We start from the raw sequence: 57,671 nt of genomic DNA, 5'->3' as shown, positions 1-57,671 counted from the left end.
GTGGCTCGATACTTTTAAAAGCCGGATAGCAGACAGCCTGATTGAATCTTTATTAAAGTATGCCACTTTATTAGATGAGCATGAAGCTTATGATACCAAATTATTAATATCCGATATTATCTTCCGGTTCGATTCCGTGAATGAAGCGGCTCTTAGACTCAAATGTGCCACTTATGTATCTATGCGTAAGCAATATATGGCTAAGACTACTTATGAACATTTCTGCAGGGAATATAAATCACTGTATGACGAACCTTTTGAGCATTCTTTTAATAGCATTATTAGTCAGTAAATTATTTCCTTATTTGTTCGTTTCTTAATGGGTTGTTCGCTTTTGAGCGTACAACTGTTCGTTTTCGTACACCGTTCTGTTTTATGATTTCCTTGATTATTAGCTAGTTATCGTTTTGGCACGCTCGTTGCATCTCTATAGTCGCAAGCGGGCAACGAAGAAAAATGAAAAAAACTTCAGAAGGTTGCAACCGTTTGAGACGCTTGATCCGTCTAATAAACAGAAGGACAAAAACAGAATGTTGAACAAATAAAAAATATACAATTATGAAGACTACAGTATTATTCAGAATGATCGTTTTAGTTGCTATGGTATTTGCAGGAATCGCTAATACAACAGTGAAGGCACAGGGTAATAACTTCATTACTAATGAAGAAAGAGTAGATGATCTTGTAGTATCGAAAGTGATTTACAGACTCGATGGTTCTCTCTATCGCCACATGAAATATGATTTTACCTATGACGATCAGAAGAGAATGTCTTCCAAAGAAGCTTTCAAATGGGATGCTTCTACTGAAAAATGGATACCGTACTTCAAAATTGATTATACTTATTCATCTAATGAAATCACTTTGGTATATGCACGCTGGAATGACTCTCACAGAGCTTACGACGCATCTGTTGAAAAGAGCGTTTATGAACTGAACGACGCTAATATGCCGGTTGCTTATATGAACTATAAGTGGAATGATAAATGGATTGAAGAATCCGCTGCTAGCTGGGCTATGAATGTATCTACTCCGGCAACTAATGAAGCAACTCTGCTGACTGCCAGCAGATAAAAATAAATCGGAGTTGTGAAACTCCTTCTCTCTCTTTTAATTTAACTACATTAAAAACGGTGGATTTCCTTATGGGATAATCCACCGTTCTGTTTTTCTAATGAACAGTTACGATTAGCTTTTGTAACTCTTCAATATCTATTTAACGAGTGGTAGATATTCTCCATAACCTTCCTCTTTCATTTTATCTTTCGGGATAAAACGAAGTGAAGCGCTATTGATGCAATAGCGTAATCCACCTTTCTCTTTCGGCCCATCTGTGAATACGTGTCCCAAATGAGCATCTCCGGTTTTACTGCGTACTTCCGTACGTATCATGCCGTGCGAAGTATCTTTCTTTTCTGCGATTAGACCTTTTTGAATCGGTTGGGAAAAGCTTGGCCACCCGCAACCTGAATCAAACTTGTCGGTAGAGACAAACAGAGGTTCTCCGGTAGTAATATCCACATAAATGCCGGGACGATGCTCATTCCAGTATTCATTATGGAAAGCTGGTTCAGTGGCATTCTTTTGGGTTACGGCATATTGTTCCGCCGACAATTCCTTACGGAGGGTTGCATCATCCGCTTTTTGATACGTTTTAGCTTTCGGCGCATTCGCTTTGCGTGCCATTTCGAATAAAGCGGGATTGATATGGCAGTATCCACCCGGATTTTTATCCAGATAGTCTTGATGGTAAGTTTCAGCCGGATAGAAATTTGTCAATGGCTTTACTTCTAGGACGATAGGAGTTTTATATTGTGCGGATAATAATTGAATTGCCTGCTTGATGACAGGGAGATCTTCTTTATCTACATAATAAATTCCGGTTCTATACTGCGTTCCCCGGTCATTACCTTGCCGGTTGAGGCTGGTAGGATCGATTGTCTTGAAATATAGATCGAGCAGTAAATTCAAATCTACCGTTTTCGGATCATAAACCACCTTTACTGTTTCGGCAGCATTGGTTTTTCCTGAACAGACCTGTTCATAACTCGGATTGGCAACATTACTGTTGGCATATCCTACCTGAGTACTTTCTACTCCTCGAATTTGTTTCAGGAAATGTTCTGTTCCCCAGAAACATCCTCCCGCAAAATAGATTTCTGCTTGATTCTTCATTGGTTTAGCAACTCCTAAAAATGTATTACTAATCATTACAATCACTATAGCGATAAAATACTTCATATCCGTTAGTTCTTTCTATAATAACGAATGAACCAACGGATATGTTTTAAGGAACTACTATACTAAACTCAACTTTATTTCTTTTTTATTCAATGACCTGTCCTTTGTAGAAATCCAGAATTTTAGTCCGAAACAGGTAGTCATATTTTGCCTGCAACTTATCCGAAAGAGCTTTCGTCAGATTAAGTTTGGCTTCATTGTATTCCACAAAGGTAGCTTTGCCGTTATTGAACTTCTCACTCATCAGGCGGAAAGACTCTTCGTTGGCTTTTACTGCCACTTCACTGGAGTTGTATTTACTTTCTGCTGCCAGAGCATTGTACCAGGCTTGCTGAATTTCTTTATAGAGTACTTTTTTACTGTTATCCAATTTCAAGGATAAATCTATTTGTTGCAAACGAGCCGTGCGTACCCGGTTTCTTGTGGCAAAACGGTTGAAGATTGGCACGCTCAAATTAAATCCTATATATTTATTCAGATTGTTTTTCATCTGACTGCCGAAGCTGCTCTCTGATCTTCCGCTAACCGTATAATAATTACTTCCCAGACCGGCACTGAAAGAGAGTTGTGGATAAAATGCACTTTGGGCAATACGAATACTATTAAGACTACCTTGCAAACGATATTCTGCAGCCTTAATGCTTGGTTTGTAAGTAAGTGCCTGTGTATATATGTCATCCGGCGGAGTGAGAGATTCGAACTCTAATTCTTCCTTAGGGCTTTCGAGTACAAATCCTTCAGGCGTGGGTAATTCCAAGAGTTGGGTGAGATCCAGTAAGGATAGTTTGTACGTATTGTCTGATTGTACAGCAGTCATTTCATCCTGTGCGACACGGGCTTGTGCTTCGGCCACTTCAGAAGAGGATGCCTTACCCACTCCCTGAAGACCTTGAATACGTTTTAACTGGTCTTTGCTTAAATCGACCTGATTATGAGCAATCTTACTTAATTCTTGATTGAATAAAACCTGTAAATAAGCAGAAGTGACATTGATTGCAATATCTTCTCTGGCTTTATTCAAATCTTCTATGGCAGCTTTTAAATCCAGTTTGGCAAGTGAATATTGGTTGGACAATTGCAAACCGGTAAATATAGGTACGTTTGTTCCCAAGCTGAAACTGGTATTGGCGCTGTTAATGTCACTATACGAGTTGTCTATCGGAGAAGCAGTACGGCCCCAACTCCAGTTTTGGCTGGCACTACCGCTCAAATTCGGAAGGCGTGCCCATTTAGTGGTGTTTACACTCACTTTGCCTGCTTCGACATTATTGGCCGATTGACGGATTTCTATATTATGCTCAATAGCATAGTCGATACATTGCCGAAGCGTCCATGCTTGCGAAGAGTTGTTCTGTGCCTGGATGGAGGTGATTCCGACTCCGGCAAGCAGAAGGGCTGTTATGGTTTTACGAATTATTTTCATCGGATTCAATTATTTATCTTTTTTCTCTGCACCACGTATTTTGTCCTGAACGGTTACCCCTTTCTTGATTTCTATCTTGATTCCATCACTCATACCAGCAGTCACCTGTGTACGCTGGAACTTTTGTTCGGGCACTGAATCTGTCATGATGTACACAAATGTAGAGTCACCACTAAATTCAACAGTGCTTTCGGGCACTGCCAATACCTGATTGGCTCTTTGTAACACGATTTCCGCATTAGCCGAATATCCGGAACGAATCTGAACAGAATCCGGAATGGTAATCGCAGCCTTGATTTCAAACTGGTTGGCTCCATTGGTTTCCACCCCTTTGGGAGATATATATTCCAGAATAGCGTTGAAAGTCAGATTCTGTAAAGCTCCGATGGTCAGTTTGATTGGCATTTGTTCGTGGATACGTCCCACTTCTGTTTCATCAATATTACCACGGAAAATCATATCGTTCATGTTGGCTACCGTAGCAATCGTAGTTCCATCATTGAACGTGTTACTCATAATCACCGAATTACCAGCTTTTACAGGCACGTCCAGAATTAACCCGTCAATGGTAGAGCGAATCATCGTGCTACTGAAAGAGGCACTGTTTTTGGTAATTCCTTCTTTTACGATTTCCAGATTGTCTTTGGCCGTCTGTCTCTCTTCGCGAGCCTGCTTCAAAGCCACTTCACTTTTCTCGTATTCTTCCCGGCTAATTAACTGACCGTCATACAACTTCTTCACACGGGCGAAATCCGTTTCTGCTTGGGTTGCATTAATTTCTGCCAGGCGCACACGACTTTCTGCAGAATTCAGTTGTCCGAGTTCAGGGATTACTTTTACTTTGGCAATAACTTCCCCTTTTCTTACGGCTTGTCCGGCTTCTTTATATACTTCGTCGATAATACCCGAAATTTGCGGTTTGATTAAAATTTCGTCTCTCGGTTCCACCTTTCCGGTAGCTACTGTCGTTTTTTGGAGGTCAGTCATTTCCGGTCTAACTGTTTCGTAAGTGATTACCTTAGGCTTGGATTTCTGATAAAGGAATACGAATGTTCCGACAAGAATGATAGCAACGACTACCAATAATGTGATTTTCAGATACTTTTTCATGATTTTATTTATAATTTTATTATTTACGATTGATGATTGAAACTAAACTCTTCACATATTCAGATAACTGTTCCACTTCCTTATTCATCCCGAATCGCTTCAATCGGTTTGATAGCCATGGCCCGGTAAGCAGGTGCCAGACCTGCCAACATTCCCAGTGCAATTAGAAGGGCACAAGTGCCGATTGCTAGTCCGAAAGTGACTTGAAAACGGACGTCCCCTCCGTCAGCGTTGGCTCCCATCTCTACAAGTTGCAACACCATGACGGCAAAGGATATTCCACACATTCCTGCAATGGTGGTAAGTACCATACTTTCCGATAAAATTTGTTGCAGAATATCTTTCGGTCGTGCACCGATTGCCCGGCGGATCCCAATTTCAGTGGTACGTTCTTTGACGGTCACCATCATAATATTGGATACGCCGATGGCACCTGCCAGCAAAGTTCCCAATCCTACCATCCAAACCAGTATGTTGATACCGGTAAACAAGTTATCGACCATAGAGAACATGGCTTCGGCATTCAGGCACATAACAGCCTGTTTGTCATCCGGAGAGATATAATGTGCGGCTTTGATGACCTGTTCCATTTTGGGTTGTACTTCAGATACTTTCACTCCATGCTTCGCAGTGAAACAGATCACATCAATTCGTCCTCCCAGATTATATGTTTGCTGCATCGTAGTGAAAGGAAGAGTGACAGCTTCCGAAGCCCGTCCCTGTATATTCATATCCCCTTCGGAAGAAGACATGCCAATCACTTGATAATAAATGCCATCTACTCTTACATATTTGCCACACGGGTCTTCTCCCGGTTTGAAAAGACTTTCATAAATTCGTTTTCCGATGACACATACTTTGCGTGCTTCCTTTATATCCACCTCATTGATGAACCTGCCGTATGCCATTTCCTGCGATTCAATGTGGAGATAATCCGGATACAATCCTTTCACGCTACAATCATATTTCTTATCTTCGTATACGGCTTTGGAACCCCAACGGGCTACAGACGGAGTAATGATCTCCACCTCTTTCACTTGGGAGCGAAGACGGTCGATATCGGTAGATTCCAGATTCCACCATCTTCCTTTGCGGAAGCCTTTGTAAGCCTCGCCCGTTCTTTGCGAGACAAGGAAACCGGAATTGGTGGCAAATCCTTCAAAGTTCTTTTTCATCATGTCCTCCAATCCTTGCCCGCCGCCGATAAGGGCAACGAGCATAAAGATTCCCCAGAAAACACCGAATGCAGTCAGCAGGCTTCTCGTTTTATTTCTTGTAATGGTAATGAGGATTTCCTCACAGGTATCCATGTCTATTCTCATAGTCTTAATCTGCTCTAAGTGCTTCGATCGGTCGGATGCTGACTGCTTTTCGGGCAGGGAATAATCCGGCTAACGTACCAGCTATTATTAATGTGAGTGTAGCCTGTATGGCGATTCTTATATCTACTGTTGGATTCAGGAAAACAGTTTCCGTCCACATTCCGGTGTCCATAGTTTGATTGCCGAAAGCGCTGTTCATCCATTCGGTCACTCCGATACCGGCTACCATGCCGATATATCCGAATATGGTGGTGATGGTGACACTCTCTACGATAATCAACCAGAGAATGGAAAGCGGTTTGGCTCCCAAAGCCTTACGAATACCAAACTCGCGGGTACGTTCTTTGACGGTAATCAGCATGATGTTGGAAACTCCAACGATTCCGCTAAGCAACGTAAAGATACCGATTACCCAGATGGCGATACGCAACATGCCCGAACCTTTCTGCTGTTGCAGATAGTTGGTAAACCGGTTCCATATCCAGATAGCACTGTGGTCCGTAGGGTCAAACCGGTGATTGGCTCCCAATACTTTGCGGTAATGGGTTTCAAAAGCCTCATTGGCCTCTACTGTTTCCAGATTTTTGGTAGTCATGACCAGGTTATTCAGCTTGTCTCCTTTATTATAAATCGTTTGCAGAGTGGTAAAAGGAATGTAAGCATCGCTGTCTCCGCTATCTCCTTTATCATTGTAGAGTCCTACTACCTGATAAACCACATTACCGGCATTGACAAACTGTCCGATTGGCTCGGTATGAGTTTTATTAAAAAGGATTTCTGCTGTTTTCTTATGGAGTACAATTACTTTCCGGCGTTCCTTGATATCGATTTCATTGATAAAACGTCCTTCGAAAAGTTTCACGACTTCTACCTCGGTATGATTGGGATATACGCCGGAAAGGTTCAGGCTGACGTATTCTTGCCCGAAACTAAGATTTACGCCTCCCTGCCACACGGTTGCTCCGGCCTTGATGACATGATTCGGGAAATAATGACTGGTAGCATCCATGTCTTTATTGTCCAGTTGCACCCGTCTTCCTTCTTTCAGTCCGTCGTATGATTTACTGGTCCATCCCGGAAAAATCTTGATGGAGTTCATGGCACGTTCGGAAGCCGATTGCTCGAATGCGTGGATCAGTCCGTTACCTGCACCTAGTAGGACGATAAGCATAAAGATTCCCCATGCCACGGCAAATCCTGTGAGAAAAGTCCTTAGCTTGTTACGTTTGATGGTACTATATATTTCTTGCCAGATATCAATCATTTTTTTAAGTATTAAGTAATGAGTATCAAGTATTAAGTATTAGACTGCGCTGTGGCCGCATGGAATTAATACTTATTTCATAATCCCGTCTTTTCCGAAAGGAGAAGCGTCATGGTCGATATTATCTTCAATACGTTCGATGATTCCATCTTTGATATGTATAATCTTGTCTGTTTGGTTAGCGACTCCACTCTCGTGGGTGACAACGACAATCGTCATTCCCAGTTTATGAAGATCTTTCAGAATCTGCATTACTTCCACAGAAGTTTTACTGTCCAAAGCTCCTGTTGGCTCATCTGCCAGAATGATTTGTGGTTGAGTGATTAAAGCTCGTGCAATGGCTACACGTTGTTTCTGACCGCCACTCATTTCGTTCGGCATGTGATGTGCCCAGTCTTTTAAACCCAGGCGGTCGAGATATTCCAAGGCAAGCGCATTTCGTTTTTTGCGACTTATCCCCTGGTAAAATAAAGGAAGTGCTACATTCTCTACGGCATCTTTAAAGGAAATCAGATTGAATGACTGGAAGATAAATCCGATCATACGGTTCCGGTATTCGGCAGCTTTGGTTTCGCTCAAGTTCTTGATAAGTACGTTGTTCAGGTAATAATCTCCAGTATCGTAGTTGTCGAGGATTCCCAATATGTTGAGTAAAGTTGATTTCCCAGACCCGGATGCTCCCATGATAGAAACAAATTCTCCCTGTTCGATGTTGAGATTGATACCTTTAAGTACATGGAGAGGCGCTCCGTTGTTGTAGGTCTTGTTGATATTCGTTAGTTGTATCACAATTTTCTTTATTTAGTTTCTGTTTTCTGATAATTTTCTACTATTAGACGTGCGAAAGATACGAAAAGTTGCAAACAGGTTGAACTTTTTTCAAAAAACATTTTGTAGACTCAATCTTCTTTACGTAATTTGTGTGCAGTAAACTTAATGATTAACTAACCCTTTTAAATAAAAGTATCATGAATTCAAACATGGAAAAACCCTACGTAGTAGGTATTGACATAGGCGGAACGAATACCGTCTTTGGAATTGTAGACGCACGCGGAACTATTATTGCCAGCAGTTCAATCAAAACATCTGGTTATCCTACAGTAGAAGAATACGCTGATGAAGTGTGTAAAAGTCTGCTTCCATTGATTATTGCTAATGGTGGTGTTGATAAAATCAGAGGTATCGGTATCGGTGCTCCGAATGGCAACTACTACACGGGAACGATTGAATTTGCTCCGAACCTGCCTTGGAAGGGAATTCTTCCGTTGGCTGCCATGTTTGAAGAAAGACTGGGTATCCCCACTGCTTTGACAAACGACGCAAACGCTGCTGCTATCGGTGAAATGACTTACGGTGCTGCCCGTGGTATGAAAGACTTTATCATGATTACACTAGGTACTGGTGTGGGTAGCGGTATCGTTATCAACGGTCAGATGGTATATGGTCATGACGGTTTTGCAGGTGAGTTGGGACACGTTATCGCCCGTCGCGATGGTCGTCTTTGCGGTTGTGGCCGTAAGGGATGTTTGGAAACTTACTGCTCGGCTACCGGTGTAGCTCGTACAGCCCGCGAATTCCTTGCTGCCCGTACGGATGCTAGCTTGCTTCGTAACATTCCTGCAGAAAACATCACTTCAAAAGATGTGTATGATGCAGCTGTACAAGGTGATAAACTGGCACAGGAAATCTTCGAATTTACAGGTAACATTCTGGGTGAAGCTTTGGCAGATGCTATTGCATTCTCCAGTCCTGAAGCAATTGTATTGTTCGGTGGTTTGGCTAAGTCCGGCGATTACATCATGAAGCCGATTCAAAAGGCAATTGATGATAATATCCTGAATATCTATAAAGGTAAGACTAAATTGCTCGTTTCCGAATTGAAGGATTCTGATGCTGCTGTACTGGGTGCCAGTGCATTGGCTTGGGAACTGAAAGATTTGAAAGAATAACATTTCATTATTATAATAAAGGTAATGAAGCCTCGGGAGTTTATGACTTTCGGGGCTTTGTTTTATTTAGTCCTTGCTAACGTGTACGGCTTATTCGGACAAAGGGTTATTCTCACCGAAGTGAGAAAATATTCTCATACCTATGAGAAATTATTCTCATTGCAGTGAGAATTTTTTCTCATGGGCATGAGAATATGTGAGAAAATGCACAATAAAAAAGGGAACCTCATAATGAAGTTCCCTTTTTTATTTCGAATCGAAAAGTTCGGCTTATTAGTTAGCTCTTTTTTCTTTGATTCTAGCTTTCTTACCAGTAAGAGCACGTAAGTAGTACAATTTAGCGCGACGAACTTTACCTACCTTGTTCACTTCGATGCTATCGATAGCCGGTGATTCGATTGGGAAAATTCTTTCTACGCCTATAGTTCCTGACATTTTACGTACAGTAAAACGTTTTTTCTCTCCGTGACCGGCGATTTTGATAACAACACCACGGTACAGCTGTACACGTTCTTTGTTACCTTCAATAATACGATATGCTACTGTTACAGTGTCTCCTGCTTTGAAGCTCGGGTGCTGTTTTCCGGTAGCAAATGCTTCTTCTGCAATTTTAATTAAATCCATTGTTGTTATTATTAAATTGTTTCATCGTTACAACGCAACATACCAAGTATCTCTTCTCTTGACAGCGATTGCGCGAAAGCGGTGCAAAGTAACGAATTATTTGCCAGATAGCCAAATGTTTTTGTATATTTGTAGCATATCTAAAAATAGCGAACATGAAACAGACTTATGCAAAGTATCTGATGGTGGCAGCGTTGGCAGGAGGCTTCCTGTTTACTTCCTGCCGGACCGCACGCGAGACTACGGCTCAGTACGAAGTAACTAAAGTAGAGGGCAGCATGATAACAATTGATTCTGTTTGGGACACCCATCCCAACGCGAAAGCTGCTGAAATATTAAAGCCTTATAAGGAAAAGGTAGATGCGATGATGTATGAAGTCATTGGTACCAGTGCGATGAAAATGGAAAAAGGAGCTCCTGAAAGTTTGCTTTCCGACCTTGTTGCAGGTGTTTTACAGCAAGCAGCGGTTCAGGTGTTGGGGAAACCTGCCGATATGGGATTGGTAAACATGGGCGGCTTGCGCAATATCTTGCCCGAAGGGGATATCACGGTAGGCGATGTGTTTGAAATACTTCCTTTTGAGAATTCTCTTTGTGTATTGACTATGAAAGGAACAGACTTGAGACGTCTTTTTGAAGCGATTGCATCTCTGCACGGAGAAGGAGTGAGCGGTATCCGCCTTGAAATCACCAAAGATGGAAAGTTGCTGAACGCCTTTGTCGGTGAAAAACCACTAAAGGATGACCAGCTTTACACGGTGGCCACTATCGATTATCTGGCAGATGGAAACGGACGGATGGATGCTTTCCTGCAGGCAGAAAAGAGAGTATGTCCCGAAAACGCAACCTTACGCGGACTATTTCTTGATTATGTACGCAAACAAACTGCCGAAGGCAAAGCGATTACCTCCAAACTGGATGGACGTATTACCATAAAATAAAAAGGAGAATCTAAAAATATTGAATATGAAAAGATTTCAGATATTATTCCTGTTATGTCTTGCATTGAGCTTTACTTTCTCAATTTTTGCGCAGGATAAGGATACCAAAGAAGTGATTATTTTACAAACGAGCGATGTGCATAGCCGTATCGAACCTGTCAATCAGAAGGGGGACGAATACTATAACAAAGGCGGTTTTCTTCGCCGGGCTGCTTTTCTCGAACAATTCCGCAAGGAGCATAAGAATGTGCTGCTTTTCGACTGCGGAGATATTTCTCAGGGAACACCTTATTATAATATGTTCCGCGGAGAAGTGGAAGTTAAACTAATGAATGAAATGGGTTATGACGCTATGACTATCGGTAACCATGAGTTTGATTTCGATGTAGATAATATGGAACGCATTTTCAAGATGGCTAATTTCCCGGTTGTTTGTGCCAACTATAATCTGGATGCTACGGTATTGAAAGATATAGTTAAACCCTACATCGTTCTTGAGAAATATGGTTTGAGAATTGGTGTGTTTGGCCTTGGAACCCAACCCGAAGGGATGATTCAGGCTAATAAATGCGAAGGAGTCGTTTATGAAGATCCTATCCGCGTATCCAACGAAATAGCTGCTTTGTTGAAAGACGAAGAAGGTTGTGATTTGGTAGTATGCCTGTCTCATCTGGGCATTCAAATGGATGAACATCTGGTTGCCGGAACACGCAATATCGACGTGATTCTGGGCGGGCACTCTCATACATTTATGAAAGGCCCCAAAACATACTTGAATATGGACGGAAAAGAGGTGCCTGTTATGCACACGGGAAAAAATGGTGTTCGTGTAGGCCGTCTCGATTTGACTTTGAAACATAAATGAAGATAATCCCCTCAATAGTAACGCTTTTATTCCTTATTGCGGCCGGCACGGTTTCAAGTCCGGCGCAGAATGCTACAACCGTTGAACCTCTGCTGGTATATAAAGCCCTTCAGGACAAGGACTGCCGGCACTGGGTTGATTCGGTTATGGATAAGCTTTCCTTTAAAGAAAAGGTAGGGCAGTTGTTCATCTATACCATTGCCCCAGTAGATACCAAACGAAATCTGGAACTGTTGCGCGAAGTCATCGACACCTATAAAGTGGGCGGACTTCTTTTTTCCGGTGGGAAGATGCAAAATCAGGTTGAACTGACAAACCGGGCGCAACGGCAGGCTAAAGTCCCTTTGATGATTACCTTTGATGGAGAATGGGGGCTGGCCATGCGTCTGCGTGGTATGCCTGTTTTCCCACGGAATATGGTATTGGGATGTATCCGTGACAACAAGCTGCTCTATGAATACGGGCGTGAAGTTGCCCGTCAATGCCGACAGATTGGAGTACAGGTCAACTTTGCTCCGGTGGCGGACGTGAATATAAATCCTGAAAATCCCGTAATCAATACCCGTTCTTTTGGAGAAGATCCGATACAGGTAGCTGATAAGGTAATCGCTTATGCTTCCGGTTTGGAAAGCGGAGGGGTTTTATCTGTGTGCAAACATTTTCCCGGACATGGAGATACTGATGTAGATTCGCATAAGGCGCTTCCGGTACTTCCTTTCACTCGTGAGCGTCTGGACAGTGTGGAACTTTATCCTTTTAAAGAAGCCATCCGTGCCGGATTGGGCGGTATGATGGTAGGACATTTGCAAGTTCCGGTGATAGAACCGATTGGTGGACTTCCGTCTTCCTTGTCCCGTAATGTCGTATACGATTTGCTGACAGATGAGTTGGCGTTCAAAGGACTCATATTTACGGATGCGCTTGCCATGAAAGGAGTGGCGGGAAATGGATATGTCAGTTTGCAGGCTTTGAAAGCAGGTAATGACATGGTATTGTCTCCCCGAAACTTGAAGGAAGAGATACCGGCCGTACTGGAAGCCATTGAAAAAGGAGAGTTGACCCGCGAAGATATTGAAAGCAAATGCCGTAAGGTCTTGACTTATAAATATGTGTTGGGACTCAAGAAAAAGTCGTATGTACAATTGTCCGGCTTGGAACAACGCATTAACAGTCCGCAAACGCGGGATTTGGTTCGCCGATTGAATTTAGCGGCAATAACAGTCCTGAACAACAAGAATCATATTCTCCCCCTGCATACCGACAAAGAGCAGACGATTGCATTGCTCGAGGTAGGAGATCCTGGGGAAACTGATGCGTTGGCGAAGCAACTTTCCCGCTATACGTCTTTGGCTCGTTTTTCCCTTCGTGCCAATCAGACGGAAGAGGAAAATCAGCGGTTACGTGATTCTCTGTCTACCTATAAACGGATCATTGTAGCCGTCAGCGAACAGCGGTTGGCTCCTTATCAGCCTTTCTTTGCGAAGTTTGTTCCCGAAAGCCCGGCCATTTATCTGTTTTTTACTCCCGGGAAGATGATGTTGCAGATTCAGCGTGCGGTGGCTCATGCTTCGGCGGTGGTGCTGGGACATAGTTATAACAGTGATGTACAGCGGCAGGTAGCAGATGTGTTATTTGCCAAGGCATCTGCAGACGGACAGTTGTCGGCAAGTCTGGGAGAACTGTTCCCAACGGGAGCAGGAGTGACTATTACCCCTAAAACACCGTTGCATTTCGTTCCGGAAGAATACGGGCTTTCCTCTGCTCATCTAAAACGGATTGATTCCATTGCATTGGATGGTATTCGTCAGGGAGCCTATCCCGGTTGCCAGGTGGTGGTGCTAAAAAACGGTCATGTCATGTTCGACAAGGCTTTCGGTACTTATACGGGCAAAGGAAGTTCTCGTGTCGAATCTACGAATATCTACGATCTGGCTTCCCTTTCAAAAACGACGGGTACCTTGCTTGCCATTATGAAACTCTACGATAAGGGACGTTTTAATCTGACAGATAAGATTTCGGATCATTTGCCGTTCTTGCAACGTACTGATAAGAAGGATATAACGATTCAGGAAATTCTGTATCATCAGTCCGGTTTACCCTCCTGGATTCCTTTCTACCAGGAAGCTATTGACAAGGATAGCTATGATGGAAGGTTATTCAGTGCACGAAAAGATGCACGCCATCCGTTACAGTTGGGGACCACTTCATGGGCGAATCCGAAATTCAAGTTCAAAAGTGAATATGTTTCTTCCGTCAAAACCGGTGATTATACTGTTCAGATCTGTGACAGTTTGTGGTTAAACCGTTCTTTCCGAAAGGTGATAGAAGAGAAAATTGCAGAAGCTCCGTTAAAGCAGAAGCGCTATGTATATAGTGATGTCGGATTTATACTCTTGGGAATGTTGGTGGAACAATTGGCCGGTATGCCTATGGAAGCCTATTTACAACGTGAGTTTTATGAGCCGATGGGGTTGGAGCATACAGGATATTTGCCTTTACGCCGTTTTGCCAAATCGGAAATTGTTCCTTCTAATAAAGACCGTTTCTTGCGTAAAGAGACTTTGCAGGGGTTTGTACATGATGAAGCTTCCGCTTTCTTTGGCGGATTGGCGGGAAATGCCGGACTTTTCTCTACTGCCCGTGATGTAGCCCGCGTTTATCAGATGTTGCTGAATGGAGGGGAAATAGATGGTCAACGTTATCTAATTAAGGAAACCTGCCAGTTGTTTACTACTGAAACATCGAAGATCAGCCGGCGTGGTTTAGGTTTTGACAAGCCCGATGCAGATGATCCGAAGAAAGGGAATTGTGCGCCTGCTGCACCTGCCGAAGTGTATGGTCATACCGGATTTACCGGTACATGTGCATGGGTGGACCCGGTGAATGAACTGGTTTATGTATTCCTTAGCAACCGGATTTATCCGGACGTAACGAACCGCAAATTGAACCAGCTGCACATTCGTGAGCGAATACAGGGAGTTATTTATGATGCGATGAAGAAAAAATAAAAAAAGAAAGGTAAAAGGTGCCTATATTAAAAGCTACCTTTTACCTTTTTTATTATTAACGTAATATTCTGATAGTTGCAGTTCTTTTTAGAACGATACACCCAGGCGGAAGCCGAAGTTACTCAATCCATCTACACTGTAATGCAGTACGTCAGCTTTGTTGGTACCATAGCTGTAGTACAAAGCAAAGTGCAAGCCCGGTCCGTAAACCCATGGGAATACATTGATACCTACTTCAGGAGAAGCGTAGAATCCCCAGCTGTTTTCTCTTGCTTCCAGCATATTGAAGTTAGAGCGGACTTTTGCATATTCAGCACCTAATTTAGCACTGACATAAGGTTGGAAAGATCCGCCACGATTCCACTGGTAACGTGCAGCAGCACCGAAAGGCAATTGGAAAACAGTATGCTGCTGGTCGGTAGTTACTTCACCGGCACCCATTTGGAAGGTTTCGCGACCTACATATTCGTGGTTGCTGTGATAGTTGAGGAAAAGACCCAAGCCAATGTTAGGAGTCACAAAATAACCACCTTCAAAGTTCATACCCCAACCGCTTGCTTTATCTGCAAAATGGTTACTTAGCGGAGCATTGAACTGCCAGTCTATATTCGCATATCCGTTGTCTGATAACTGTGCCTTAGCCGGCATAGCGAAGGCGATGGCAATAGCCGCCAAGGCTACTACCTTGAAGTATATATTTTTTCTTGTTTTCATAACAGTTGTAGTTGATTATTTGTTAGTAAGATAAGGTGACTGCGTGAATGATTGGTTGACAGCTTCTACTGCAAGAGTGCGGTTGATAGCTTTGGAACCAGTTTCAAATCCGGTCAGATAACTTGTCCATACAACAGGCAGTTTTTTACTTTCTCCTTGTTCAGCTTGCAAGTTTACCATTTCTGTCAGGAAGGAATTGGTACTATAGCTATAAGTTACAGCATACGGGTAGTACCATCCACCACCCCAGTTGCCACCCCAGTAGCCAGGTCCCCAGTATCCGGGATAACCCCACCACCATTCAGGTTGTGTGTAGCTGGTGAAATAATAAGTACTTGCGATGTAGCTCACTTGGATACCAAGATCTGCACTTTCCTGATCTTCTGCTGCTGCGTAGCCTCTAGCTTTCATGTTATCTGTATAAGCAGCCAGAATTTGTTCTGCGCCTTCACCTTCGAGATATTCCGGTTCTTTACTGTCACTAATCACCAGAATCTGGGGTGCCAGATAGAATGTAGGAACTTTGAAATCGGCTTTCTTGTCGTAGTTAGTGTATACCAGATAATTGTCATCCAGCTTACCCATGTCCGGGTCTTTTTCACATGAAGCGAGTGCAAAGACCGCCAATAAAATAGGAATTAATTTCTTCATATCTTTTATAATGTTTAGGTTATATAAAAATCGCGCCCAGGTACCTTGGGCTTTTGATAGAAACAACAAGAAAGGTGGAAAAAGGTTCAGATGGAAATTTCTTTTGCCGGAAAATTAACATATATCTTTTGCCCTGTTTAAAGAAAAACGGTGAGCACTCTGCCCCATTATCAGGGAGTTTGCTCACCGTTCATTATTTACAGATAATTGTTTGAAAATCCGTTTATTTAAACAGAGGTTTAAGTAGATCGGGTATCTCTACCTTATCAAGTTCCAGTTCATTTACTCGCTGCTTGCCCGTATGGGTCAGGTGGAAGTACATCTGTCTCCGGTCTTCGCTTCCGAGCGACCGGACGATCAGTCCTTTTTCCTCCAGTATTCGCAGCATTTTAGATGTGTGTGAGGGGCTTAGCTCGGTTTGCTTGGACAGGTTGGTAGCCGTCACTTTCTCCGATGCCTCTTTGAGGGCACACAATATCATTGCTTCATTTAGCGTTATCTGGTACATTTTTTCAAATGCTGTTTCAAAGTTTCCCATTGCTTTGAATACATCACGCATTGCACATATTGTTTTCATACACTATTTAAATATTTCATTTGTTCATTTTTTAAATAAATAGATTAACGTTTGCGTTATCCGCCCGTTCCATATACGTTGCTACACCGCCAATAGTTACCTCGTCCAGGAGTTCTTCTTGTTTTACTCCCATCACATCCATTGACATCTGGCAAGCGATAAATTCCACACCGTTTTCCAGAGCTTGCTGGCGCAAAGATTCCAGTGAATCAATCCCTTTCTTGTTCATGATATACCGCATCATTTTTCCGCCCATTCCACCCATGCTCATCTTAGAAAGTTTCAGTTTCTTGGAGCTGGAAGGCAGCATCATACCAAACATTTTTCCGAAAATATCCTTTTCGGTTTCCGGTTTGTGCAACTTCTTGATAACGTTCAGTCCCCAGAAAGTAAAGAAGATGGTGACTTTTTGTCCCGTAGCTGCTGCGCCGTTTGCCAGTACAAAAGTAGCCAAGGCTTTATCCAAATCATCACTAAACATGATGAAGGTTTTTCCTTTGCCCTCACATGAAGTAACAATATTGCACGATTTTGGTTCTCCTTTTTCTATTACAACGATAGATTTTCCTCCGGAGGTATCTTTCGAAATCAATTGATTACCCGTCGAACTGCACCATGCGGCGGCGTCGCGCGGAAAACCCGGATCGGTTGAGGTGATTTCCACCCGTTCGCCTGAAACCAGTGTATCCATTGTTTTCTTCATTTTCAGAATCGGGCCGGGACATTGTAACCCGCAGGCATCCACCCGGACTGTTTTGGCAGGGGGGGCAGAAGCATCAGCTGCCGCAGCAGTGACGGGAGCCGTAGAAACGTTGGGCTGACTGGCTTGGGAAGCCGTTTCCTGTTGTATGGGTGATTGGTCTATTTCGTTTCCATTTTCTTCCCGTATGATGATGGGAGCAGTGGCAGCCCGATAAGTCTTTAACCCTCCGGAGAGATTACGTACCTTGTCAAATCCGTGTTGTGTCAGTATACGGTAAGCAAGATAGCCCCGTAGCCCGACTGCACAGAATGTATAAATCATTTTATCTTTCGGCAATTCTGCCAACCGGTCGCGAAGTTCATCCAACGGAATATTCACAGCACCCGGTAAGCTGCCCAATGAAAATTCATCCGGGGTGCGGACATCCAACAGGAATTTATTTTCCATTTCAATTTCCCGCAATTCTCTCCAATACACAGGATTGGTTCTACCTGTGATGATATTTTCAGCTACATATCCTGCCAGTGCTACCGGATCTTTGGCCGAAGAGAACGGAGGAGCATACGCTTGTTCAACTTTCATTAGATCGTAGATTGTTCCCTCGTGCTTGATGACAAGTGCGAGTTCGTCAATCCGTTTGTCCACTCCATCGTAACCAACGATTTGTCCGCCATACAATCTTCCTGTCTTTTTATCGAAAGTGATTTTAATGCTCATCGGCATGGCATCCGGATAGTAACCGGCATGGGAAGCGGGATGAATGGTAGACGACATATAGTCTATCTCTTCCTGACGCAGACGCTTGCCAGGTAAGCCGGTTGAAGCAACGGTCATGTCGAAAACCTTTGCGATGGAAGTACCAATAGAGCCTTCGTAAGGAATCTTTGCTCCGAGGACATTGTCCGCGACGATACGTCCCTGACGATTGGCAGGTCCGGCGAGATAGTTGAGCCAGGGTTTGCCGGTGATCGGGTGGCGGAACTCGATCGCGTCACCGATGGCATAAATAGACTCGTCAGAGGTTTGCAGGTAATCGTTTACGGCGATACCTCCTGCAGGACCGATAGTCAGTTCGGCAGCCCGTGCCAGATTAGTTTCCGGGCGTACGCCGATAGATAGAATAACGATGTCGGCGGAGATTGACTGGCCATTCTTGAAAGTTACTTTCAATCCTTTTCCATCCCGGCTAAAAGAGGCGACAGCTTGTTCCAAGTAGAGGTTTACTCCTTTATCCATCAGATGTTGATGAACAAGTGATGCCATCGAAAAATCAATAGGGGCCATCACTTGATTGCCCATTTCTACAATCGATACTTTCGCTCCCTGTGCGTGTAAGTTTTCCGCCATTTCAAGGCCGATAAATCCGGCTCCTACGACAACGGCTTTTCGTGGGGCGTGGCTCTTGATATATTCTTTGATCCGATCTGTGTCGGTGACATTCCTTAGTGTGAAGATTCCACTTAGGTCGATTCCGGGAAGAGGGGGGCGTACCGGAGAGGCTCCGGTAGATATGACTAACTTATCATAGCTCTCTTCATAAGTATCTTCACTGCTTTGGCGGACAGTCACTGTCTTTCTTTTCCGGTCAATGAAAATCACTTCATTTTCTGTGCGTACATCTACGCGAAAGCGTGTAGAAAAGGCTTCGGGCGTTTGCACGAACAATTTATCCCGTTCCTCTATCACTCCCCCTATATAATAGGGTAGGCCACAATTGGCGTATGATATGTACTTTCCTTTTTCTAAAAGGACAATTTCAGCTGTTTCATCTACTCGTCTGATTCGGGCAGCAGTGGTGGCTCCTCCTGCAACTCCCCCAATAATAATTATTTTCATCTGTTTATAGCGTAAATAGTTTCCTGTGGAAATAACAAACTGTATCGAAGAAATGTTCATGGATTCAGATAAAAAAACTATATTTGCGCACCCTGTTTTTCATTCTTCTATTTAATGTAGATAAATTGTATGAATAAAATTCTTATTATTGACGATGAAGTCCAGATTCGCAGCCTTTTAGCTCGTATGCTGGAACTTGAGGGCTATGAAGTGTGTCAGGCAGGTGATTGCAAAGCTGCCATCAAACAACTGGAAATTCAATCGCCCGACGTAGCTTTATGCGATGTTTTTCTTCCTGATGGAAACGGAGTAGATCTGGTGTTGAACATCAAGAAAATAGCTCCCAATGTAGAGGTGATTCTTCTTACTGCTCACGGCAATATTCCCGACGGGGTGCAGGCTATTAAAAACGGTGCATTTGATTATATAACGAAAGGAGATGATAATAACAAGATTATTCCTTTAATCAGCCGTGCCGTGGAGAAAGCAAAGATGAATGTCCGTTTGGAAAAACTGGAAAAGAAAGTCGGGCAGATGTACTCGTTCGATTCTATTCTGGGTGAGTCAAAGGTGTTGAAAGAGGCTGTATCTCTGGCGCAGAAAGTGTCTGTGACAGATGTTCCCGTATTACTGACGGGGGAAACAGGAACGGGAAAGGAAGTTTTTGCGCAAGCTATACATTATAGTAGTAAACGGAGCAAACAGAATTTTGTGGCGGTCAACTGTTCGTCTTTCAGCAAAGAACTGCTCGAAAGCGAGATGTTCGGACATAAGGCTGGCTCGTTTACCGGTGCGCTGAAGGATAAGAAAGGACTTTTTGAAGAAGCTAATAACGGAACGATCTTTCTGGATGAAATCGGAGAGATGGCTTTCGAACTGCAGGCAAAGTTACTGCGTATCCTTGAAACGGGAGAATATATAAAGATCGGTGATACCAAGCCGACAAGAGTCAATGTGCGTATCATTGCTGCTACCAACCGCAACCTGCAGGAGGAGATCAAAGCAGGACATTTCCGTGAAGACTTGTTTTATCGTCTTTCGGTTTTTCAGGTGCATCTTCCTTCGCTCCGTGAACGTACCGGTGATATCCAGATTCTTGCAACTGCTTTCGCCAAGAGTTTCTCCGAAAAACTTTCGTATGCTGTCAATGAGATGACTCCCGCTTTTCTGGAAGCTCTGGAACAACAGCCGTGGAAAGGGAATATCCGTGAGTTGAGAAATGTGATTGAGCGTAGCCTGATTGTGTGTGAAGGGGGGAGACTGGATATTTGCGATCTTCCTTTGGAAATCCAAAACACTCATTATGAATGTTCGGATGATAGTGTAGGCAGTTTTGAGTTGGCCGCAATGGAGCGCAGACATATTGCACGTGTGTTGGAGTATACGAAAGGGAATAAAACGGAAGCTGCCCGTTTGTTGAAAATCGGACTTACCACCCTGTATCGGAAGATAGAGGAATATAAAATCTAAGTATACATTTTCTTAAGTCCTTTTATGCTGACTTTGGGATATATAGCATTTCAAAATAGGCAAAAAGGACTTGAGAAACCATACCATAAGGACTATCGGAAGATTTTTGCATCTTCTTCCTCTTTATCAATCAAAGTTGTGGCACTGCTTTTGATGGCTTGAATAATAGAAGAAGTGAAGCCTTTGTGCTCCAGTTCGTTCAATCCTTTTATAGTGGTTCCGCCCGGAGTGGTTACTTTCTCTATTTCCAGCAACGGATGAGTGTTATGATTCAGAATCAGTTCTGTCGCTCCTTCCATGCTATACGCTGCCATTTGCATGGCATCCTTGCCGGGAATTCCTAGCTCAATCCCTGCCTGCATAACCGCTTGCATATATTTTAAGGCGAAAGCTATTCCGCTGGAGGTTAATGCGGAAGTGGTATCTAGTTGCTTCTCTTGCAGGAACAGGCATTTTCCTCCTTCTTCAAATATCTGTTTTATTAATTGCTGATATTCTTTATCGGTTCCGCGGGAAGCTATCAAAGTGAGGCTGGAACGTTCTGTAATGGCCATATTGGGAACTGCCCGAAAGATAGGCATCTCGGCTTCTGTCAAATGAGCCAGGTGGGAGATACATACTCCGGACACGAGAGATACGAGGATTTGTGTACGTAAGAAACGTAGAGGAGACAATACTTCATCTACTTTCCAGGGATTGATGGCGAGGACGATTACTTCGGCTTCCGATATGGCTTGTTGGTTATCGGTCGTTATGTGTATTGCCGGGAAATGTTCTTACAGTCTCTCCAGTTTATCGATATTTGGATTGGAGACAATAATGTCTTTTTCATTGTAAAGATGTCCTTGCGCCAGACAAGTGACAATTGCACTCCCTATGTGTCCGGCTCCTATAATAGCTATTTTCATCTCTTTATTTTTTTTATTTGGCTTTCAGATGTCTCTTTTTTATCCGGCTTTGAGTCAGGCTGCGCACTGACTCTCGAAAAATTGTCTGGATAGCGAACTAATCAGTCTGTTTTTATCTGTGGTATGTACAGATAGTGTGAAACAATGATCGCTTCCTCCATAAGAAATGAGAGATACGGGGATATCTTTGATAGTATCCATAATATGGCTTTCTACTTGTGTGCGTTCCCAATGAAGGGAGCCGATGATATGTATTACAGACATATTTTCGTCCATAACCATTTCGGCATATTTATGTAGTTCCCTTTGAATGATTCGCAGGGTGTCCCGGCTGGCTGTCAGCATCATCGAGATGGATACATTGGATGAGGCCATTGAGATGACATTGATTTGATATTTGTTGATAACTTCCAATATCTTACCCATAAACAAATATCCGGGCAATACATTTAATGAGGTAAAACGTACAAAGGTAGCCGAATCCTGTGAGAGGATGGCCTTGACACTGTTGCCTGTGTCATGGGAAGATATATAGAGGCGTTCTGTTGACAGATCGTGTGTATCGGTTAGGCGGATAACTATATTAGAGCGTGCCGCAAGGGTGATACAATCTGCGTAGAGCAGGTGTACTCCGCTGTTAATCAGTTGTTCGGCTTCTATGTAGGTTAGTGAATGTTGTTCTCGCAGGCAATTCCGGTTTGCGTAGATATGATTGATAGGGGTGGATAACAGTATTTCGTCCGCTTTGAATAGGGTGGCAAGCACTGTTGCATAGTAATCATTGCGTTGTTCGCTCATGAAGTCTATTTCATCATACACATTCCTGCAAATGGAAAGTGGGGCGATAAAAATATCTACATTCCGGTTCTCGTCAATGTATTGTTGGATAGATTCCTGAATATATGGGATATCCGGCTTTCTTTCCAGGTTGATCTGTATAAGTTTGCCGGTATCTAATGTTTGGGTACGAAGACCCTGTTGACGTAAGCAATAAGTGAATAAATCGCTGGATAATCCGTATACTTCCGCTTTTATCATTTTATCAATCAGTAAATCTGCTTTGTCTTCTACAAGTATATGTATTTTCTTTATGCACTCCAGAATCCGGTTTTTAATTTCCTGATTTAAGTGCGAATCTGTAATGAGATGATTGGCAAGGGTACAGCAATATGCTTCGATGGCATTGACTGTGGCATGAGAAGCTTCATCTTCTTCGTGAAACCAACTGATGGAAATAGCCTGTAACCACTCCTGTAATTGTGCCAATATAGGGACTACAGCTACATAAGGATGTTCTTTCTGAATACAATTGATTACTTGCTTCATTTCATCCTCATCTTTAATTTTCTCGAATTTACAAACTTTCATTGTTATCTGGTTATTTATTGGTTACTACTCTTTTCAAAATGATATGCCCTTTTTCAAAAGAGAAAGATATTTAAGAATCATTCTTTAGCTTTAGAATATGGTATATCTTTATAAATCAATCTGTTAATGTCGTAATCAATGTTTTTAATACATCTCTTTACTATAAGTAATCTGCTAATACCGTACCATATTGTGATATAGAGTAAGATTTATTATCTTTGTAGCGTAATTGATTGATAAACCAACAGTATTCATCTATTTATGAAACTCTGCATATAGCTACGCTCAACGAATAGCATCATTTCTAACAGGGCTATTCAGCTATCCGACAGGCAACTACTCGCCTGCCAAAGAGTTTTATATCCATTTTTATAAATTTACGGAACTGTGTGCTACTATGATGTGGTATACCGTATCGTGCTATTTTAAAGTTGAGCAATGAATTATACATATAAGCAAATATGGCTCATCAACTTTCCTGTGATGATGAGCATTCTGATGGAACAATTAATCAATATTACCGACGCTATTTTCCTGGGGCATGTGGGAGAAGTCGAACTGGGAGCTTCTGCGCTTGCCGGAATCTATTATTTGGCTGTTTATATGCTGGGCTTCGGATTCAGCATCGGGCTGCAGGTAATGATTGCCCGGAGAAATGGGGAACAACATTATAAAGAGACGGGACGTACATTTTTTCAGGGATTATATTTCCTGTCGGGGATGGCAGTCATTCTTTGTTTGCTGATTTTGTTTGTTTCTCCATTTATCTTACGCCGGTTGATAACTTCGGATGAAATTTACCGGGCAGTGATTCATTATCTGGATTGGCGTAGCTTCGGTTTGTTGTTCTCATTTCCTTTTTTAGCTTTCCGGTCTTTTCTGGTAGGGATAACAACGACCAAAGCATTGTCCGCAGCAGCTATCATGGCTATCTGTATCAATATTCCTTTTAACTATCTGCTGATATTCAAACTGAATCTGGGTATATCCGGGGCGGCGATGGCTTCTTCTTTGGCAGAGTTCGGAGCTTTTGTCGTACTCCTATTATATATGTGGGTGAGGGTAGATAAAGTGAAATATGGGCTGAAGGTCGTTTATGATGGGAAATTGTTAATAAAGTTGTTGAGGCTATCTGTATGGAGTATGCTTCACTCTTTTATCAGCGTTGCTCCTTGGTTTCTGTTCTTCGTTGCTATCGAGCATCTGGGAAAGACAGAACTTGCTATTTCCAATATTACCCGTAGTGTTTCTGCCGTCTTTTTTGTGATAGTCAATTCTTTTGCATCCACTACGGGAGCGTTAGTCAGTAATTTGATTGGAGCAGGAGCGGGGAAAGAACTTTTTCCTGTTTGTCGTAAAGTTCTTAAGCTGGGCTATGTGGTGGGACTTCCGTTGATAGGGATAGCTCTTTGGAGCAATCAATGGATTGTCGGATTTTATACGAATAACGATAATCTGGTGAGATTAGCTTTCTATCCTTTTATAGTTATGCTGTTGAATTATGCTTTTGCACTGCCCGGATATGTTTATATTAATGCTGTTACTGGTACAGGAAGGACGAAGCTCGCTTTTATCTTCCAGTTAATCACTATTCTGGTATATTTGATTTATCTGTATCTGTTAAGTGAATGTTTTCATGCTTCTCTGACTGTGTATATGACGGCAGAATATCTGTTTGTTATTTTATTAGGGATACAATCCGTCATTTACTTAAAGAGGAAATCCAACTAGAATATGTATTTTTGTACTCTCAATACTTGATACTTTCTCGAAATGACTGAAGATATAAAGAATAAACTTTTGATGTGTGCGGAGATTTATCATCGTGCAGACTTTATTATAAGTGATCCGGTGCAGTTCCCTCATCGATATACGTTGAAACAGGATATTGAAATCAGTGGTCTGTTGACGGCAATTATGAGTTTTGGCAATCGCAAACAGATATTGAAGAAGGCGGACGAACTGCATAGATTAATAGGAGATTCACCTTATCAATATGTATTGTCCCGCCAGTGGGAGAAGGATTTTCCTTCGGGAGCGACCAATAGCTTTTATCGGATGCTATCACATGCTGATTTCTACGGATATTTCCAGCGATTATACATCGCTTATACACAGTTTGAAAGTCTGGAAGAAGCCTTGAAGACATACCCCGGAATACCGATGGAAAAGTTATGTGCATTTCTTGAAGTCTCTGCCAAAAGTCCTCAAAAGAAACTGAATATGTTTTTGCGTTGGATGATTCGTCGGGATTCGGAGGTCGATTTGGGGATTTGGGAAAGTTTTGATCGCAGAGATTTGATTGTTCCTTTAGATACACATGTATGCCGGGTAGCACATTATTTCAAGTTGACGGATACGGAAACTTTTTCTTTGAAAAATGCCCGTCAGATAACGGTGGCATTGGCCAAAGTATTTCCGGATGATCCTTGTCTGGGCGATTTTGCCCTGTTTGGATTAGGAGTAAATGGAGAGATTTAATACTAACTTGATAAAAAATCGGTTATAATCAGAAGAAGTGCAATCTGTATTGAAATCTTCGATTATAACCGAAAGGCTATGAATTGTTAAGACGTTGCTATTTTATTTGTATAATCTTTCCAACCGTTTGCATTCTTGTATTTATCTACAGATTCGGCTGGAACACGAATAATGGTAATGTCATCCGGAAATCCGTACCATACTCTTTCCAATACTTGAGGAGGTGTTGTTCCTTCTACTTTTACTTCCTTAATACCTGTATTATTGAAAGCTGAAAAATTAATCTGTGTGACGTTGGCCGGGATTGTTAATTGGGTGACTTTTCGGTTTCCCCCTAATAACCCTTGTCCCAATATCCGGATGCTTTGCGGAATCTCGAAGCGAGTCAATTTGGGGCATCCCTCCAGGCAATAGGCGTGGATCATAGCATTGGGATCATCGTTGGACATTGTTCCGTAGGTGATTACTTCCGTCAATTCCGGACAGTAGTAAAAAGCCCTGCTTGCTATGTTTGTAACACCGTTGGGTAACTTCACAGTCGTAATACCACTTTCCCGGAATGCTTCCTGACCAATGGTGCTTACATTCTCCGGAATATCGATGGTTTTCAATTGAGAGGTTTTGAGGAATGCCTGCGATCCGATTTCTTTTAGTGTCACGGGTAATAACACTTCTTCAATACCTGCATATACAAATGTGCTGGCAGGAAGTTTAGTGATTTTAGTCTTGCTTAGATCTGCTTTTTTCAGGTTGTAGCAATAATAGAATATGTCTTCTTTAAGCTGCTCCAAGGTTGATGGAAACACAATTTCCTGAACGGTTGAATTGAAGAAAGCCATATCTCCAATGGATTTTAGTCCTTCATTGAGTACCACCTTATTTATTTGGCTATTCCTAAAGGCGTCTTTAGGAATTGATTTCACACTATTGGGGAGTATGATTTCATTATATCCTTTCAGGACTTCTGTCAATACTCCATTTTCTACACGGACAGGTGCAACCTGAATGGTGAAGCTCTTCTGCTTTCCTTCTATTGTTATGGTCACTTCTTGTTTGTCGACAGGTGTGGATGAAGAGAAACCACTGATCTGTGCCAAAGTTACATTCACAGGGCGTTTTTTCCCGTCATCGTATTCACCTGTCACGTTAAGGCCGGTTAAGTCTATATTTTCTCCTAATGCATAAATCGTCTTTGAGGGTAATTGTTCTATGGAGAAATTTTCAAGTAAAGCTCCTGCGGGAGCAGACGGCTTTTCCTCCAAAGGTGAATCTTTCTTGTATTCGTCATTTTCAGTGCTGCAACTTAGTAATGTAACTGCTATAACTATTTGCAGGCAAAGTGCTGTCATTCTATGAAGTTTGGTTTGTTTCATGTGATAAAAGTTTAGTTGGGAAATTGGGTTAAACGTATTTCTATTTTGACAACTTTTCCGGCTTCTACAGTCTTGCCGGCAGACCATATCTGGTAGTTATCGGGGCCGCCTCCCTCTTGCACCACGAAGGTCAGAAATCGTTGCGATTGCGCTGCAAACCATTCTTCTTGTGGCAGGGTAAAGGTTGCTATGCCACTCTTATTTGTCTGAATAATTGCGGTAGGCGAGGTTAAATTATCTTTTTCAAAAATCTTATAATCTTTTTCATTATACATTTTTACGGGAACTCCCGTTATCATTTTTCCATTCTCATCATAAACGGATACTACTACCTTAGCTTCTTTTACTTCTTCGTTTCCTTTTTCGCATGCTACCATGAAAAGCATGGCGCTTAGTAGAATAACAATCTTTCTCATAATCTTTTCCTTTTTCAATTTTTACGAATGCAAAAGTACTAAGATTACATCGGTTTTGAGTTATGATGCGATTTTGTAAATCTAACACTTTGTTTTTAAATGTGTTGATATTCAGTAGATTATTTGGATTGTATTCTAAGATTTCTAACACTGGTCTAACACCTATCCGAAAAGAGCCAAAAACAGGTCTTTATTGATCGTTTCTGCCGATTTGATACGCGATTTAAGTCGTGATTTACGGGCATATACATTAGCAACCGTGTCTTTCATAAACAGGCTGATTACTTGTGGAGAAAAACCTACGAAAATATAGCAAAGTAACCGGATGTCAGCTTCTTTCATTGTCGGAAAATCATTCCGAAGTTTCTCCATAGCATTATCATGACAGGTATTCACGATTAGTTCCAGTTCTTGCAGCATTTCATTATTCTCTGCAAAATTGGTGATTATCTGCTTTACTTCGTGGAACATGGCAGCCTGTTGGGATGCGGTATTTTCACGTTCGTAGTAAGTTTTTCCCAGTTTATCTATAATATCGAAACGTGAAGCTATTAAACCTTTTAAATGGCTTTCTGCATTGCGTTGGCCTTCCAGATGTTCTATCAGGGTCTTGTATTCGGAGTTGGCTTCTTCCGCAAGTAACAGATAGTGATCGGTACGCTCACGTTGCAGGCGCAGACGTTGACGAATGATATAGTAGGCCACTCCTATTATCAGGAAAACGATGGCTGCTGTGGCAATCTCCCAAATTATGCGGTTTTTCATCCGGTATTCAGTAAAGTCCGATTGCTCTTTGAAATACTCACGTTCAACCATGCCGGCGGAAAATTGCATGTTTGAGCGTGTCAAAGAATCTGTGAGGTAGATGTAACGGTGTATATTATCGGTTGCTTGCTTAAAATTCTTGGCTTGTGCTTCAATCCGATATGCGGTGTATTGCAGTTCTGCCATATCACGAATATCGGTGGTATTTGCTTCTGCAAGTGTCAGATAGTGGCGTGCACTGTCTAGACGGTTTTTTATGAGATTCACGTCTACTAGTGTATGATATCCGTACAGTGTATCTCGCCGGGCTGAAAATTCGATACGTTGCAGTAGATCATGGGGAATCTGTTTCTTGCCTGACACTACATAGAGAGAGGCGAGATTGGTGAGACTTGTTTGGGCTAAGTGATCGTTCTTTAATTCATCGGCTAAATCAAGTGCGGCGGAATAGAGGCGCATCGCTTTTTCTATGTCTTTCGAATGAAAGGTAGCGGCTGCCATATCGAGAGTAGCCTCTGTTTCTTCCCGGACATTATTTGATTGCCGGAAGTTGTTGCGAGCTTCCCGAAAATAATGATAAGCCCGGTTATAATTCATTTGTTCATAATATACTTCACCGATTTGGCTGTATAAAAGCCCTGTATAATAAGGCTCATTGGTATCTTTTAGTTTCTCTTCAATTTCCAGGAAAAGCCGTAATGCTCCCGGTTTGTCTCCTGTCCGTAGTTTGATTCGTCCCCAATAATAGAGAGTTTTACATTGGCGACGTAGATCTTGAGGATGATGTTTATAATGATTCCAGGCCTGGCGAATCAGCGAATCATTGGTTACCTTAATATGGTTTTTATCTAAGGCTTCAGAATAAAGTAGTGCATATCTGGCCTGTTCTGCCTGTCTTCCTTCCGGCTTGAGCTGTTGTAATATTGTAAAGGCGCTGTCCGGCTTATTTTGTAACAGCGCTTCCGCCTCGTCGAGCCGGGAAATCTGTTCTCTATTGTAACATCCTGTAAAAAAGAGAATTGCTAATAGTTCGAGTATAATTCTGCATTTCATGCTGTGAATGTAATAAAAATATTTCGATTTAAATTGGGAATTATCACATCTTTATTTTTCTTATGAGTGTAATCTATTCAAATACCTACATTTATGCTGACATTCGATACTTGGATAGGAGATAGTGAAAGTGAGATATTAAGAACAAAGATATTTATACGATACATAAATTCTTGTTTTTTCGAAAGGTTAGCTTATTTTTGGTATTACTACCATATATTGGGGTATTTTATTAAACAAAATATCTACAAGTTTTGTTTTTTATCTTACAGATTGTTATACCATATTGTCTTCAGTTTAGAAAGATAACTTCCTTTTTCTAAATAGTTAAAAATAGATACTTGGAATTAGATGATAACTATTTTCTTTGAACGGATGAAGGGGCCGTGATAAAGCGAGTATTTCTCCCCGATAGGGATGGCTTACAAATATGTGTGTTAATTATTTTTAGTAAATAAAATAGGGTTATGCAAATAAAAAATGGTCTTGATGATTGTGCGTGTTGTAGTTCAAATGGGTCGGATACACATCGTCGATTTGTAAAACGTGAATTTGGACAATGGGAAAGGATCTCATTTTCTCCTGAAGCCGGGCATATATTATTTATTCTGGAAGGAGAAATCAAAATAGAGGATGCAAAAGATACCTATGTACGGGGGATTAATCAAATGATATTACTAGGATATAATCATGAATATCGTATTAAGGCATTGACAAAGGGAATAATGCTTGTTCTCTCTTTCACTACCCACTATCATGTATGTGTTAATATAAATGCTGAAAGAGTTTGGCGTACTATGAAGACGGTGACGTACAGATTCAATACTCTGGAAATGGTTCCTCCTATGTTAGATTTTGCCAAATCAGTCATGTTCTATCTGGATCACAAAATATACTGTGATTATTTGCAAGAATCTAAAGCGGTGGAGATTTTTATTGTATATAGATTCTTTTATACCTCTGAAGAGTTAGCTCATTTCTTTTATCCGGTTTTATATAAGGACCTGTCTTTTGATACTTTGGTGAGAACCAATTATGAAAAAGTAAAAACTGTTCAGGAATTAGCTGACTTGTGTGGCTATAGTCTTTCCAGATTCAAAAAGATATTTGTCAGGCATTTTGGTATTTCACCTTATCAATGGATACAGCAACAAAAAATATCAAAAATAAAAGCCAGTTTATTAGATAAAACAGTTCCTATAAAATCTATTGCTTATGAATTTGGATTTGTCGATCAATCTCATCTGAATACATTTTGCAAGAAGTATTTAAATGCGACTCCCTTACAAATAAGAAATAGTTCGGAAGTTCAAAACCCATCGAAGGATTGAGGTGGATTCTAATTTAGAAAGGCTCCCCCTTATTTTAGTCTATGTCGTTAATGAAATAGCTAGAATAAAGGGGATATTTTATTTTTCAATTCTTAATTGGGGACACACCGTAGGCTTAAAGCATGTGTTCTGGTAGAAGACAATTGCTGAGCACCTAATGCAGGAGTTCCAACGAAATACCACATGTCAGTTCCATTCGGAGCAGAAGATGATAAAATAAGAGAAGCTTCTCCTCCTTCTATAAGTGCTCCGGATTCAGAATGCCTATCTCCCGCAGCCGGAATAAAAAGAGAGGCATTTTCATGCAAACTACCGGCAACAGGATTAAAAAGAAGGCTTCCAATATATGCTACATCCTTAGTGTTCCAAGAAACTGCAGTATTGCTTGCTATAGCACTACCTCCAAATCCAGTGCTTGATATAAAAGGATTGTTGTGGTCTCTTCGGTCAAAATACCCATCTGCATAAAATCCCCATCTGAAATTTATGTTATTACCCAAATCATTTATCATAGGGGTGGCATATAAAGACTGTCGAAGCTCGGAGTTTTTTATGGCAGCGGAGGTACTGTTCGAAGTCGAAGTAGTGATAGAGCCATCATTGGGACGACGATATCCTGGAGGGCAGCCTTCGGAAGTTGCTTGAAGTGTATTCCAAAAATCGCCAGTTGGTACATTATTCCATATAGTAGATGTTACGGGGGTAACCGGATTATATGCTAATGCTCCATAAGGGGGGATTTTTGACCATTGAAACAAGGCTCCGGCTTGAGTGGGATAATCCGTAAACACTGCGTTTGATCTATCGGCTAAAATTTCTACAAGTTCGTCCATATTCGTCAAGTCGGAGGCTGTAGCATTATACGCACAAACACGTACTGCGGCAGAACCACGTGCATTGTCAGTGGGATCCATCAGATAGTCAGGCTCGTTGCCCTGGCGTATATAGATTATGTGATATTTTTGTGGAGTTCCATAACGAAGGAGTACCAAGGCATAACGTGCCGAATTGCTCCCTGTCGGCGTATAAGTGGAAGTCAGCCCTATACGAAAATAAATATAATTTCCTGCTCCGCTGACAGCAGTACCTGATGCTGATGATACATAGCCTGGTACTGTATATATAGCATCATTGGTAAGCATGCTGCCCGGATTTTCAGTAGTGGAATTATAGGTGATTCCTGTGTCATCGGATGCGTCGTTGCTGAATACAATATCTCCGGGTTTCCATCCGGAGCCAAGCCAGTAAACTGAAGCATCCCAATTTCCCGAACGTGTCATTCCATTACCGACCGGAATGCGTATAATGCGTTCTCCCTTTTGGTTCGCTTTCCAAAAAGCACCTACATACTCGCCTGACATATAATTATCACGCACTGTTGCCATCGGATAATTCGGCAACTGGATAACCTTTATAGAGGCGCCGCTCACGTCAATAACATTATAAATAGTTCCTGCCATTTCAGTACTTGTGCTGGAGTTCTCCGTATATTTCCATACATATAATGTTTTTGTACCTGTTCCGGTAAATTGATTGGTGGTGCCTGGGGTAGTGCCATCCTGATTACGAACATTAGCTGCAGGTAATGAACCATTGGCCCAATTAAGGATATCTGTCAGATTATCACATATAAGGAAGTTAGAGTTATCAATAGCGATAGTCCAATCTAAAGAAGAACCGTTGGCAACTATTACGTTGAATTCTGAAAACCCTCCCGTTGGAGGTAAGACTATTTTTTCCGGAGTAAGTAGCAATGCTGCTTCCGGAGTGATTGACAAAGTGTAATTAATAAACTGTCCGGTTCCCCATGTGAGTCCCTCAAGATCGAAATCGAAGGTTCTCCCTGTATTGAGTTCTACAGTTAACGTGGCTCCGGAAGTCAGGGTTTGTGGAACCATCATCAGATATCCTCCACCTGTATTGATAAGTTCTGCTGTAGATTCCAGATATACGCCATCATCAACTATGGCCTCAAAATTTTCGTTCGTAGCTCCGGAAAGATCCCAAGATGGGGTTCCGTCGGTAGCTATGCTAAGTTTACCGGACTTCTTAACACCTTTGACTGCTATTTTTTCTATTTTCTCTCCATTGCCTGAAGCTTTAAATCCAATACAAGTGAGAGCATGTCTCATCTGAAAATTGACTGATGATGAGCCGTTGTTAGTTTTATTCCGATCTTGCAGGAGGGCGGAAACCATCAGGTCTGGCTGATCGGAACAATTTGTAGGGACAGTATAATCAATGGAAGGGATGCCTGAAGTCACGTTCATTGTGATACCATTTGCGGCAGTGGCGTATGGCGAATAAGCGAAGAAACTAACATTGGCATCGACAGCTTGGGGCCAATATACAGGGTTGTCATAACTCCAGACACCTCCAGTGTTAGTTATTTCAATATTATCCATAAAATTGGGAGTAGCAGTCGTCCCTTTAGCACCCCAATTATTGGCGGTCCCATTACCGGTATAATAAGCAAATACACCCATATTCGGGATAGTATTGGCAGAAGAAATAGGTAAACCGCGTGACTGTGGAATATCAGATATAGTTGCAAACTGAATCCCATTGGCTTCGTAATCGTAATGGTTTAAGTTTGTTGTTTCTGTGCAGGAGACTGTCAAGAAAGAAGCCGCCAGACACATTAATGTCAATTTGAAAGTCTCCATAAATTTCATTGTTTAAATCTAATAAAGGGCTGGAAAATTCTATTTTCCAGCCTGTAAATGCATTCCCCAAATTAAGGTTGAGGCAATGGAGTGTCTGTACCTCCCACTGTATCCCAGTCAGCAACATTAGCAGAGAATGTGATTATGTTGAAGATGTCTTCTCCACCACCGCCTGTTGAGTCATCGGCAATAGTTAAATTCAACATATAGTGTTTACCCATGCCGAACATGTCAGCAGGCACCGTACCTACTGCGGGCACATTACCTGCCACGATTGTATATTGTGACAAATCACCGCTATAAATTGTATGGTCATTAGCATCTTTGACCTCGATTCCACCAGTTACCTGTATCGTGCAACCGATTGAACTTTGTGGCATAATCATATATGAGGCAGCTCCTGTATATGAGGTAGCAGTTGCATTAGGGGCAGTCCACGCAGCGTCGGCCGTTTTAGGATCGATGGTTCCTCCTGTTGATTTGACTCCCAGATTGGCAGTAAGCCCAGTTGTACTAAGAGTATAACCTGCATCTAACAGATCTTGGCTCAATGAAGCTGTTACACTGATTTTAGCCAGTTTATGAGCAAATTCAAAAGCAACGGTACCGGCACTCAAACCCGTTTTAGGATTGGCAATAGTAAAATCTTCAGCTGCATCACTGGGGACAGCATACGCTATTGAAAGAGCCGGGTAAGTACCTGTTGCTGTAACAGTTGCCGGAGCCCATGAGTAAAAGTCTACTGTACCCCCGGTAGTTGGCCAGTAATAAGGACCACTTTGAGGTAAATTAGTTGTGCCATTAGCCACATCGTTGATAAACCAGTTATTGTTAGTTGCACCACTCCAGACTGCATAAACTTTGTAATTGGAATTATTATCATTTGCAGCACGAGTCACCTTATCGTTCAAATTCGAAAATTTAATTTCTTTTTGTCCAACAGAAGTTTCTTCTAGTTCAGCTTGTGAGCAACTGGCCAGAATTATGGCTGTTGCTACCATTGTAAAAATCTTTTTCATTTCCCTTTTTTTAATTTAGTATTAATCTAATTGTTTACATCAGTTTTTGCTTAGCAAATAACTGAATCTCCAGATAGTTACTTCAAGGTAAGCTATCTTGTTTCTTTTATTCCCTATTTACATACTCCAATTCATTTTAGACATTACAATTATTTTATATTCAGAGGGACTTCTATAATGTCCCAGTCAATTACTTCCGTTTCAAAACCCGAGTTTCCGCTTCCTTCCGGAACAACATCAGGTAAAGGATCAGGTAGTTCTACATACAGATTCAAAGTGGTTGCTCCATTAGTTTCGGGCTGGAAGGTAACCAAGGAAGTCACGTTTACCTGTTGACGGATAAGAGTTTTTTCTGCATCAACCAACATAAATAAGAAGTCTATTTGTACTGGTGAATCACGTTGTACATTGGTTTCATTGGGCTTTTCACCCAAAAATCCCCAAGTATAAATAGTCTTCGAAATGGTTCCATTCTTCTTTGAATCACTATCATACGTTCTATTGTTCATGGTAAATTGCTGTGTAGATGCAATCCGAGAACTTTTATCTTCTTTGATATTGAAAGATTCTGCTATTCCGAGCAAATCAACTAATGCCGGCATACGCGCGTTGTTCAGTCCTTTCACGTGAGCAACAATATTGAACTTATGCACTTTGCGTAAGGGTATTAATCCGACAAGTGCTTCTATAGACTCCTGTATAGCTTGATCTACGACTTCTCCATTTGAATAATAACGGGAATAATTGATCATCTCATTAGTCACGTTAAAATCGGAAACTGTCACCGAAGCTAAAATATCCGGTTCGTATGCATATGAATTGTCATTACTTCGGCTTTTAGCAGTAGGATCAGGAGTGGCATACGCCTGAAGAGTGGAGAAATTATCATATCCCCGAATGCCAACTCCTTTAATCTGTCCCCGAAGCTCATTGAAGATGACAACGGTATATTTGCCTGCCGGTACATTGGCGTATGTTTGAATACGATTCGTATTATTTTCAAATCTATGTTCCAGAATCAGTTTGCCATCATCCTGATTATAAAACAAAGCGGTAACATTCTGTGGATTGATGTTAGCTTGAGACCACACCGTTCCTATCGGAATGAGAGCATTATTCTCACATGTCTCCTCTAATGGGCGGCGGTGACAGGAGAGGAGGAGTAACAATGTACTCCAAACCAAAATATTGTATTTTAAATATATAAGTCTCATTGTCCGAATTCTAGCTGTTTTTTATATTTTTGATTGATCATCCACACCAAGGATACCTTGACACGTGTAGGACCTATCCAAGTGGACTTTCCACTCTTTTGTCTTATCAAGTGCCATTCGTCATCATATTCACACTTTTGAGGAATATATTCTCTGTATTTGTTGGTCATATATCCTATTCCAAGTGAATACTCCAGTCGCCAGTTTTTGGAGATTTTATGAGCAAAACCACCGGTCAATCCAAACGGTATAATAAATTCTCCTTGGTAGCCTTTGGTTTTCCATTCGACATCATATGATCCGGCTCCACCATAAATACCCATGTACCACCCGGTTAGTAAATTGTCTTTCGTATGGTTTCCCCACCAATAACGCAATTCCAAATTTCCATTCAAAATTTCGAGTGCATATTGTTTTTTCTCCCAAAGCCACCAGGGAAATATCCATTCACCAGCCAAGGAAAGGTGTTTACCAATAGGAACTTCAACTTCTACATTAAGGCCAGACAATAGATCGTACAAAAGATTGGTTTTCACAGCAAAAAGTGGTCTGTATGTTTTTTGCAGTGGTGGTATTATTGGAGAAACTATTTCTGGCAGTTCTTCTGGTTCGATAATTGCTTCTTCAACCACTATCGGTATCGAATCATCCTGTACTGCAATGGTTTCCGGTTCCTTTATCTTTTCATGCTTTTCTTTTATGCGAAAAAATACACTTGTAGCTGTACGCATATATTTCGCAAAATTCTTAGTTATATAGAAATCTGTACTGCCTCCACTTAGTTGTTTAATTTGAATCACTTTCAGTCGATTGCTAACGGAAGAGTGTAATATTCTCAAAGCCTCTTCTCTATTAGGGACAAGCGGATCATTTTGAATTAGGTCAATCAAAACATCCCAATTGAATACTGATGGCAAAACACTTATCCTATCGTTGTAAACTCCCGGATGTTTCCATCTGATATAAGTTCTTAATGCCATAGCGCGTTCATATGAGAGACGTGAGTTGACCTGAAAATCTCCTATAAGAGAAGCGCTTCCGAAGATTGTTATAGAATCCACTCCGGAAATGAAATCTGGATTCTTCAACATTTCGTCAAGTTTTTCAAGGGCACTCTGATTGGTATAATAGTCACGCATGAGCAATGAGCTATTATTTGCAAAGTAAAATATCAAACGTGCCGGCAATTCACTACTGGACGGAGGAGCTGAAGCACGACTTAAATTTGAAAAACCGAAAAGCAACGTTATTATAAATGCCATTGCGGTTGATCGTTTTTTATCTATTCCTAATATATACATAATACCTAATACCTATCTATGAATTTCAAATACCTGAAAACAGAATGCAAATTTAAATGGTTTTTTTATGCGCACATGTAGTCCCAATATGCTGAATATTGCATAAAAAGACATTTCTATTGCATAAAAAGATATTTTCATTGTTGCAGTTTAATGCAATCGTACGTACCATATATAATGGTTCGGAAACAAAGGTGCTGTCTGAAAGGAGAGAAGATACTTCTCGTGAAAGATTAATTGATCCACTGATAAATCGACCTTTAGTAATTATTCTATCTGCGCTATCGGCCTTCCGATAATAAATTTTAGTTTTGGTTGGCATGGCATTTGTTTTTAATTAAGGTTATTATTTGAAAATATTTATAATTATCTCATATTAAGCTTTTTAGTAATATGGAAATTTGCAATAAAACGTAGATGGATATAAATTGTTCGTTGACTTGATTGGTCTCTTACCAACATGAAGATGGTATTTTAATTGCTGTGTTTAATATTATATCTTGATATATTCTTATGGAAAAGATAAATGACTGATTATATATTATAAATTTCTTAATGCAATTTGTGTTTGACTTGTAAAGTCTTTGTTAATATATCGCCATGCTTAATATGAATATTAGTTTTCTTGTGTTGAAATATTTCTTATGAAAGGGTAGTTTAGATGGAATTTATGTAAAGCGTTGCTTTATAGCTTGTTACGCTTTCTTTTTTTTCTTTAAAACCAACAGGTTGTTCCTTTAAAAGGAACAACCTGTTCCACACCGAGAAACACTTCGTTGGTTTAAAAGGAACGGAATGCTTCCTAGAATCAAAAAATAGAGTTATGGTAAATTGCGCAAATTTTCGAAATTGAGAAACTTATTAATCTTATTTATGTAAAGAAATAGTCTGAATGTTATTCGTGTAAATAAATATGTAAATGTTATATATTAAGATTTTTCTAACGAATAGTATTTAACATTCTAGGAATGAGTTTTTAGACTTGCATACTATAACCAGAACCTTAGTTTTTGTATACTGTTATATTGTGTGAAGGAGGGAGGGAAGTTGCACTTCTTACTTACCCCTTTAAATCCAAATCATAATTTCTACCTCTTTTTCAGTTCCGATTTTTTCCTTTTTTCTGATTTCTGCTTTGAGAGGAAGCAAATAAGTATCGAGTTTTGTGTCAAACCAGATTGCGGTTTCCCACTGTGTGTTGCCGATTTTGGCTGTCATCTTCAATCGCCCCCAGCCTTCTTCTAAGAATTTAAGATTCTCTCTTATTTCTTTGGACATTTCTTTCGGCAGGCAGGCGATGTACCAACCACCTGTTCCGGCTGTCGATGAGTAATTCCATACTTTTGCGGTAAACTCGTATTTTATTCCCTTATTTTCCATATAGTTGCAAAAATAGGAAATAATAGGAGATTGGCTATTATATTCTCTCTCAATTCATTTTTAATAGTTGTTTAAACACATGTTCATAGGAATCGACAAATGCGCAAAGGACCAGAATAGGTTAAGGTAAGTTTGTGCATTGCTCTTGTTACTGCTACATAAAGCATACTTTTGTCAGTACTGGAATGATAGTTTTTATCATCTGCTTGCGGAATGATGACTTCATCAAATTCCAGTCCTTTTGCCATGTGGGCAGAAGTGATGATGATACCTTTTATATAGGTTGAACTTTGGTTGGATAAAAGTGAAATACAATCTGTATATGGCTGGAACTTTTGAGCAAGTTCTTTCGCTTGGGATTCTGTTTTGCAGATGATTCCCAATGATGTATAATGGGAGCTTTTGAAGGAACTTACCAGATCAGAAAGACTTTGTATTTCTTCTTCTGTATTTCTGAATTGAAGAATTCTTGGGTGTTCTCCATGTCGCATAATCGGTTCTAACTCATTGTTCGATTGAATTTTCTGTGCAAAGCTGGTTATCTCAAAAGTTGAACGATAGCTTTTGCAAAGTTTCATTATTTCTCCTGTTGTAAATGCTTTTTGGATCATATCGGCCGTGGAAGAGCCATAAGGATTGACGGATTGGGAAGCGTCTCCAAGAATTGTTTTTCGACAGGGATAAAGTTTTTGAATCACTTTGTATTGTATGGGAGAATAATCTTGCATTTCGTCTATTAGAAGATGTTTGACATAAAATTGGGTGTTGTTTCCATTTAATGCGATATGCAGGTAGGCTAAAGGTGCTAAATCTGCATATTCCAGTAGGCGGTTTTTACGCATCTTGAACAAGTCCGGTTTTCCGATCCACTCAAAAAAGTCCTTATAGGTTTGAAGATCATTATTTCCTGCAAACATATTTTTTATCTCTTTCTTTAGTTGGTTTTTCTCCGGAGTACTGACCGTTTGATTATATTGAAGTTTCATCATTTCCAGGATATAATCTGTCATAGTCTCAAATCGTTGACGTATGGGATAGCGATGGAATCGTTTGAACTGCTCGTTAATAAATTCAGCAGGAATGGTGATGTATTTTGTGAGTTTTACATCTATGGCTTTGAAATAGTTGTTTTCTATATAAAGAATGAACTTGTCAAGTTGTGATATAAACTCGAAGGTGGCTTTGTATTGTATCCGTTTGATAAAGTCTTGTGTCGGCTTTTCCAATAATTCTGTTACTTGTTCAAAGAAAGTCTGGTATTTATATTTGTTATCAAGTACCTCTGAAAGAATTTGTTCCATACTGGTTTCGGGAACGGTCTCTTCGCCAAGTTCCGGAAGTACATTCGATATATAATTGGCAAATACTTTATTGGGTGAGATAATTAATATGTCTTTGGAAGAAATCTGTCCTTTCTGCGCATAAAGCAGGTAGGCGATACGATGGAGGGCAATAGAAGTTTTCCCTGAACCGGCAACACCTTGTATGATAAGTACGGCGGCATTCTCATTACGGATAATTCGGTTTTGCTCCCTTTGAATGGTCGTAACGATATTCCTCATTTTGTTGTCGGCATTGGAGCATAGTTCTTTTTGCAGAATATCGTCATGAACAGTTACAGAACTTTCAATCATGTACTCCATATTTCCTTTACGAATACGGTACTGGCGTTTGAGCAAGATTGTTCCATTAATTTCACCTGCCGGAGAAGAATAGGTCGCTTCGCCTAATTCATGATCGTAGAACATGCTTGAAATAGGAGCTCGCCAATCATAAATAAGATTTCGTTTTTGCTTGAAATCATAGAAAGTGTGTATTCCTATATAGATTGGATTTATCAGGCTTTTGTCTTTCTTTTCCTGAAAGTCGATTCGTCCGAAATAGGGGATATCCAGTATTTTGCTTAGCCGTCTGCGTTTGTCAATTACGTTTTCGCCTATTGCAAAATGATTTAATATGCTTTCGCGCATAGAACGGATTTCGTGCGGATCGATATCCTTATTCGACCATAGGTAATCTTTGTACTCCTGTAGGGTGTCTATATGTTCTTTGACAGAAGTACTGGTGGTGTTGATCGTATCATTGATGGTGGTTATGACTTGCTGCAAGTACTCTTTTTCCTGTTTTTCTGTTTGATTGAATATCATAATCTTTTTGTTAATGGTATGGTGAAGAATTGAAATTGCAGGCAAAGTTAGCTCTGCTCATTGAGGGATTAAATAGTTATTTATAGCTATATATTTGTCCTTTTTCCTATTTTTGCATACTTACTTAAAAAGGAGAAAGATGAATGTTCTTGAATTAGCTGAACGTAACCAACAGAAAGCCTGGGAGATCATAGAGGATACTCATATCATTCAGATATGGGAAGGGATTGGTGCCAAAGTGAATCTGGTGGGCTCATTGCGTACTGGATTACTGATGAAGCACCGGGATATTGACTTCCATATTTATACTTCTTTTTTGAACTTGCATGATAGCTTTCGGGCGATGGCTGAATTGGCGAAAAATACGTCTGTCAAGAAGATTGAGTGTGTTAATTTGTTGCATACAGTGGAAGCGTGTGTAGAGTGGCATGCATGGTATCAGGATATGGTAGGTGAACTTTGGCAAATTGATATGATTCATATCCGGGAGGGTTCTCGTTACGACGGTTACTTTGAGAGAGTAGCCGAACGTATTTCTGCGGTGATGACAGATGAAATGAAACTGGCTATCTTGACTTTAAAGAATGAAACGCCTGATATGGAGAAGATTATGGGAGTGGAATATTATCAAGCTGTAATTCGGGATGGAGTACGTAGTTATCCGGAATTTGAAGAGTGGAGGAGATTTCATCCGGTTACGGGTGTGGTGGAATGGATACCTTAACCGGATTGAAAAGTATGGAAAGAAAGAAGGTGTGAATTAACCTAGCAATCCAATTTCCTGTCCTAAACGAATGGCTTCAATAGAATTTTGTACGCCTAGTTTTCGTAACAGGTTTTGCCGATGAATATTAACGGTATGAATACTGATACATAGTTTGTCTGCAATTTCTTTACTTAACAGACCTTTTTGAATAAGATATAATACCTCTATTTCCCGGTTAGTAAGATTAGTAGAAGGTTGAAATGAGAGAGAAGGAGAGAATAGCTCTCCATTTTTTAGATTCAGAACGGTGCAATCTACCATTTCTGATTTTTTCTGGTCGGGCGATATGTCCATGTTTCCTATTATAAGCCAGGCTTTACCATTACGATCTTGTTCCAATACCTGATGTCTACTTGTGACACGTATGTACTGTTGTTTAGCATTAAGTATGCGGAAACTGTAAATATTAGAGTAGTTGTTCCGCTGTTCAAAGGGCAGGCTATAGATAAATTGCCCTAGAGTGACCTGCAATGCTGCTAGTTGTGCACGATCATTCGGATGAATGCGCGATTCCAAATAATCACCTTGCCTTTCTAGTGTTTCTATCTTGTGGCTGTCGTATCCCAATAAATCAACAAAATTCGGAGAGGCGTAAATATATTTGCATTTATACACATCGACAACAAATGTACAGTTACGACTAATTTTCGAGAGTTGATGAAGTATGGATTTATCCTGTTCCCATACGGAATAATTAATGTCGGTGGCAGACAGATGTTGCTTTGCCCACATTTCTTCTCGGGTGGTATTAATTGGTTTCATACAGAATGACTTAACTGGGAGATATATTGCTGATTAATAGTTAGCAAAAATAGATATATTGTAAGAGACTATCAAGGAATATAGGAGTTTGTTTCAAAATAGATTAATATTTTTGGGGTATCTGTTTTGTAAATAATAAAAAATGTGTATATTTGCAACACTACTGGAAGTAGTACACCTGGATAGGTGTTTTCGTGTCTGGATAGATACAAGGTATTATGATTGGATAGTCATTAAGGGTTAATAGGGATGTACTTAGTTACTCTTCCTCCATAATATTATATTATTTATTAAGCATCCCTGCAATAATATAAGATGGCGACAATAATTATTAAATTAGAACATTCTAATTTGCTTCAACATTCAAGAGAAGGTGTTAAAATTCAAAAGATTGTTTCTAGTATTTCACCTTTGACTTTTATTAAATTGCTTTTTAAAGCAGATACTAAAGTTAATCCTCGAACTGCAACAGTAAATCCTATTACAAAAAGTATTTATGAGACTTTGGATAAATCACCAGAGTTGTTTTGGTATAAAACCAAAGGCATTCTTTTATCTACGGAAGAGTGTGAGATCTTGGATAGAGGTAGAGTGAGGATATCTTTAGATAATGCCGATTATGAAGGCATTATGGATGGTGGGCACAATACATTTGCTATTGCGAGATTTATTATAGATAAATTGTATGGTATTTCATTCAAAACATGGGATGAATGCAAGAAGTTCTGGGATGAAAATTATGATAATGTTTTGGAACGATTTGAACAGGTGAAAGAGCAATTCAAATTTTCGATTCCTATTGAAATATTATCTCCTTCTGATGAAACCGGAGCTTTGGACGAGTTTTATGATTATATATCAGAAATATGTTCTGCCCGTAATAATAACGTACAGCTAAGAGAAACCGCAAAAGGTAATCAGGTTGGTTATTATGAATATTTGAAAGATAAATTGTATGATTATAAGATAATATGGAAGACTGGCAGTATCGGTAAGATAAAAGCAGAAGATGTCATCAGTCTGGCTACTTTACCATTATTGTTTTTGCAAGATAAAGGATTATTACCTCAAGATATAAAGACGCTTAATAAGATTAGTATTTATTCGCAGAAAAGTAAATGTGTTGATTATTTTAATGAGGTCTTGGCACATTCTGCTGTTTCAGAAGGAGAAAAAGGCAAGTATATTTTAAAGAATGAAATTGTTAAATCGGCTTTAGATCTGGTAGAAGACATTATTAAATTCTATGATAAGCTTTATTTTGAGTTTCCAGATTTATATGGTACTAGTCATGGAAAATTTGGTCGTATTGGTGAAGTGAAAATTAAAGAAAATGATGTTCCATTTGGTACAATTGAAGAAAAAGCTAAATATCAGTATCCTCATGGTTATTTTTATCCACTTTTGTGTGGGCTTACTAATTTGATGAAATATGATGAACACGAACAGAAAGTCGTGTGGAAGATAAATCCCATGATGCTTAATTTCGAACAACTTGATTTCTCACAGTATATAGCATTAATAAAGATGTTGAACTATGATCCACAGAAAGTAGGTAAAACTCAACCTATGTATCGGGAAGCCGAAAATATTTTTGATAAAGTAATGTAATGATAAGAAATGGGATGGATAGCGGAATGTTAACCATCCCATTATTTTTTTAGACTTATTGTTTGAATATTTGGCCTTCGGTGGATTAAGAGAATGTCTAGTATGCTAACAAATGATAATAATCGTCTTTCTTCCGAAAAATGATGATTAAAACAACTGTTATCTGATTTATTGTGTTACCTTTGTACCAAGAGTTTGAGTTACGAATCATTATCGTATAGTTCTTCTTTATAATATTTTATTAGCAAGCAGTCCTTGTCTTTAATTATCCTCCTCACTCCAAATTAGTATTTATTTTAATAAAATTTTAAATGAACATTTACATTTCAGGTTTAAGCTATGGCACTAATGATGCTGACTTAACAAATTTATTTGCAGAGTTTGGAGAAGTTTCTTCAGCTAAAGTAATTTTTGACAGAGAAACTGGTAGATCCAGAGGATTTGCTTTCGTAGAAATGCCGAATGATGCAGAAGGACAAAAAGCAATTGACGAACTGAATGGAGTTGAATACGACCAGAAAGTTATTTCAGTAAGCGTGGCACGTCCTCGTACTGAAAGACCGTCTAACGGTGGTGGCCGTGGTGGTTATAATAACTCTAGAAGATATTAATATCCGAATAAAAGCAGAAGACAATATCTTCTGCTTTTATTTAATAAGTTATTTCCGTTTCATGATTCAACGGAGGAATCTTCTGATTGACACAGGGGAAGACAAAAAATCATATTACATTTAAGTTCTGCTAATTCTGGCTCTTTTTCTATGCAATATCAGGAATATCTACTCCTGCACTTTCCATTCTGAAAATAGATTTATTAGACTTTTTTGTAATACACAATACTCTTGAAGAAGTCAGGAGTAAAGGTTTAATAAATTACACCCAACAAGGCAAATAGTCAATGACAGGGCCAATCTTGAGCGCTTGAATAAAGTGTGCTCACACTGTTTATCTTGTTCAATTGCTCCAAAGCAAAATAAAACATATGAAATCATTCTTTATAGGAAATATTGAGATAAAAACACCTGTAATACAAGGTGGAATGGGAGTAGGTATCTCGCTCTCGGGTTTGGCTTCGGCAGTAGCAAACGAAGGAGGAGTAGGCGTTATATCATGCGCAGGTTTAGGTTTGTTATATCCCAAAGGGAAAGGTACTTATCCTGAAAAATGTATTAACGGGCTGAAAGAGGAAATCCGGAAAGCACGTGCGAAAACAAAAGGTATTATTGGCGTAAACGTCATGGTTGCTTTATCGAATTATGCGGATATGGTGCGCACCGCAATCGAGGAAAAGATTGATGTGGTATTTTCTGGTGCCGGGCTTCCACTCGACCTGCCTTCATATCTGACTCCGGAGAGTACAACCAAGCTGGTACCTATTGTATCTTCTTCACGAGCAGCCAAAATCATCTGCGATAAATGGCAGAAGAACTATAATTATCTGCCCGATGCAATCGTGGTGGAGGGTCCTAAAGCCGGTGGACATTTAGGATTCAAAAAAGAACAATTACAGGATCAGCATTATGCTTTGGAAGCTTTGATTCCGGAAGTGGTAATGATTGCATCCAGTTATAAAGAACAGAAACAGATTCCGGTGATTGCCGCTGGCGGCATTTCGACGGGTGAAGATATTGCACATTTTATGGAGCTGGGAGCTTCAGGGGTACAAATGGGAAGTATATTTGTTACCACCCAGGAATGTGACGCGTCCGAGACGTTCAAGGAAGTGTATATTCACTCCAAGTCCGAAGATGTTCTTATTATTGAAAGTCCTGTGGGAATGCCAGGACGAGCTATTGACGGGGAATTTATTCACAATGTGAACAACGGTCTGGAAAAGCCTAAAAGCTGTTCGTTCCACTGTATCAAGACATGTGATTATACAAAAAGTCCCTATTGCATTATTAAGGCTTTATATAATGCAGCCAGAGGAAATATGAAAAAAGGCTATGCTTTTGCCGGTAGCAATGCCTTTCTCGCTGAAAAAATCAGCAGTGTCAAAGAAGTGATGAGTACACTGGAGCGCGAGTTTTTCTTAGCAACCCATAAACTGGCTTAATCTTTGGGATTATGCACTCTCATGATGGAGTTTGTCTATCCCTTTGCAATATAAATTAATGGCTGTTTTAATACAGCAAAAATAACAATTATGACATTTAAAGAATTAAATATAACCGAACCGATTTTAAAAGCTATTGAAGAAAAAGGATATGCAGTGCCTACTCCCATTCAGGGAAAGGCAATCCCGGCTGCATTGGCCAAAAGAGATATATTAGGCTGTGCGCAGACGGGAACAGGTAAGACTGCTTCGTTTGCTATTCCTATTATACAACATTTACAAACGAATAAAGAGGCAGCAAAGTGCCGGGGAATCAAGGCGTTGATATTGACGCCTACCCGCGAACTTGCCTTGCAAATAAGTGAATGCATTAATGATTATGCCAAATATACCCAAGTGCGGCATGGGGTTATTTTCGGAGGGGTCAATCAACGTCCGCAAGTTGATATGTTGCACAAAGGAATTGATATCCTGGTTGCTACACCAGGACGTTTACTTGACTTGATGAATCAGGGCCATATACGTCTGGATAGTATTCGTCATTTTGTACTTGATGAAGCTGACCGTATGCTTGATATGGGATTTATTCATGATATCAAGCGGATATTGCCGAAACTTCCGAAAGAAAAACAGACTTTGTTCTTCTCCGCTACAATGCCTGATACGATTATTTCTTTAACGAACTCTTTGTTGAAGAATCCTGTACGAATCAGCATAACTCCGAAATCATCGACTGTGGATGCTATTGAACAGGTGGTTTATTTCGTAGAGAAAAAGGAAAAGAGTCTTTTACTGGTTTCGATTTTGCAAAAATCAGAAGATCAGTCGGTGTTGGTATTTTCACGTACGAAGCATAATGCTGATAAGATTGTAAAGATACTGGGCAAGGCAGGAATTGGTAGCCAGGCGATTCATGGAAATAAAAGTCAGGCAGCGCGGCAGTTGGCTTTGGGCAATTTCAAGTCGGGTAAAACACGTGTGATGGTTGCTACTGATATTGCTGCCAGAGGTATCGATATTAATGAACTTCCCTTGGTTATTAACTATGATCTTCCTGATGTGCCGGAAACGTATGTGCATCGTATCGGACGTACCGGAAGAGCAGGGAATACAGGGACAGCACTGACATTCTGCTCGCAGGAAGAACGTAAACTCGTTAATGATATTCAGAAACTGACGGGTAAGAAGCTGAATAAAGCCAATTTTACTATCTAAAATCAACAAATAACAATCTCTTTAAAATTAATATAAAACTAAATATAAATTCTATGGCAAAATCCATGACAGTTGGTAAACGTGAAAATGAAAAGAAAAGACTCGCTAAACGAGAAGAAAAGTTGAAAAAGAAAGAAAGCAAGAAATTATCGGGCAGCTCAAATAGCTTTGAGGATATGATTGCTTATGTAGATGAGAACGGAATGATAACTTCGACTCCTCCCGCTGATGATATCCGAAAAGAAGAAATTAATCCGGATGAGATCGTAATAGCAACTCCGAAAAAAGAGGAAGAGGAACCTGTCATCTTGAGAGGTCGTGTGGAATTCTTTAATGTAGCAAAAGGTTTTGGTTTTATTAAAGACCTTGCCGGAGTTGAAAAGTATTTTTTTCATGTGAACAACGCTGTGTCGGAGATTGCAGAGAATGATATTGTAACATTTGATTTAGAACGTGGTCTGAAAGGAATGAATGCTGTTAATGTTACTTTAGAAAAGAAGTAGGATTAATGTTGGCTCTTGTCTGAATTGATCCTTGGATCTTCTCATCTGTTATATGATAAGGCAAGAGCGAAACTGATAAAATAAAAAATCCCTTGAACTTCAAAAGTTCAAGGGATTTTTTATTACCGAATCGATAGTGGTGCCACCAGGAATCGAACCGGGGACACAAGGATTTTCAGTCCTTTGCTCTACCAACTGAGCTATGGCACCTCGTGCTTGTTCGGTCCGGTAATATCTCTTTTGCGGTTGCAAAGGTAGTGAAACTTTTGGATTCTGCAAGTCTTCTGGAAATAAAAAACACTGATAAAAAGTTAGTCGGCTAATTATCAGTGTTGTATATGATGAAAAATATTTCAGGTATGTGATGAAATCTATTGCTTATCTTCCTTTAATGGATTCCATCCCTGTGCTTTTAGTTCGAATTCTTGTCCATCACGGGTAATCAATGCACAGCCAAGTTCGGGTTTGGTAATATGTCCGATGAGACGAACTCCTTCCATTTGTGAAATTTTCTCATGATCGGCGATGGAAACAGTAAAGAGTAGTTCATAATCTTCTCCACCATTCAAGGCACAAGTCGTAAGATTCATGTTAAACTCTTCGGCCATAACAGCTGTCTGATAATCGATTGGGATATGCTCCTCGTAAACGCGGCAACCAGCATTGCTTTGTTTGCAGATATGCATCAGTTCTGATGACAGGCCGTCGGAAATGTCCATCATAGAAGTAGGGACAATATTGGCGGCTGCCAATTTCTCAATGATATCTTTGCGCGCTTCCGGTTTCAATTGGCGTTCTAATAAATACTCTTTGCCGGAGAAATCCGGTTGGACATCTTTATCACCTTGCAATACGACTTTTTCACGTTCCAGGAGTTGTAAACCCATATAGGCTGCTCCTAAGTCGCCACTAACACAGATCAGGTCAGTGTCTTTGGCTCCATTACGGTAAACTACTTTATCCTTATCGGCATCGCCGATACAAGTAATGCTGATAGCAAGACCTGTCAGAGAAGAAGTGGTATCGCCTCCCACAATGTCGACATTGTATTGCTGGCAAGCCAGACGGATACCGGAATAAAGTTCGTCCATATCTTCCACGCTGAAACGCTTGGAAAGACCAAGAGATACCGTAATCTGCCGGGGAGTACCGTTCATGGCATAAATATCGGAGAAATTAACTACTGCTGATTTATATCCCAAATGCTTCAAGGGAACATAAGTCAGGTCAAAATGCACACCTTCCATAAGCAGGTCGGTTGTTACCAGTACTTGCTTTTCTGAAGGGTAGGAGAGAACGGCGGCATCGTCGCCCACTCCATATTTACTGGATTCGTTTTCCAGTTTGATTCCCTCGGTGAGGCGGTCAATCAGACCAAACTCACCGAGAGATGCTATTTCAGTTCTCATAAATCGGGATGATTGTTTAGGCACGGTTGATAAGTTCGCGCATGATCGTGGTCATTTTCGGTTGAGCAGCGTCAGCGGCTTTCTGAACTTCTTCGTGTGTTACTTCTACGATTTTTCCTTCTACTCCCAAGTCGGTGATGACGGAAATGCCAAAAACTTTAATACCACAATGGTTGGCTACGATAACTTCCGGAACGGTAGACATACCAACCGCATCAGCACCAAGGATATGGAATAATTTATATTCGGCAGGAGTTTCGAAAGTAGGACCTTGCGTACCAATATACACTCCGTGTTGTACTTTAATTCCTTTTTCTTTGGCAATCTCGTCAGCCTTACAAATCAATTCCTTGCTGTATGCTTCGCTCATGTCCGGGAATCGAGGTCCGTAAGGGATATTTTTTCCGCGAAGCGGGTGTTCGGGGAAATAGTTGATATGGTCAGTGATAATCATCAGGTCACCGATTTCGAAATCTGCATTTGTACCGCCACTGGCATTGGATACAAACAAGGTTTTGATACCTAATTCACGCATGACACGTACAGGGAAAGTTACTTCTTTCATCGAATAACCCTCGTAGTAGTGGAAGCGCCCCTGCATAGCCATGATATCCTTATTGCCTAGTTTGCCGAAAATCAGCTTACCGCTATGACCTTCGACGGTAGATACCGGGAAGTTGGGGATATCCGAATACTTTATTTCATACTTCTCGGTGATTTCGTTTGCCAAACTGCCAAGTCCGGTGCCTAGTATAATAGCAGTTTCTGGACTGGTATGCATCTTACCTTTCAGATAAGCTGCGGTTTCTTGTATTTTCTCTAACATAGTCAATAATATGTTGGTTAAATTTATCTTGTTGATTTTGTAATATTTCAATTTCAATAGGCAAGGCGTAGATAAATGGTTTCAATTCCTTGTCCAAAGCCGGATGGTTAATCAGGCGTGTTGCATCTTTCTCGGTGGTAATAATCAACCGGTGTTCTCCTTTCAGTTTATGAAACCGTTCTTTGATAAGCTGTATATCCCGATGAGTGAAATTGTGGTGATCGTCAAACGATAGTAAATCTATCTGTTTGGTACAACCTTCCAGTCTTTCGAGAATGGGAGCAGGTGAGGCAATTCCCGTCATCAATAATATATCAGTGCTTGCCAGTGAGGACAAAGCAATCTCATGGTTTGTCGAAATTGCATTTGTGTCCGGAGACATGGTAGGGAACACTGGTTGCAGGTTGCCATACCGGAACGATGAGAAGAATAACTGTTGATATGGATAAAGGTTCAGTCGTTTCGTGATAATGTTATAATCAATAGGCTTGATGTCTTGCGGGCATTTGGTGACAATAACGATTTGCGCCCGGTTCTTGCCGCTAATTGGTTCACGAAGCCGTCCTGCGGGGAGCAAAGTGTCATCACAGAATAACCGGTGATAATCCGTTAACAGAATACTCAATCCCGGTTTGACGTATCGGTGCTGGAAAGCATCGTCTAATAGGATAACATCTACTGAAGGCTTTTGCAGTGCAAGCAACTTTTCTATGCCATGACAACGCTTTTCGTCGACAGCTACTGTAACAGATGGGAATTTTTGATGCATCTGGTAAGGTTCGTCACCAATGCTTCTTGCCGTACTTTCCGGAGTTGCCAATACATAACCTTTCGTGTGCCGTTTATATCCCCGGCTTAATACAGCTACCTTATATTGATTACAAAGAAACTTTATCAGATATTCAGTGTGCGGAGTTTTTCCTGTCCCTCCTACAGCGAGATTACCCACGCTGATAATAGGTATATCAAAACTCTTTGATTGGAGAACTTCCCAGTCAAAGAGTTTATTTCTCATCATTACCACTGCTCCGTAGAGCCAGGAGGCAGGGTAGAGCCACTTATGTATCTTGATAAAGTGTTCGTCCATGTATTACGGTTTATTTAATATTCAGTTCGAACGGAATACGTGCCTGAATCATGGATTGTTCTTGCAGATTTTTCAGTAAACCGAATTGCTGGTAGTACTCGCCTAATTTACTTTTCAGTAATTGTGATTCTACATAATTCGTCGGTTTCGTATCAAGCAGGGAAGACAGGAAATCTTGTTTCTCCGGATAAGAGACAACGGTATAGCCTTCGATACCGGCTTTTGCAACAGCAATGTCCAGTGCCTTGTCAATACCACCTAATTCGTCTACTAATCCCAGTTCTTTAGCAGTTTCCCCAGTCCATACACGGCCTTCGGCAATCTTCTCGATAGCTTCCTTCGTCATGTGACGTCCTTCGGCACAACGAGTTACAAAGGTATCATATCCTTCAGTTATCATCATTTGAAGCAATGATTTCTCATCCTCGTTAAACGGACGCATGATATTTCCGAAATCAGCGTATTTATTCGTTTTTACGACATCATAACTTAAACCGATTTTATCAGTCAATCCTTTCACATTAGGAATCATACCGAAGATTCCGATAGAACCGGTCAGGGTAGTAGGCTCTGCAACAATCGTATCGGCAACGCAAGAGATATAGTAACCTCCTGACGCAGCATAATCACCCATAGAGACAATGACCGGTTTCTTTGTTTTCAGCTCTTTCACAACATGCCAGATTTGTTCCGAGGCGAAAGCACTTCCACCTGGAGAATTGACACGGAGTACAACAGCTTTCACATCATCATTATCTTTCAATTTGCGCAGGTCACGAATGACTTTCGAACCGACAATCCCATCTTCGGAAGTTGCAGAGCTCGGATAGTCTGTAATTTCACCGGATGCATAATAAACAGCTACGATATTACCGCTTTTATCTTTCGGCACATTTTTCCTTACGTTCATCATGTCGCCCAATCCTAATATAGGAAGATTATCATCTTCATTGATCTCTACCAATTTCTTAAGATAATTGCGCACATCATTGCGATAAATCAGAGTATCAGCCAATCCGCATTTTACACTCTCTTGTGCCGGATAGAACATGAGCATGCGATCTGCATAAACATTCAGTGAGTCTACAGAAATATTACGTGAAGTAGATACCCCTTCCGTAACCTGTCCCCAGATAGAAGTGATAAATGTGGTAACCTGTTCGCGGTTGGCAGGACTCATTTCCGTAGCAATAAACGGCTCTACGGCAGATTTGTAAGTTCCCACCTTGAACACCTGCATCTCAACTCCTATTTTTTGCAGCAGATCCTTGTAGAACAAGGGAGCAGAGGCGATACCCCGCCATTCAATCATTCCTTTGGGATTGAGCAACACCTTATCGGCTGCGCTGGAAAGATAATAAAGTCCCTGCGTATAGGAGTCTGCATAAGCAATAACGAACTTTCCACTTTCTTTGAAGTCGAGCAGTGCGTTGCGGATTTCCTGCAAAGAAGCATAGGAGGTGCCTAATGAATTTGCCTGCAGATAAATCCCTTTAATATTTTCGTTTTCTTTAGCCTTCTGGATAGAAGAAAGAATATCGTCCAGTCCGTACGTGTTAGATCCGTCACCCAACAACTGTGATAAAATACCCAGCGGATCTTCTTGCGTACGTTCAACCAACGTTCCATTTAAGTCGAGCATCATTACAGAATTCTTTTTTACGATTGTTTCCGTGTCCGAAGCAGACATGATGCCAAACAACGTTACCATGCTGATTATAAATAATACAATACTTGACAAAATGATACCTGTCACCGTGGCAAGTGTAAATTTCAAGAAATCTTTCATTATACTTATTGTTTTTTGCGCCAGCTTGTTATTAAGCTAACAAAGATAAATAATTGAGTTGATATTTATTCAATAAGTCGTACGAATTTTTGTTTTATCACAGCGAATCCACATAAATAGGAACTTCCTCCATTTAAGATTTAAGTATATTTGTCTGTATCAAATCCTTTTAAATGAGAAGAAATCTCTAATTTTGTGGCACAACTATTAATACATTGAATAATACTATCATGAAAAAACTCACATCTATTCTTTTATTGCTTTTGTTTGTATGGACGGTACAAGCGCAAACTGCTCGTGAAGAGATCCGTGCAAACCGGTATTTATCCGCTAATAATTATTATGCATATCCTACGCCTACTGCCAAGCAGACAGCTGCTCCTAAGGGGTACGAACCTTTTTATATCAGCACATATATGCGTCATGGTTCACGGTATCTGATTGATCCGAATGATTATCGTTTCCCCAAGCAAACTTTATTAAAAGCCGACTCTTTAAACAAACTTACTGCAACAGGTAAAAACACACTGGATATTGTTTTGCGCATGGCTGATATGGCGGAAGGTCGTCTTGGTGAACTGACTTCGGTGGGAGCACGCCAACACAGAGGAATTGCAAAGCGTATGTATACTAATTTCCCACAGATATTTGCTGATGGAACAGAAGTGGATGCCCGTTCCACAGTTGTCATCCGGTGTATATTATCCATGACATCCGAATGCCTCCAATTGCAGGCGATGAATCCTAATCTATGTATCAAGAATGATGCAAGTTACCATGATATGTATTACATGAATCCTCCTGCTAAGGATTTGAGTAAAATAGCTAGTTCCGATAAAGTGACAAAGGTTCAGAAAGATTTTGAAGCTACCCATGTACGTCCGCAACGGTTGATGAAAACATTGTTTACAGACGAAGCGTATGTAAAAGCAAATGTTGATGAAGCGCGCCTGATGAGACGTCTTTTTGATTTGGCTTGTAATATGCAGAGTCATGATACAGATATGCAGCTATATTCTCTTTTCACAGATGAAGAGTGTTATGATCTATGGAGTTGTAACAACTTATATTGGTATCTGACACACGCTTGTTCTCCTGTAACGGATGGTTTGATGCCCTATCGGGAAGCCGACTTGTTGCGTAATATTTTAGATAGGGCAGATGCTGCTTTGAAAGAAGGTAAGAACCAGGCCACTTTAAGATTTGGTCATGAGTCTTGTCTGTTACCGTTAGTCGCTTTATTGGAACTGAATCATTATGGAGAATCTTACCCTGACGTAGAAAAGTTATCCGAACAATGGAGAGCGTATGATATTTTCCCGATGGCTAGTAACGTGCAATTCGTTTTTTTCCATAAAAAAGGAAGTAACGATGTATTGGTAAAAGTATTACTTAATGAAAAGGAAGCTAAACTACCGGTGAAAACAGACGTAGCTCCTTATTACCACTGGAAAGATGTAGAAAGCTACTATCGTGAAAAATTAGATAAATATCAGCATATATAATGCGACATTAACTTAACATTATTATATTTACCATGAGAAGAAAAACCCCTTTTATGGCTGCAACTCTGGCAGCAGGCTTGTTTTTTTATTCTTCTTGTACTCCGGCTGAAAAGACGGATACAAAGGATTATACTCAATACGTTAATACCTTTATCGGTGGCGCAGACAACGGGCATACATTTCCCGGCGCATGTTATCCTTTCGGTATGATACAGACCAGCCCTGTGACGGGTGCAGTCGGTTGGCGTTACTGTTCTGAATATGTTTATGAGGATTCTCTGGTTTGGGGATTTACACAGACACATTTGAATGGAACAGGCTGTATGGATTTAGGCGATATTCTGGTGATGCCGGTCACGGGTACACGTGTCCGTGCGTGGGATGCTTATCGTAGTCATTTCCCTAAAGACAAAGAAGCGGCTACTCCGGGATATTACACTACGGAACTTTCCGATCCGCAGGTGAAAGCGGAACTGACAGCATCTATCCATGCTGCCCTTCACCGCTATACTTATCATAAAGCTGATTCTGCCTCTATATTGATCGACCTGCAACATGGTCCTGCATGGAGAGAAGAGCAATATCATTCACAGGTCAACAGTTGCGAAGTAAACTGGGAAGATGCCCAGACACTGACAGGACATGTCAATAATACGGTATGGGTGAATCAGGATTATTTCTTTGTGATGAAGTTCAACCGTCCGGTAGTCGATTCGATTTATCTTCCAATGGGAGAGACAGAAAAAGGCAAACGTATTATTGCCTCTTTCGATATGCAACCGGGAGACGAGCTGATGATGAAAGTGGCGCTTTCTACTACCAGTGTAGATGGGGCTAAAAAGAATCTGGAAGCAGAAATTCCTGCCTGGGATTTTGAAGGAGTGAAGACTGCTGCCCATAATGAATGGAATAACTATTTGAGCCGTATTGAAATAGACGGTACGGATGATGAAAAAACAAATTTCTACACTTGTTTCTATCATGCATTGATTCAACCCAATCAAATTTCGGATGTAGACGGTATGTATCGTAATGCTGCTGATTCTATAGTGAAAGCCGGAACGGGTACTTTCTATTCCACATTCTCTTTGTGGGATACTTATCGTGCTGCTCATCCATTTTATACATTAATGATTCCCGAACGTGTGGATGGCTTTGTTAATTCTCTTATTGAACAAGGTGAAGTGCAAGGCTTCTTACCTATTTGGGGATTGTGGGGCAAAGAGAATTTCTGTATGATTGGTAATCACGGCGTATCAGTTATTGCCGAAGCCTATCGTAAAGGATTCCGTGGTTTCGATGCTGAACGTGCTTTCAATATAATAAAGAAGACGCAGACGGTGTCTCATCCGTTGAAGTCCGATTGGGAAGTTTATACAAAATATGGTTATTTCCCGACAGACCTGATAAAAGCTGAATCTGTATCTTCTACTTTAGAATCGGTATATGATGATTATGCTGCTGCCGATATGGCACGTCGTATGGGTAAAGAGGAAGATGCGGCATATTTTGCAAAACGTGCTGATTATTATAAGAATATGTTCGATCCGCAAACGAAGTTCATGCGTCCGCGCAAGGCTGATGGAACTTGGAAAGCTCCATTTAATCCAAGTGCACTAGGACATTCTGAAAGTATCGGTGGAGATTATACAGAAGGAAATGCATGGCAATATACCTGGCATGTACAACATGACGTACCGGGATTGATCCAGTTATTTGGCGGTGAAGAGCCATTCCTGAATAAGTTAGATTCATTGTTTACCGTTAAGTTGGAAGGCGAAAGTCTGTCAGATGTAACCGGACTGATTGGGCAGTATGCTCATGGTAATGAGCCAAGTCATCATGTAACTTATTTATATGCATTGGCAGGTCGTCCGGAACGTACACAAGAACTGGTTCGTGAAATATTCGATACTCAATACAAGAACAAACCTGATGGACTTTGTGGAAACGATGATTGCGGACAGATGTCTGCCTGGTATATGCTTAGTGCGATGGGATTCTATCCGGTAGATCCGGTGAGTGCAGAATATGTATTCGGTGCTCCACAATTACCAAAAATGACCTTGCATTTGGCTGATGGCAAGACTTTCACAATTATTGCAGAGAATCTATCGAAAGAACATAAATATGTAGATAGTATTACATTGAATGGTGAACCATATACGAAGAAAACAATCTCACATGAAGATATTGTAAAAGGTGGTACACTGGTGTATAAGATGAAGTAATTCTCAAGCATTCTCACCGTGATGAGAAAAAATTCTCATCGCGGTGAGAAATTTTTCTCATTACGATGAGAATTAATTCTCGTTACTATGAGAATAATATCCTTATTAAAGTATACGGAAACGCCCTTTTTGAATTAGTTGAACCACTCTTTGCTTATTATTGCATAGTCTTGCTCACTTCTATACGCTGCTTTTCAAACTTCTCGCTATTGTTGCTACGGTTACTGACTGCTTTGCACTGGATGGGTGCACTCATTTCGAGCAAGCGCAAGATCTCATTCAAAGATTCACCCTCAAAAGTCGCCTTATAGGAATATTTTCCTAATTCGGCATCTTTCAAAATAAACTCCACATTATAAGTTTGTCCCAAACGTTTGAATACATATTCCAGTGGGTCGTCTCTAAAAATGAGTACTCCATCTTTCCATGAGCACCATTTGTAAGTATTGGTTTTGTTGACGTTATACAAAGCAGTTGCCAGATTATAGTCTATTTTCTCTCCCGGTGAAAGGGAAATTGTTTTTTTCTTGTCAAGAGTTACTGCTACCTTTCCTTTTACTAATGTCACTGCTGTTACATTGTCCGAGGTATATGCATTCACATTGAATGCTGTGCCGGTAGCTTCTACAGTCAGTTCTTTCGTTTTTACGATGAACGGATGCTCCTTGTCGGATTCTACTTCAAAATAGGCTTCACCTTGCATTGAAACCACTCTCTGCTTATCGTTGAATTGAGTCGGATATTTTAGAGAACTTCCGGCATTTAGCCAAACCTTAGAGCCGTCGGGCAGATTCACTACCGACCAGGTACCGTAAGGAGTGAATAACTCCTGATAAGTTTCTGCAATTTGAGAAGCCGGTTTCAAATAAAGATAAGCGGATATTATCAGCAAAGGGAGAAGCAGTATAGCTGCAATTTGTTGCCAGTAGTACAGAAAGGACAACTTTGGACGAACCGATGTCGGCTGATTTTGATGAAGAATCTGCTCCATAACTTTTCTGTGCGCGCTGTCCACATCTATCTCTTCCGGATTAAAAGCCGGGTGACTGACTTCCCACACATTCTTTTGTGATAGAAAGCTCTTATAGTTTTCGGGAGTAGCCGATATCCAATCTTCCAGTACCTTTATTTCTTCTGGTGTAGCCTCTTTCGAGAGATATTTGGAAATTATAATTTCTATGTCTGAATCTTTATTTATCATATGCATTTTACCTTATATATAATAGACGTTTCAGAAAGAAAATCCCACATCCATTAGTGGAAAAGAAAGAAAAAAAGTAGCAAATAAAAATCTTTTAATAAAATGCGAAGCTGTTTCAAAGCCTTGCTGATGCGTACTTCCACTGTTCTGACAGAGATGTTGAGGCGATTGGCTATTTCCTGATATTTAATATTTTCTAACCGGCTCATTTCAAATACTTCTCTTTCCTGGGGAGGTAATTGTTCCAATGCATTTTTGAGTTGCCGGCATAAATCGGAGTAAAGTATGTAGTTTTCCGTTGTATCTATATCTATAGAGCCCGATTTAAGTTCATAAGCAACGTGCTCATCTATAATCCTGCGATGGCGCAATTCATCCAGGCAGTAGTTTCGGACAGCTTTCAGTAAATATGATTTTAGTGAGTTCTCAATTTCCAGTGTTTTCCGGTCATTCCATAATTTGAGAAAGATATTCTGCACAATATCCTCACAGGTAGATTTCTCTGGAATGTAAGTACCGCCAAACAACACCAGATCTTTGTAGTAGGCATGGAATAATCGGGTAAAAGCCTGTTTATCATCCTGTTTCAG

The 57,671-nt window shown here is 40.6% G+C and carries 45 protein-coding genes, 1 tRNA gene and 3 pseudogenes (2 of these 49 cut by a window edge); 18 read left to right on the top strand and 31 right to left on the bottom strand.

Annotated features, from left to right (window positions below; genetic code table 11):
* Nucleotides 1-292, top strand: the end of a protein-coding gene (locus DXB58_RS06450; protein WP_233527249.1) for a hypothetical protein. It extends 1,115 nt beyond the left edge of the window; the window shows 292 of its 1,407 coding nt (coding positions 1,116-1,407); its start codon lies off the left edge, out of view; its stop codon occupies nt 290-292.
* Between the two features lie 266 nt (nt 293-558).
* Entirely contained in the window at nt 559-1,074 is a 516-nt protein-coding gene (locus DXB58_RS06445) for a DUF3836 domain-containing protein (protein WP_009000159.1), read from the top strand.
* 138 nt (nt 1,075-1,212) lie between these two features.
* On the opposite strand, the gene msrB is transcribed toward DXB58_RS06445, so the two are convergent.
* The 6 genes from msrB to DXB58_RS06415 all read right to left on the bottom strand — a co-directional run bounded on the left by msrB (nt 1,213) and on the right by DXB58_RS06415 (nt 8,149).
* A complete protein-coding gene (msrB, locus tag DXB58_RS06440; RefSeq protein ID WP_122136269.1) occupies nt 1,213-2,241 on the bottom strand; it encodes a peptide-methionine (R)-S-oxide reductase MsrB in 1,029 nt (342 codons plus the stop codon).
* Between the two features lie 85 nt (nt 2,242-2,326).
* On the bottom strand, nt 2,327-3,664 hold the full coding sequence (locus DXB58_RS06435; protein WP_122136323.1) for a TolC family protein: 1,338 nt from the start codon (nt 3,662-3,664) through the stop codon (nt 2,327-2,329).
* A 9-nt stretch (nt 3,665-3,673) separates the two neighbouring features.
* Entirely contained in the window at nt 3,674-4,774 is a 1,101-nt protein-coding gene (locus tag DXB58_RS06430) for an efflux RND transporter periplasmic adaptor subunit (RefSeq protein WP_122136268.1), read from the bottom strand.
* Between the two features lie 80 nt (nt 4,775-4,854).
* The gene (locus DXB58_RS06425) at nt 4,855-6,096 is read right to left on the bottom strand and encodes an ABC transporter permease (RefSeq protein WP_117936738.1); all 1,242 of its coding nucleotides are present in this window, start codon (nt 6,094-6,096) and stop codon (nt 4,855-4,857) included.
* Nucleotides 6,097-6,100: 4 nt separating this feature from the next.
* Nucleotides 6,101-7,360 (bottom strand): ABC transporter permease, encoded by a 1,260-nt coding sequence (locus DXB58_RS06420; RefSeq protein WP_122136267.1) that lies wholly within the window; start codon nt 7,358-7,360, stop codon nt 6,101-6,103.
* Nucleotides 7,361-7,432: 72 nt separating this feature from the next.
* Nucleotides 7,433-8,149: an ABC transporter ATP-binding protein gene (locus tag DXB58_RS06415; protein WP_004296202.1), complete on the bottom strand. Its 717-nt coding sequence runs from the start codon at nt 8,147-8,149 to the stop codon at nt 7,433-7,435.
* 179 nt (nt 8,150-8,328) lie between these two features.
* On the opposite strand from DXB58_RS06415, the gene DXB58_RS06410 reads away from it, so the two are divergent.
* Entirely contained in the window at nt 8,329-9,309 is a 981-nt protein-coding gene (locus DXB58_RS06410) for an ROK family protein (protein WP_004315007.1), read from the top strand.
* A 273-nt stretch (nt 9,310-9,582) separates the two neighbouring features.
* On the opposite strand, the gene rplS is transcribed toward DXB58_RS06410, so the two are convergent.
* On the bottom strand, nt 9,583-9,933 hold the full coding sequence (gene rplS / locus DXB58_RS06405) for a 50S ribosomal protein L19 (protein WP_122136266.1): 351 nt from the start codon (nt 9,931-9,933) through the stop codon (nt 9,583-9,585).
* 155 nt (nt 9,934-10,088) lie between these two features.
* Between rplS and DXB58_RS06400 the strand changes: the two genes are divergently transcribed.
* The 3 genes from DXB58_RS06400 to DXB58_RS06390 are packed head-to-tail and all read left to right on the top strand — an operon-like array spanning nt 10,089 to nt 14,747.
* Nucleotides 10,089-10,874: a 5'-nucleotidase C-terminal domain-containing protein gene (locus tag DXB58_RS06400; protein ID WP_117936733.1), complete on the top strand. Its 786-nt coding sequence runs from the start codon at nt 10,089-10,091 to the stop codon at nt 10,872-10,874.
* 25 nt (nt 10,875-10,899) lie between these two features.
* Nucleotides 10,900-11,739: a bifunctional UDP-sugar hydrolase/5'-nucleotidase gene (locus DXB58_RS06395; RefSeq protein ID WP_122136265.1), complete on the top strand. Its 840-nt coding sequence runs from the start codon at nt 10,900-10,902 to the stop codon at nt 11,737-11,739.
* Nucleotides 11,736-14,747: a glycoside hydrolase family 3 N-terminal domain-containing protein gene (locus DXB58_RS06390; RefSeq protein ID WP_122136264.1), complete on the top strand. Its 3,012-nt coding sequence runs from the start codon at nt 11,736-11,738 to the stop codon at nt 14,745-14,747. The genes DXB58_RS06395 and DXB58_RS06390 overlap by 4 nt, the downstream gene beginning before the upstream one ends.
* Nucleotides 14,748-14,834: 87 nt before the next feature.
* Here DXB58_RS06390 and DXB58_RS06385 read toward each other — a convergent pair whose 3' ends face one another.
* The 5 genes and pseudogenes from DXB58_RS06385 to DXB58_RS06370 all read right to left on the bottom strand — a co-directional run.
* Nucleotides 14,835-15,461, bottom strand: a complete 627-nt coding sequence (locus tag DXB58_RS06385; RefSeq protein WP_122136263.1) for a porin family protein — start codon at nt 15,459-15,461, stop codon at nt 14,835-14,837.
* Nucleotides 15,462-15,476: 15 nt separating this feature from the next.
* Nucleotides 15,477-16,112 carry a DUF4136 domain-containing protein gene (locus tag DXB58_RS06380; protein ID WP_122136262.1) on the bottom strand — a complete coding sequence of 212 codons (636 nt, stop codon included), beginning with the start codon at nt 16,110-16,112 and terminating at the stop codon, nt 15,477-15,479.
* A gap of 223 nt (nt 16,113-16,335) precedes the next feature.
* Nucleotides 16,336-16,689 (bottom strand): MarR family winged helix-turn-helix transcriptional regulator, encoded by a 354-nt coding sequence (locus tag DXB58_RS06375; protein ID WP_004296191.1) that lies wholly within the window; start codon nt 16,687-16,689, stop codon nt 16,336-16,338.
* Nucleotides 16,690-16,720: 31 nt separating this feature from the next.
* A pseudogene (locus tag DXB58_RS28410) lies at nt 16,721-17,452 on the bottom strand (DsrE/DsrF/DrsH-like family protein); the annotation flags it as partial.
* 117 nt (nt 17,453-17,569) lie between these two features.
* Nucleotides 17,570-19,228, bottom strand: a pseudogene (locus DXB58_RS06370) (FAD-dependent oxidoreductase); the annotation flags it as partial.
* A gap of 129 nt (nt 19,229-19,357) precedes the next feature.
* On the opposite strand from DXB58_RS06370, the gene DXB58_RS06365 reads away from it, so the two are divergent.
* On the top strand, nt 19,358-20,698 hold the full coding sequence (locus tag DXB58_RS06365; RefSeq protein ID WP_122136261.1) for a sigma-54 dependent transcriptional regulator: 1,341 nt from the start codon (nt 19,358-19,360) through the stop codon (nt 20,696-20,698).
* A gap of 92 nt (nt 20,699-20,790) precedes the next feature.
* Here DXB58_RS06365 and proC read toward each other — a convergent pair.
* Both proC and DXB58_RS06355 read right to left on the bottom strand, forming a co-directional pair.
* A pseudogene (proC, locus tag DXB58_RS06360) lies at nt 20,791-21,606 on the bottom strand (pyrroline-5-carboxylate reductase).
* A gap of 54 nt (nt 21,607-21,660) precedes the next feature.
* Nucleotides 21,661-22,974, bottom strand: coding sequence for an aspartokinase (locus DXB58_RS06355; RefSeq protein ID WP_122136260.1), 1,314 nt, complete (start codon nt 22,972-22,974; stop codon nt 21,661-21,663).
* 438 nt (nt 22,975-23,412) lie between these two features.
* Between DXB58_RS06355 and DXB58_RS06345 the strand changes: the two genes are divergently transcribed.
* Together DXB58_RS06345 and DXB58_RS06340 are read left to right on the top strand one after the other, a co-directional pair.
* Entirely contained in the window at nt 23,413-24,705 is a 1,293-nt protein-coding gene (locus DXB58_RS06345; protein ID WP_122136259.1) for an MATE family efflux transporter, read from the top strand.
* A 42-nt stretch (nt 24,706-24,747) separates the two neighbouring features.
* Nucleotides 24,748-25,455, top strand: coding sequence for a TIGR02757 family protein (locus DXB58_RS06340; RefSeq protein ID WP_122136258.1), 708 nt, complete (start codon nt 24,748-24,750; stop codon nt 25,453-25,455).
* A gap of 86 nt (nt 25,456-25,541) precedes the next feature.
* On the opposite strand, the gene DXB58_RS06335 is transcribed toward DXB58_RS06340, so the two are convergent.
* The 3 genes from DXB58_RS06335 to DXB58_RS06325 all read right to left on the bottom strand — a co-directional run bounded on the left by DXB58_RS06335 (nt 25,542) and on the right by DXB58_RS06325 (nt 29,062).
* Nucleotides 25,542-26,828, bottom strand: a complete 1,287-nt coding sequence (locus DXB58_RS06335) for a leucine-rich repeat protein (RefSeq protein WP_199487928.1) — start codon at nt 26,826-26,828, stop codon at nt 25,542-25,544.
* Nucleotides 26,829-26,839: 11 nt separating this feature from the next.
* Complete coding sequence (locus DXB58_RS06330; protein ID WP_004307015.1) at nt 26,840-27,244, bottom strand: hypothetical protein; 405 nt, start codon at nt 27,242-27,244, stop codon at nt 26,840-26,842.
* A 162-nt stretch (nt 27,245-27,406) separates the two neighbouring features.
* Nucleotides 27,407-29,062 carry a hypothetical protein gene (locus tag DXB58_RS06325; protein WP_122136257.1) on the bottom strand — a complete coding sequence of 552 codons (1,656 nt, stop codon included), beginning with the start codon at nt 29,060-29,062 and terminating at the stop codon, nt 27,407-27,409.
* A gap of 467 nt (nt 29,063-29,529) precedes the next feature.
* Here DXB58_RS06325 and DXB58_RS06320 point away from each other — a divergent pair, with 467 nt between their 5' ends.
* Complete coding sequence (locus DXB58_RS06320; RefSeq protein ID WP_117936714.1) at nt 29,530-30,393, top strand: AraC family transcriptional regulator; 864 nt, start codon at nt 29,530-29,532, stop codon at nt 30,391-30,393.
* Nucleotides 30,394-30,485: 92 nt separating this feature from the next.
* Here the strand turns inward: DXB58_RS06320 and DXB58_RS06315 are convergent, their stop codons facing one another.
* The 6 genes from DXB58_RS06315 to DXB58_RS06290 all read right to left on the bottom strand — a co-directional run bounded on the left by DXB58_RS06315 (nt 30,486) and on the right by DXB58_RS06290 (nt 40,120).
* Nucleotides 30,486-33,059 (bottom strand): fimbrillin family protein, encoded by a 2,574-nt coding sequence (locus DXB58_RS06315; RefSeq protein ID WP_158571551.1) that lies wholly within the window; start codon nt 33,057-33,059, stop codon nt 30,486-30,488.
* 71 nt (nt 33,060-33,130) lie between these two features.
* Complete coding sequence (locus tag DXB58_RS06310) at nt 33,131-34,078, bottom strand: fimbrillin family protein (protein ID WP_117936710.1); 948 nt, start codon at nt 34,076-34,078, stop codon at nt 33,131-33,133.
* Between the two features lie 149 nt (nt 34,079-34,227).
* Complete coding sequence (locus DXB58_RS06305) at nt 34,228-35,292, bottom strand: DUF5119 domain-containing protein (RefSeq protein ID WP_117936708.1); 1,065 nt, start codon at nt 35,290-35,292, stop codon at nt 34,228-34,230.
* On the bottom strand, nt 35,289-36,554 hold the full coding sequence (locus tag DXB58_RS06300; protein WP_158570814.1) for a DUF3575 domain-containing protein: 1,266 nt from the start codon (nt 36,552-36,554) through the stop codon (nt 35,289-35,291). Before DXB58_RS06300 ends, DXB58_RS06305 begins: the two co-directional genes overlap by 4 nt.
* 1,107 nt (nt 36,555-37,661) lie before the next feature.
* Nucleotides 37,662-37,958 (bottom strand): DUF1905 domain-containing protein, encoded by a 297-nt coding sequence (locus DXB58_RS06295; RefSeq protein ID WP_117936773.1) that lies wholly within the window; start codon nt 37,956-37,958, stop codon nt 37,662-37,664.
* 98 nt (nt 37,959-38,056) lie between these two features.
* The gene (locus DXB58_RS06290; RefSeq protein ID WP_122136255.1) at nt 38,057-40,120 is read right to left on the bottom strand and encodes a UvrD-helicase domain-containing protein; all 2,064 of its coding nucleotides are present in this window, start codon (nt 40,118-40,120) and stop codon (nt 38,057-38,059) included.
* A gap of 139 nt (nt 40,121-40,259) precedes the next feature.
* Here DXB58_RS06290 and DXB58_RS06285 point away from each other — a divergent pair, with 139 nt between their 5' ends.
* Nucleotides 40,260-40,844, top strand: a complete 585-nt coding sequence (locus DXB58_RS06285) for a phosphoglycerate mutase family protein (RefSeq protein ID WP_117936702.1) — start codon at nt 40,260-40,262, stop codon at nt 40,842-40,844.
* Between the two features lie 36 nt (nt 40,845-40,880).
* Here the strand turns inward: DXB58_RS06285 and DXB58_RS06280 are convergent, their stop codons facing one another.
* On the bottom strand, nt 40,881-41,648 hold the full coding sequence (locus DXB58_RS06280) for a LuxR C-terminal-related transcriptional regulator (RefSeq protein ID WP_122136254.1): 768 nt from the start codon (nt 41,646-41,648) through the stop codon (nt 40,881-40,883).
* Nucleotides 41,649-41,963: 315 nt separating this feature from the next.
* Between DXB58_RS06280 and DXB58_RS06275 the strand changes: the two genes are divergently transcribed.
* From DXB58_RS06275 to DXB58_RS06255, 5 genes are all read left to right on the top strand, one after another.
* Entirely contained in the window at nt 41,964-43,259 is a 1,296-nt protein-coding gene (locus tag DXB58_RS06275; RefSeq protein ID WP_117936698.1) for an AIPR family protein, read from the top strand.
* 311 nt (nt 43,260-43,570) lie between these two features.
* Nucleotides 43,571-43,870 carry an RNA-binding protein gene (locus DXB58_RS06270; RefSeq protein ID WP_117936696.1) on the top strand — a complete coding sequence of 100 codons (300 nt, stop codon included), beginning with the start codon at nt 43,571-43,573 and terminating at the stop codon, nt 43,868-43,870.
* A gap of 371 nt (nt 43,871-44,241) precedes the next feature.
* Nucleotides 44,242-45,315, top strand: coding sequence for a nitronate monooxygenase family protein (locus tag DXB58_RS06265; protein WP_187343926.1), 1,074 nt, complete (start codon nt 44,242-44,244; stop codon nt 45,313-45,315).
* Between the two features lie 90 nt (nt 45,316-45,405).
* On the top strand, nt 45,406-46,530 hold the full coding sequence (locus DXB58_RS06260) for a DEAD/DEAH box helicase (protein ID WP_122136253.1): 1,125 nt from the start codon (nt 45,406-45,408) through the stop codon (nt 46,528-46,530).
* 53 nt (nt 46,531-46,583) lie between these two features.
* The gene (locus tag DXB58_RS06255; RefSeq protein WP_117936690.1) at nt 46,584-47,033 is read left to right on the top strand and encodes a cold-shock protein; all 450 of its coding nucleotides are present in this window, start codon (nt 46,584-46,586) and stop codon (nt 47,031-47,033) included.
* A gap of 137 nt (nt 47,034-47,170) precedes the next feature.
* Here the strand turns inward: DXB58_RS06255 and DXB58_RS06250 are convergent.
* From DXB58_RS06250 to sppA, 5 genes are all read right to left on the bottom strand, one after another.
* Nucleotides 47,171-47,243: transfer RNA gene (locus DXB58_RS06250), tRNA-Phe, on the bottom strand.
* A 161-nt stretch (nt 47,244-47,404) separates the two neighbouring features.
* Nucleotides 47,405-48,442 carry a thiamine-phosphate kinase gene (gene thiL, locus DXB58_RS06245; protein WP_004298938.1) on the bottom strand — a complete coding sequence of 346 codons (1,038 nt, stop codon included), beginning with the start codon at nt 48,440-48,442 and terminating at the stop codon, nt 47,405-47,407.
* A 16-nt stretch (nt 48,443-48,458) separates the two neighbouring features.
* Nucleotides 48,459-49,268, bottom strand: coding sequence for a purine-nucleoside phosphorylase (locus DXB58_RS06240; RefSeq protein ID WP_004316831.1), 810 nt, complete (start codon nt 49,266-49,268; stop codon nt 48,459-48,461).
* Nucleotides 49,225-50,355, bottom strand: coding sequence for a tetraacyldisaccharide 4'-kinase (gene lpxK, locus DXB58_RS06235; RefSeq protein WP_122136252.1), 1,131 nt, complete (start codon nt 50,353-50,355; stop codon nt 49,225-49,227). Before lpxK ends, DXB58_RS06240 begins: the two co-directional genes overlap by 44 nt.
* A 10-nt stretch (nt 50,356-50,365) precedes the next feature.
* Nucleotides 50,366-52,144 carry a signal peptide peptidase SppA gene (gene sppA / locus DXB58_RS06230; RefSeq protein ID WP_122136251.1) on the bottom strand — a complete coding sequence of 593 codons (1,779 nt, stop codon included), beginning with the start codon at nt 52,142-52,144 and terminating at the stop codon, nt 50,366-50,368.
* Nucleotides 52,145-52,374: 230 nt separating this feature from the next.
* On the opposite strand from sppA, the gene DXB58_RS06225 reads away from it, so the two are divergent.
* Nucleotides 52,375-53,649, top strand: coding sequence for a histidine-type phosphatase (locus DXB58_RS06225; protein ID WP_122136250.1), 1,275 nt, complete (start codon nt 52,375-52,377; stop codon nt 53,647-53,649).
* A gap of 32 nt (nt 53,650-53,681) precedes the next feature.
* Nucleotides 53,682-55,880: a GH92 family glycosyl hydrolase gene (locus DXB58_RS06220; RefSeq protein ID WP_032849130.1), complete on the top strand. Its 2,199-nt coding sequence runs from the start codon at nt 53,682-53,684 to the stop codon at nt 55,878-55,880.
* A 157-nt stretch (nt 55,881-56,037) separates the two neighbouring features.
* Here the strand turns inward: DXB58_RS06220 and DXB58_RS06215 are convergent, their stop codons facing one another.
* Both DXB58_RS06215 and DXB58_RS06210 read right to left on the bottom strand, forming a co-directional pair.
* Nucleotides 56,038-57,081 (bottom strand): FecR family protein, encoded by a 1,044-nt coding sequence (locus DXB58_RS06215; protein ID WP_122136320.1) that lies wholly within the window; start codon nt 57,079-57,081, stop codon nt 56,038-56,040.
* 53 nt (nt 57,082-57,134) lie between these two features.
* Nucleotides 57,135-57,671: the 3' portion of an RNA polymerase sigma-70 factor gene (locus DXB58_RS06210; RefSeq protein WP_009000122.1), read on the bottom strand. Its footprint extends 51 nt past the window's final position; 537 of the gene's 588 nt are visible here — the last part of the coding sequence; its start codon lies beyond the right edge, outside the window; its stop codon occupies nt 57,135-57,137.

Source organism: Bacteroides sp. OM05-10AA (genome assembly GCF_003439055.1).
Classification (GTDB): Bacteria; Bacteroidota; Bacteroidia; order Bacteroidales; family Bacteroidaceae; genus Bacteroides; species Bacteroides intestinigallinarum.
Note: the sequence above shows the minus strand (reverse complement) of the source record. Positions and strands in the feature narration are given on the sequence as shown.

Coding starts and splice junctions, on each gene's coding strand:
- thiL (WP_004298938.1), bottom strand. CDS start 48,442: ATGAGAACTGAAATAGCATCTCTCGGTGAGTTTGGTCTGATTGACCGC.
- DXB58_RS06380 (WP_122136262.1), bottom strand. CDS start 16,112: ATGAAGAAATTAATTCCTATTTTATTGGCGGTCTTTGCACTCGCTTCA.
- DXB58_RS06345 (WP_122136259.1), top strand. CDS start 23,413: ATGAATTATACATATAAGCAAATATGGCTCATCAACTTTCCTGTGATG.
- DXB58_RS06410 (WP_004315007.1), top strand. CDS start 8,329: ATGAATTCAAACATGGAAAAACCCTACGTAGTAGGTATTGACATAGGC.
- DXB58_RS06340 (WP_122136258.1), top strand. CDS start 24,748: ATGACTGAAGATATAAAGAATAAACTTTTGATGTGTGCGGAGATTTAT.
- DXB58_RS06275 (WP_117936698.1), top strand. CDS start 41,964: ATGGCGACAATAATTATTAAATTAGAACATTCTAATTTGCTTCAACAT.
- DXB58_RS06400 (WP_117936733.1), top strand. CDS start 10,089: ATGAAACAGACTTATGCAAAGTATCTGATGGTGGCAGCGTTGGCAGGA.
- DXB58_RS06225 (WP_122136250.1), top strand. CDS start 52,375: ATGAAAAAACTCACATCTATTCTTTTATTGCTTTTGTTTGTATGGACG.
- DXB58_RS06330 (WP_004307015.1), bottom strand. CDS start 27,244: ATGAGAAAGATTGTTATTCTACTAAGCGCCATGCTTTTCATGGTAGCA.
- DXB58_RS06300 (WP_158570814.1), bottom strand. CDS start 36,554: ATGGCATTTATAATAACGTTGCTTTTCGGTTTTTCAAATTTAAGTCGT.
- DXB58_RS06280 (WP_122136254.1), bottom strand. CDS start 41,648: ATGAAACCAATTAATACCACCCGAGAAGAAATGTGGGCAAAGCAACAT.
- DXB58_RS06425 (WP_117936738.1), bottom strand. CDS start 6,096: ATGAGAATAGACATGGATACCTGTGAGGAAATCCTCATTACCATTACA.
- DXB58_RS06365 (WP_122136261.1), top strand. CDS start 19,358: ATGAATAAAATTCTTATTATTGACGATGAAGTCCAGATTCGCAGCCTT.
- DXB58_RS06285 (WP_117936702.1), top strand. CDS start 40,260: ATGAATGTTCTTGAATTAGCTGAACGTAACCAACAGAAAGCCTGGGAG.
- DXB58_RS06255 (WP_117936690.1), top strand. CDS start 46,584: ATGGCAAAATCCATGACAGTTGGTAAACGTGAAAATGAAAAGAAAAGA.
- DXB58_RS06290 (WP_122136255.1), bottom strand. CDS start 40,120: ATGATATTCAATCAAACAGAAAAACAGGAAAAAGAGTACTTGCAGCAA.
- DXB58_RS06220 (WP_032849130.1), top strand. CDS start 53,682: ATGAGAAGAAAAACCCCTTTTATGGCTGCAACTCTGGCAGCAGGCTTG.
- sppA (WP_122136251.1), bottom strand. CDS start 52,144: ATGAAAGATTTCTTGAAATTTACACTTGCCACGGTGACAGGTATCATT.
- DXB58_RS06390 (WP_122136264.1), top strand. CDS start 11,736: ATGAAGATAATCCCCTCAATAGTAACGCTTTTATTCCTTATTGCGGCC.
- DXB58_RS06420 (WP_122136267.1), bottom strand. CDS start 7,360: ATGATTGATATCTGGCAAGAAATATATAGTACCATCAAACGTAACAAG.
- DXB58_RS06395 (WP_122136265.1), top strand. CDS start 10,900: ATGAAAAGATTTCAGATATTATTCCTGTTATGTCTTGCATTGAGCTTT.
- DXB58_RS06215 (WP_122136320.1), bottom strand. CDS start 57,081: ATGATAAATAAAGATTCAGACATAGAAATTATAATTTCCAAATATCTC.
- lpxK (WP_122136252.1), bottom strand. CDS start 50,355: ATGGACGAACACTTTATCAAGATACATAAGTGGCTCTACCCTGCCTCC.
- DXB58_RS06265 (WP_187343926.1), top strand. CDS start 44,242: ATGAAATCATTCTTTATAGGAAATATTGAGATAAAAACACCTGTAATA.
- DXB58_RS06315 (WP_158571551.1), bottom strand. CDS start 33,059: ATGGAGACTTTCAAATTGACATTAATGTGTCTGGCGGCTTCTTTCTTG.
- DXB58_RS06430 (WP_122136268.1), bottom strand. CDS start 4,774: ATGAAAAAGTATCTGAAAATCACATTATTGGTAGTCGTTGCTATCATT.
- DXB58_RS06260 (WP_122136253.1), top strand. CDS start 45,406: ATGACATTTAAAGAATTAAATATAACCGAACCGATTTTAAAAGCTATT.
- DXB58_RS06325 (WP_122136257.1), bottom strand. CDS start 29,062: ATGAAATGCAGAATTATACTCGAACTATTAGCAATTCTCTTTTTTACA.
- DXB58_RS06375 (WP_004296191.1), bottom strand. CDS start 16,689: ATGAAAACAATATGTGCAATGCGTGATGTATTCAAAGCAATGGGAAAC.
- DXB58_RS06305 (WP_117936708.1), bottom strand. CDS start 35,292: ATGAGACTTATATATTTAAAATACAATATTTTGGTTTGGAGTACATTG.
- DXB58_RS06240 (WP_004316831.1), bottom strand. CDS start 49,268: ATGTTAGAGAAAATACAAGAAACCGCAGCTTATCTGAAAGGTAAGATG.
- msrB (WP_122136269.1), bottom strand. CDS start 2,241: ATGAAGTATTTTATCGCTATAGTGATTGTAATGATTAGTAATACATTT.
- DXB58_RS06335 (WP_199487928.1), bottom strand. CDS start 26,828: ATGAAACAAACCAAACTTCATAGAATGACAGCACTTTGCCTGCAAATA.
- DXB58_RS06355 (WP_122136260.1), bottom strand. CDS start 22,974: ATGAAAGTTTGTAAATTCGAGAAAATTAAAGATGAGGATGAAATGAAG.
- DXB58_RS06445 (WP_009000159.1), top strand. CDS start 559: ATGAAGACTACAGTATTATTCAGAATGATCGTTTTAGTTGCTATGGTA.
- rplS (WP_122136266.1), bottom strand. CDS start 9,933: ATGGATTTAATTAAAATTGCAGAAGAAGCATTTGCTACCGGAAAACAG.
- DXB58_RS06320 (WP_117936714.1), top strand. CDS start 29,530: ATGCAAATAAAAAATGGTCTTGATGATTGTGCGTGTTGTAGTTCAAAT.
- DXB58_RS06385 (WP_122136263.1), bottom strand. CDS start 15,461: ATGAAAACAAGAAAAAATATATACTTCAAGGTAGTAGCCTTGGCGGCT.
- DXB58_RS06270 (WP_117936696.1), top strand. CDS start 43,571: ATGAACATTTACATTTCAGGTTTAAGCTATGGCACTAATGATGCTGAC.
- DXB58_RS06310 (WP_117936710.1), bottom strand. CDS start 34,078: ATGAAAAAGATTTTTACAATGGTAGCAACAGCCATAATTCTGGCCAGT.
- DXB58_RS06435 (WP_122136323.1), bottom strand. CDS start 3,664: ATGAAAATAATTCGTAAAACCATAACAGCCCTTCTGCTTGCCGGAGTC.